Annotated in this window: 56 protein-coding genes (1 of these 56 running past the window's edge); 39 read left to right on the top strand and 17 right to left on the bottom strand. The window is 54.2% G+C overall.

The window, feature by feature from the left end:
- Window positions 1–738 carry the start of a putative nucleotidyltransferase substrate binding domain-containing protein gene (locus RG807_RS16605; RefSeq protein ID WP_298446734.1) on the bottom strand. The gene continues 1179 nt to the left of window position 1, outside the view, so the window shows 738 of its 1917 coding nt (coding positions 1–738); the start codon lies at window positions 736–738; the stop codon falls past the left edge of the window.
- 199 nt (window positions 739–937) lie between these two features.
- On the opposite strand from RG807_RS16605, the gene smrA reads away from it, so the two are divergent.
- From smrA to RG807_RS16560, 9 genes are all read left to right on the top strand, one after another.
- Window positions 938–1519, top strand: a complete 582-nt coding sequence (gene smrA, locus RG807_RS16600) for a DNA endonuclease SmrA (RefSeq protein ID WP_309045877.1) — start codon at window positions 938–940, stop codon at window positions 1517–1519.
- A gap of 73 nt (window positions 1520–1592) precedes the next feature.
- On the top strand, window positions 1593–1784 hold the full coding sequence (locus RG807_RS16595) for a hypothetical protein (RefSeq protein ID WP_309045876.1): 192 nt from the start codon (window positions 1593–1595) through the stop codon (window positions 1782–1784).
- A gap of 117 nt (window positions 1785–1901) precedes the next feature.
- Window positions 1902–2396 (top strand): (2Fe-2S)-binding protein, encoded by a 495-nt coding sequence (locus RG807_RS16590; protein ID WP_309045875.1) that lies wholly within the window; start codon window positions 1902–1904, stop codon window positions 2394–2396.
- A 1-nt stretch (window position 2397) separates the two neighbouring features.
- Window positions 2398–4602, top strand: coding sequence for a xanthine dehydrogenase family protein molybdopterin-binding subunit (locus tag RG807_RS16585; protein ID WP_309045874.1), 2205 nt, complete (start codon window positions 2398–2400; stop codon window positions 4600–4602).
- On the top strand, window positions 4595–5617 hold the full coding sequence (locus RG807_RS16580) for an XdhC family protein (RefSeq protein WP_309045873.1): 1023 nt from the start codon (window positions 4595–4597) through the stop codon (window positions 5615–5617). Before RG807_RS16585 ends, RG807_RS16580 begins: the two co-directional genes overlap by 8 nt.
- A 4-nt stretch (window positions 5618–5621) precedes the next feature.
- On the top strand, window positions 5622–6248 hold the full coding sequence (locus RG807_RS16575; protein ID WP_309045872.1) for a methylthioribulose 1-phosphate dehydratase: 627 nt from the start codon (window positions 5622–5624) through the stop codon (window positions 6246–6248).
- Window positions 6245–6805, top strand: coding sequence for a 1,2-dihydroxy-3-keto-5-methylthiopentene dioxygenase (locus RG807_RS16570; protein ID WP_309045871.1), 561 nt, complete (start codon window positions 6245–6247; stop codon window positions 6803–6805). Before RG807_RS16575 ends, RG807_RS16570 begins: the two co-directional genes overlap by 4 nt.
- Window positions 6802–7494: an acireductone synthase gene (gene mtnC / locus RG807_RS16565; RefSeq protein WP_309045870.1), complete on the top strand. Its 693-nt coding sequence runs from the start codon at window positions 6802–6804 to the stop codon at window positions 7492–7494. The genes RG807_RS16570 and mtnC overlap by 4 nt, the downstream gene beginning before the upstream one ends.
- 40 nt (window positions 7495–7534) lie before the next feature.
- Window positions 7535–8590 (top strand): DUF3080 domain-containing protein, encoded by a 1056-nt coding sequence (locus RG807_RS16560; RefSeq protein ID WP_309045869.1) that lies wholly within the window; start codon window positions 7535–7537, stop codon window positions 8588–8590.
- A gap of 40 nt (window positions 8591–8630) precedes the next feature.
- Here the strand turns inward: RG807_RS16560 and tfpB are convergent, their stop codons facing one another.
- From tfpB to arsC, 4 genes are read right to left on the bottom strand one after another with little or no spacing between them, the layout of a single operon-like run.
- Window positions 8631–10460 carry a type IV pilus assembly ATPase TfpB gene (gene tfpB / locus RG807_RS16555; protein WP_309045868.1) on the bottom strand — a complete coding sequence of 610 codons (1830 nt, stop codon included), beginning with the start codon at window positions 10458–10460 and terminating at the stop codon, window positions 8631–8633.
- Between the two features lie 29 nt (window positions 10461–10489).
- Window positions 10490–10849, bottom strand: a complete 360-nt coding sequence (locus tag RG807_RS16550; RefSeq protein WP_309045867.1) for a DUF2069 domain-containing protein — start codon at window positions 10847–10849, stop codon at window positions 10490–10492.
- A gap of 53 nt (window positions 10850–10902) precedes the next feature.
- Complete coding sequence (gene wrbA / locus RG807_RS16545; protein ID WP_309045866.1) at window positions 10903–11508, bottom strand: NAD(P)H:quinone oxidoreductase; 606 nt, start codon at window positions 11506–11508, stop codon at window positions 10903–10905.
- A 30-nt stretch (window positions 11509–11538) separates the two neighbouring features.
- Window positions 11539–11892: an arsenate reductase (glutaredoxin) gene (arsC, locus tag RG807_RS16540; protein WP_309045865.1), complete on the bottom strand. Its 354-nt coding sequence runs from the start codon at window positions 11890–11892 to the stop codon at window positions 11539–11541.
- 83 nt (window positions 11893–11975) lie between these two features.
- Between arsC and RG807_RS16535 the strand changes: the two genes are divergently transcribed.
- From RG807_RS16535 to RG807_RS16455, 17 genes are all read left to right on the top strand, one after another.
- A complete protein-coding gene (locus RG807_RS16535; protein ID WP_410804568.1) occupies window positions 11976–12428 on the top strand; it encodes a TlpA family protein disulfide reductase in 453 nt (150 codons plus the stop codon).
- Between the two features lie 81 nt (window positions 12429–12509).
- Window positions 12510–15992, top strand: coding sequence for a DNA polymerase III subunit alpha (dnaE, locus tag RG807_RS16530; protein WP_309045863.1), 3483 nt, complete (start codon window positions 12510–12512; stop codon window positions 15990–15992).
- Window positions 15993–16150: 158 nt separating this feature from the next.
- On the top strand, window positions 16151–17104 hold the full coding sequence (gene accA / locus RG807_RS16525) for an acetyl-CoA carboxylase carboxyl transferase subunit alpha (RefSeq protein WP_309045862.1): 954 nt from the start codon (window positions 16151–16153) through the stop codon (window positions 17102–17104).
- Entirely contained in the window at window positions 17088–18428 is a 1341-nt protein-coding gene (tilS, locus tag RG807_RS16520) for a tRNA lysidine(34) synthetase TilS (protein ID WP_309045861.1), read from the top strand. Before accA ends, tilS begins: the two co-directional genes overlap by 17 nt.
- 87 nt (window positions 18429–18515) lie before the next feature.
- Complete coding sequence (gene pyrG, locus RG807_RS16515) at window positions 18516–20144, top strand: CTP synthase (protein ID WP_309045860.1); 1629 nt, start codon at window positions 18516–18518, stop codon at window positions 20142–20144.
- Window positions 20145–20146: 2 nt separating this feature from the next.
- Window positions 20147–20992 (top strand): 3-deoxy-8-phosphooctulonate synthase, encoded by an 846-nt coding sequence (gene kdsA / locus RG807_RS16510; RefSeq protein WP_309045859.1) that lies wholly within the window; start codon window positions 20147–20149, stop codon window positions 20990–20992.
- 196 nt (window positions 20993–21188) lie between these two features.
- Window positions 21189–22484 carry a phosphopyruvate hydratase gene (eno, locus tag RG807_RS16505; protein WP_309045858.1) on the top strand — a complete coding sequence of 432 codons (1296 nt, stop codon included), beginning with the start codon at window positions 21189–21191 and terminating at the stop codon, window positions 22482–22484.
- 205 nt (window positions 22485–22689) lie between these two features.
- Window positions 22690–22962, top strand: a complete 273-nt coding sequence (locus RG807_RS16500) for a septum formation initiator family protein (RefSeq protein ID WP_309045857.1) — start codon at window positions 22690–22692, stop codon at window positions 22960–22962.
- Between the two features lie 150 nt (window positions 22963–23112).
- Entirely contained in the window at window positions 23113–23814 is a 702-nt protein-coding gene (ispD, locus tag RG807_RS16495) for a 2-C-methyl-D-erythritol 4-phosphate cytidylyltransferase (protein WP_309045856.1), read from the top strand.
- 26 nt (window positions 23815–23840) lie between these two features.
- Window positions 23841–24320, top strand: coding sequence for a 2-C-methyl-D-erythritol 2,4-cyclodiphosphate synthase (gene ispF / locus RG807_RS16490; RefSeq protein ID WP_309045855.1), 480 nt, complete (start codon window positions 23841–23843; stop codon window positions 24318–24320).
- Entirely contained in the window at window positions 24317–25414 is a 1098-nt protein-coding gene (truD, locus tag RG807_RS16485; protein WP_309045854.1) for a tRNA pseudouridine(13) synthase TruD, read from the top strand. The genes ispF and truD overlap by 4 nt, the downstream gene beginning before the upstream one ends.
- Before the next feature lie 57 nt (window positions 25415–25471).
- Window positions 25472–26242: a 5'/3'-nucleotidase SurE gene (gene surE / locus RG807_RS16480; protein WP_309045853.1), complete on the top strand. Its 771-nt coding sequence runs from the start codon at window positions 25472–25474 to the stop codon at window positions 26240–26242.
- Between the two features lie 23 nt (window positions 26243–26265).
- Window positions 26266–26895 carry a protein-L-isoaspartate(D-aspartate) O-methyltransferase gene (locus RG807_RS16475; protein ID WP_410804566.1) on the top strand — a complete coding sequence of 210 codons (630 nt, stop codon included), beginning with the start codon at window positions 26266–26268 and terminating at the stop codon, window positions 26893–26895.
- Window positions 26892–27854, top strand: coding sequence for a polyprenyl-phosphate transporter (locus RG807_RS16470; RefSeq protein ID WP_494337499.1), 963 nt, complete (start codon window positions 26892–26894; stop codon window positions 27852–27854). The genes RG807_RS16475 and RG807_RS16470 overlap by 4 nt, the downstream gene beginning before the upstream one ends.
- Before the next feature lie 305 nt (window positions 27855–28159).
- Window positions 28160–28960 (top strand): peptidoglycan DD-metalloendopeptidase family protein, encoded by an 801-nt coding sequence (locus RG807_RS16465; RefSeq protein WP_309045879.1) that lies wholly within the window; start codon window positions 28160–28162, stop codon window positions 28958–28960.
- A gap of 157 nt (window positions 28961–29117) precedes the next feature.
- Window positions 29118–30131, top strand: coding sequence for an RNA polymerase sigma factor RpoS (rpoS, locus tag RG807_RS16460; RefSeq protein ID WP_309045851.1), 1014 nt, complete (start codon window positions 29118–29120; stop codon window positions 30129–30131).
- A 234-nt stretch (window positions 30132–30365) separates the two neighbouring features.
- Window positions 30366–30938 carry a chalcone isomerase family protein gene (locus RG807_RS16455; RefSeq protein WP_309045850.1) on the top strand — a complete coding sequence of 191 codons (573 nt, stop codon included), beginning with the start codon at window positions 30366–30368 and terminating at the stop codon, window positions 30936–30938.
- Between the two features lie 70 nt (window positions 30939–31008).
- Here RG807_RS16455 and nth read toward each other — a convergent pair whose 3' ends face one another.
- Genes nth through metG form a run of 8 tightly spaced genes read right to left on the bottom strand, consistent with a single transcriptional unit; the run spans window position 31009 to window position 39256 of the window.
- On the bottom strand, window positions 31009–31647 hold the full coding sequence (nth, locus tag RG807_RS16450; protein ID WP_309045849.1) for an endonuclease III: 639 nt from the start codon (window positions 31645–31647) through the stop codon (window positions 31009–31011).
- 28 nt (window positions 31648–31675) lie between these two features.
- Window positions 31676–32389, bottom strand: a complete 714-nt coding sequence (locus RG807_RS16445) for an electron transport complex subunit E (RefSeq protein ID WP_309045848.1) — start codon at window positions 32387–32389, stop codon at window positions 31676–31678.
- 2 nt (window positions 32390–32391) lie between these two features.
- On the bottom strand, window positions 32392–33093 hold the full coding sequence (rsxG, locus tag RG807_RS16440; RefSeq protein ID WP_309045847.1) for an electron transport complex subunit RsxG: 702 nt from the start codon (window positions 33091–33093) through the stop codon (window positions 32392–32394).
- A 2-nt stretch (window positions 33094–33095) separates the two neighbouring features.
- Complete coding sequence (gene rsxD / locus RG807_RS16435; RefSeq protein WP_309045846.1) at window positions 33096–34148, bottom strand: electron transport complex subunit RsxD; 1053 nt, start codon at window positions 34146–34148, stop codon at window positions 33096–33098.
- Between the two features lie 21 nt (window positions 34149–34169).
- Window positions 34170–36008, bottom strand: coding sequence for an electron transport complex subunit RsxC (rsxC, locus tag RG807_RS16430; RefSeq protein WP_309045845.1), 1839 nt, complete (start codon window positions 36006–36008; stop codon window positions 34170–34172).
- Window positions 36008–36580, bottom strand: a complete 573-nt coding sequence (gene rsxB / locus RG807_RS16425) for an electron transport complex subunit RsxB (RefSeq protein ID WP_309045844.1) — start codon at window positions 36578–36580, stop codon at window positions 36008–36010. Before rsxB ends, rsxC begins: the two co-directional genes overlap by 1 nt.
- Window positions 36581–36595: 15 nt before the next feature.
- The gene (gene rsxA / locus RG807_RS16420; RefSeq protein ID WP_200204228.1) at window positions 36596–37177 is read right to left on the bottom strand and encodes an electron transport complex subunit RsxA; all 582 of its coding nucleotides are present in this window, start codon (window positions 37175–37177) and stop codon (window positions 36596–36598) included.
- A 36-nt stretch (window positions 37178–37213) separates the two neighbouring features.
- A complete protein-coding gene (metG, locus tag RG807_RS16415) occupies window positions 37214–39256 on the bottom strand; it encodes a methionine--tRNA ligase (protein ID WP_309045843.1) in 2043 nt (680 codons plus the stop codon).
- Between the two features lie 140 nt (window positions 39257–39396).
- On the opposite strand from metG, the gene apbC reads away from it, so the two are divergent.
- The 4 genes from apbC (at window position 39397) to RG807_RS16395 (ending at window position 43279) form a co-directional block, all read left to right on the top strand.
- Window positions 39397–40497 carry an iron-sulfur cluster carrier protein ApbC gene (gene apbC, locus RG807_RS16410; RefSeq protein ID WP_435404686.1) on the top strand — a complete coding sequence of 367 codons (1101 nt, stop codon included), beginning with the start codon at window positions 39397–39399 and terminating at the stop codon, window positions 40495–40497.
- A 267-nt stretch (window positions 40498–40764) separates the two neighbouring features.
- Entirely contained in the window at window positions 40765–41331 is a 567-nt protein-coding gene (gene dcd, locus RG807_RS16405; protein WP_200204240.1) for a dCTP deaminase, read from the top strand.
- Window positions 41328–41927 carry a YjaG family protein gene (locus tag RG807_RS16400; RefSeq protein ID WP_298446780.1) on the top strand — a complete coding sequence of 200 codons (600 nt, stop codon included), beginning with the start codon at window positions 41328–41330 and terminating at the stop codon, window positions 41925–41927. Before dcd ends, RG807_RS16400 begins: the two co-directional genes overlap by 4 nt.
- 74 nt (window positions 41928–42001) lie before the next feature.
- Window positions 42002–43279, top strand: coding sequence for a valine--pyruvate transaminase (locus RG807_RS16395; protein WP_309045841.1), 1278 nt, complete (start codon window positions 42002–42004; stop codon window positions 43277–43279).
- Here the strand turns inward: RG807_RS16395 and RG807_RS16390 are convergent.
- From RG807_RS16390 to purM, 3 genes are all read right to left on the bottom strand, one after another.
- Window positions 43276–44028 (bottom strand): DUF3108 domain-containing protein, encoded by a 753-nt coding sequence (locus RG807_RS16390; RefSeq protein ID WP_309045840.1) that lies wholly within the window; start codon window positions 44026–44028, stop codon window positions 43276–43278. The two genes, RG807_RS16395 and RG807_RS16390, sit on opposite strands and share 4 nt — an antisense overlap.
- An 84-nt stretch (window positions 44029–44112) precedes the next feature.
- On the bottom strand, window positions 44113–44775 hold the full coding sequence (purN, locus tag RG807_RS16385) for a phosphoribosylglycinamide formyltransferase (protein ID WP_309045839.1): 663 nt from the start codon (window positions 44773–44775) through the stop codon (window positions 44113–44115).
- On the bottom strand, window positions 44772–45836 hold the full coding sequence (gene purM / locus RG807_RS16380) for a phosphoribosylformylglycinamidine cyclo-ligase (RefSeq protein ID WP_309045838.1): 1065 nt from the start codon (window positions 45834–45836) through the stop codon (window positions 44772–44774). Before purM ends, purN begins: the two co-directional genes overlap by 4 nt.
- A 216-nt stretch (window positions 45837–46052) precedes the next feature.
- On the opposite strand from purM, the gene RG807_RS16375 reads away from it, so the two are divergent.
- From RG807_RS16375 to RG807_RS16355, 5 genes are all read left to right on the top strand, one after another.
- The gene (locus tag RG807_RS16375) at window positions 46053–47378 is read left to right on the top strand and encodes a DUF2066 domain-containing protein (protein WP_309045837.1); all 1326 of its coding nucleotides are present in this window, start codon (window positions 46053–46055) and stop codon (window positions 47376–47378) included.
- A 21-nt stretch (window positions 47379–47399) separates the two neighbouring features.
- The gene (locus tag RG807_RS16370; RefSeq protein ID WP_309045836.1) at window positions 47400–47960 is read left to right on the top strand and encodes a CDP-alcohol phosphatidyltransferase family protein; all 561 of its coding nucleotides are present in this window, start codon (window positions 47400–47402) and stop codon (window positions 47958–47960) included.
- On the top strand, window positions 47957–48655 hold the full coding sequence (gene hda, locus RG807_RS16365) for a DnaA regulatory inactivator Hda (protein ID WP_309045835.1): 699 nt from the start codon (window positions 47957–47959) through the stop codon (window positions 48653–48655). Before RG807_RS16370 ends, hda begins: the two co-directional genes overlap by 4 nt.
- 82 nt (window positions 48656–48737) lie before the next feature.
- Window positions 48738–49535, top strand: a complete 798-nt coding sequence (locus tag RG807_RS16360; protein WP_309045834.1) for a ParA family protein — start codon at window positions 48738–48740, stop codon at window positions 49533–49535.
- A gap of 9 nt (window positions 49536–49544) precedes the next feature.
- On the top strand, window positions 49545–49880 hold the full coding sequence (locus tag RG807_RS16355; protein ID WP_309045833.1) for a YqcC family protein: 336 nt from the start codon (window positions 49545–49547) through the stop codon (window positions 49878–49880).
- A gap of 30 nt (window positions 49881–49910) precedes the next feature.
- Here the strand turns inward: RG807_RS16355 and nadC are convergent, their stop codons facing one another.
- A complete protein-coding gene (gene nadC / locus RG807_RS16350; RefSeq protein WP_309045832.1) occupies window positions 49911–50750 on the bottom strand; it encodes a carboxylating nicotinate-nucleotide diphosphorylase in 840 nt (279 codons plus the stop codon).
- Between the two features lie 235 nt (window positions 50751–50985).
- On the opposite strand from nadC, the gene RG807_RS16345 reads away from it, so the two are divergent.
- The 4 genes from RG807_RS16345 (at window position 50986) to RG807_RS16330 (ending at window position 57034) form a co-directional block, all read left to right on the top strand.
- Window positions 50986–53289 carry a DUF1631 domain-containing protein gene (locus RG807_RS16345; protein WP_309045831.1) on the top strand — a complete coding sequence of 768 codons (2304 nt, stop codon included), beginning with the start codon at window positions 50986–50988 and terminating at the stop codon, window positions 53287–53289.
- A 72-nt stretch (window positions 53290–53361) separates the two neighbouring features.
- A complete protein-coding gene (ampD, locus tag RG807_RS16340) occupies window positions 53362–54012 on the top strand; it encodes a 1,6-anhydro-N-acetylmuramyl-L-alanine amidase AmpD (protein ID WP_309045830.1) in 651 nt (216 codons plus the stop codon).
- Complete coding sequence (gene ampE, locus RG807_RS16335) at window positions 54013–54900, top strand: regulatory signaling modulator protein AmpE (RefSeq protein ID WP_309045829.1); 888 nt, start codon at window positions 54013–54015, stop codon at window positions 54898–54900. It abuts the gene before it with no gap.
- Between the two features lie 103 nt (window positions 54901–55003).
- Window positions 55004–57034, top strand: coding sequence for a methyl-accepting chemotaxis protein (locus RG807_RS16330; RefSeq protein WP_309045828.1), 2031 nt, complete (start codon window positions 55004–55006; stop codon window positions 57032–57034).
- Window positions 57035–57137: the final 103 nt, after the last annotated feature.

Raw genomic sequence — 57137 nt, 5'->3', positions numbered from 1 at the left:
GCTTTTCGTCATGATCTGGCGCACCGGAGCGTCCAGAGAGCAGGTGTCTTCTGCAATCATGGTGCGTAAGTCCCGAAGGGTGAAAATTCCTGCGGGATGTCGGTTGTCATCGGTGATGACAATGCTGCCAACGTTGTTTTCATGCATGAGGGCAACCGCTTTGCGTATGGGCAAATCCGGTGTGCATACAATCGGATTGCGAAGCGCATAACGGTCAAGAGGCGTGCTCAAAGATATGCTGGACCCCATGGAGACCATGGCGCCGGTTTGTATGCGCTGGTTTACCTGGTCAAGCAGGCTGCTGACACCGCGCAAGCAGAAATCACGAAAGGGTTCACTTTCGGAAATCAGTGTAATAAAGGCATCCTGTTCGATGCTAAGGCAGAAGGTGTCGCCGGCCGCGCGGTGCAGTGTTCGGGTCGGTCGTTCGCCCACAATGGCCGCGAGGGGAAAGCATTCTCCAATGCTGATTTCAAACGTGGTTTCTGTTTTATCTGCTTTCTCATTATGGCGCTCTCCACGAATCCGCCCCTGTTTTACAACGTAGAATCTGTTAACAACACCATCTTCGGCCGCAAGAACAACATCGCCATCGGCATAGAAACGCAGCGTGGAATGTTCTGCAAAGTGGGCAAGGTGGTCATCATCCATATTAGAGAAGGGGGCATGTGCTTGCAGGAAGACCATAATGGAGCGGGTATTCTGCGGGCGACTGTTGTCCTGATTTGCTGCTGCCATGGCCAATCCGCTCATTCGTTATTATCGTGAGTTTACAGTGTAGATCACTGGCGCGCGTGCCCACCTTACGATTTTGGTCGCACCTGCGACCGATCATTGGATGCTTGGGGGCAGGTACAGTCAATCCTCCGACTTTCTTTATGGAAAGTGTGGCGGGTGGTAAGGTTCCCTCATTCTGCAGGTTATTGAAAGCACGACCATGACTACCAAAAATGATCGCCTCAGCTTTCTTGAGGAAATGAAAGACGTTCGGCGCATTCGAAAGCCTAATCGCGCTGAGATAACGACGCCCCGTGAATTGACGCCCGGTCATTTGGAGCGTCAGCGATCTGCCGTGGAAACAACGTTCAGAGACGCAAATCCACTAACCTCCGACATAGTCGAACCCTTAACCGCGCACGACATTCTCAGTTGGCAGCGCCCCGGGATTCAAAATGGCGTCTTCCGTAAGCTCCGGCTTGGGCAATACCCGATCGAGGCAAGGTTGGATCTTCACCGGATGACGGTTGAGCAGGCCCGAAAAGAGGTTTTCCAGTTTATTGAGGATTGTGTCCGCTATGGCCTGCGGTCGGTCATAATTCTTCACGGCAAAGGCGAGCGGAACCCTGATGGAGTGGCGCAGCTCAAAAGCTATCTTGCCAAGTGGTTGCCAGAACTCTTGGCTGTAATGGCGTTCCATTCGGCCCAAAAGCGCCATGGAGGGACCGGGGCGGTATATGTCATGGTGCGCAAGAGCGACAGGGAAAAGCAGCATAACCGGGAGTTGTATGGGACAAGTTAGCACTATGCGCTTTGTTTCGTGCCCTGAGGACTGAAATCAGCTCCACACCCCAAACTGAACTGAGGAGTTTTCGATGAAAAAAATTGCACTGATAATGTTTGCGGTTGTCGCGCTGGTGGGATGCAAAGACCGTGTGATCTGGGATGACAAAGGCAAAATTGAAGAAAAAACCCAGAATCGTGAGATTTGGGATTCGAAAGGCAAGATGGATACAGATGACCGTGAAGTGTGGGTCAATAAAGATGGCGAGGAAGTTGTGAAGTAACGCCTATGCATAAGGCAATAAAGCAGTTTTCTGGTACATAAAACAAGAAGCCTGAGTAGTGCATCTGGAGATTACGCTTGAATAGCACGCCGGGACAAACAGCGGGAGAGAACAGGCATGGCACTGAGCCTTACAGTTAACGGCGAGCAGCGGTCGCTGGATGTTGAGGGTGATACCCCCCTATTGTGGGTATTACGTGACGAGCTCGGGCTTAAAGGCACCAAGTTTGGATGTGGTGTGGGGCTTTGCGGTGCCTGCACTGTGCACCTGAATGGGCAGCCAGTGCGTTCCTGTTCAACACCGGTAGAGGTGGCTGCTGGTGGTGAGGTGACTACCATAGAAGGTTTGGCGGAAGATGGTCAGTTGCACGCCCTGCAAAAAGCATGGATTGCAGAGGGGGTGCCCCAGTGTGGCTATTGCCAGTCTGGCCAGATAATGAGTGCTGCACATCTTCTTGCAACCAATCCGGCGCCTGCCCGGGACGATATTGTTGCAGCCATGACCGGTAACCTTTGCCGTTGTGGCACCTACTCTCGAATCATTGCCGCAGTTGAGTCAGTGGCAGGAAGTTCTCTGGCATACGATGCTTCTGTCGCTGGAGGGGAAAACTGATATGGCGATGAACCGACGTGATTTTCTCAAGGTAAGTGCTGGTGCTTCTGGTTCGCTGATGCTATCGCTCTCACTTCCAGGATGCTCCGGAATGCCAACCGGTTATAAGGAAGAAACGGGTGAGTGGAAGCCTGACGCCTGGCTCGAGATAACAACGAGTGACGAAATACACTTTACGCTGGCTCGAGTGGAAATGGGGCAGGGCACCTATACCGGCCTGACCACTCTGATTGCAGAAGAGCTGGAAGTTGACCCGGAGGCGATCACCCCCAGATTTGCGCCTGTGGCACCGGAATATCGCAACCCCTTGTACAAACTGCAGCTAACAGGTGGCAGCACAAGCATCTCAACCAGTTGGGAGCCACTGCGTACCGCAGGAGCCTCAGCTCGACAAATGCTCATTATGGCAGCTGCCAGGGTCTGGAATGTGGATGCGGATAAGTGCACCGCACGCCAGGGCCGGGTATTTCACCCCAATGGTCTGGATTCCGTGCGCTACGGGCAGTTGGTAGAGCTAGCCTCCAAAGAGGTTATTCGCGGAGATGTTGCACTGAAACCTGCCAGTGAGTGGAAGTACATTGGTAAGCAGCGAGGCAGACTTGATGCCCGTGCAAAGTCCACAGGCACCGCAGTTTACGGCATAGATGTTGAACTCCCGGGCATGGTTTATACCGTGGTAAGCCGGCCGTCCCAGCACGGTGGCCGTGTAAAGGCTTTCAATGAAAGTGAAGTTCGCGCCATGCGGGGTGTTCTTGATGTGTTTGAGATTGAGCGCGGCGTGGCTATTGTTGCTGACAAGTACTGGCGTGCCCGAAAAGCTCAGAGCGCGTTGAAAGTAGAATGGGACAACTCGGATGCCTTCTCGCTTTCCACTAGCGAGGTGTTCGCTTCCTACCGAAAGGCAGCCGACAAAGATCGCGGCAAGTCAGAGCGTAGCGAAGGCGACTATGAGGGGGCTGTAAAAAAGGCCGGTAAGGTATTTGAGGCAGAGTACAGCCAGCCCTACCTGGCCCACTCAACATTGGAACCGATGAATGCCACGGCGTGGTACAAAGGTGACAGTATTGAAGTTTGGGCACCTACACAGGCTCCGGATCTTGGCCGAATTGCAGCGGCTCGGGTAACTGATCTTTCCCCAAGTGACGTCACGATTCATACCACGTTTCTCGGTGGAGGATTCGGTCGTCGTTTGACTCAGGATTTCATCGAAGAGGCTGCAGCAGTTGCCTATCGGGTGAAAAAGCCGGTGAAACTGATCTGGTCGCGGGAAGAGGATACGCAGCACGACCTGTACCGCCCGGCTATGTTGCACCGGATGCAGGCTAGCCTTGAAGCTGATCAGCTGACTGGCTGGCACCATCAGATCGTTGGTCCCCAGTTGCTGGACTGGTATGTGCGTAATGCCGCGCCGGCCCAATACCCTTGGGCGCCCAAGTTCATGTACGACACCCTGGGCAAGGTTGGCTTGCTGGCCGAAGGGATAGCGACCCCCAAGGACATGTCTGCAATTGAGGGGGCTATTGAGTACCCCTACAACGTAGAGAATCTTGATGTTCGACACACCCATACCGACCCCGGCGTCCCTGTCACTTTTTGGCGATCAGTGGGTTACTCCCATAACGGTTTTGCCGTTGAAACCTTTATGGATGAGCTGGCACACGAAACTGGAGAAGATCCCTATCAGTTCCGTCGCAAGCTATTGAAAGGCCAGCCCCGGCACTTGGACGTCCTCGACAGGGCTGTGCGAATGGCAGGCTGGGATACCCCGGTTCCGGAAGGTCGCGGGCGAGGCATAGCGTTGTTCAAAAGTTTTGGAACCTTCGTGGCGCAAGTGGTCGAAGCCGGCATCGAGAACGGTACCATCAAGGTATACAAGGTGGCCTGTGCCGTGGACTGCGGCCAAGTGGTGAACCCGCGCATTGTGGAAGACCAGATTGAAGGCGGGATTATTTTTGGCCTGACCGCAGCACTCTACGGCGAGATAACCTTCGAGGGTGGCCAGGTGCAGCAGAGCAACTTCCACGATGTTCAGTTGATGCGGCAGTACGAGCGGCCAGAAGTAACGGTGGATATAGTGCCGAGTACCGAATCGCCAACCGGTGTTGGCGAGCCAGGGGTGCCGCCGGTTATCCCGGCTTTGGGCAATGCGTTGTTCGCACTGACCGGCAAACGCCAGCGCACCTTGCCTTTGAAAGCAGATGCCTGACGCACCAGCACCACAGATGACCAGTGGCCATGAATCGGTAGTCAATGATGTTTTGTCATGGCTTGAGCAAGGCAGGCGGGTGTGGCTCTGCACTATTGTGGAAACCTGGGGCTCATCGCCCCGGCCCGCCGGGTCCTGGCTTGCGGTTAGTGATACAGGGCAGTGGAGTGGTTCGGTGTCTGGCGGCTGCCTGGAAGAGGATCTTCTACGTCGAACTGTGGCAGAGGGCACGGATTACCCGGTGGTCGTGGACTATGGCATTACCGACGGTGATCGTGACAATTTCCGGCTGCCCTGTGGCGGCCGCATCCGGTTACTAGTGGAACCCTTGGGCACCGCATCGAGCGTAAGCGGCGCGCTAGAGCATGTGCGGCAGTTGGCGGAGTCCTTGAGGAGCCGCCAGCCCGTAGCTCGGAGAGTCAGTCTGCAAGGCGTAGTTGAACTGGAGTTACCGGAGCCAGCCGCTCAGCCAGGTATTGTGTTTAATGGTGAAGAGCTGCTCCAGACACTGCAGCCGGAGTGCAGGTTACTGCTGATAGGGGCAGGAGAGGTGGCGCGTTATGTGGCGGAATTTGCGACTGCTGCGGATTTTACCGTAACCCTTTGCGAGCCGCGGGAGGCTTTTTCCTCTGGTTGGGGGTACCCGCACCTGCCACTCGACCGGCGCTTGCCAGATGATCTGGTCGCCGAGTGCTTTAATGATAGCTGGTGCGGAGTCTTGGCCCTGGCCCATGATCCGAGAATAGACGATATGGGCCTGCTGGCGGCCTTGCAGTCGTCGGCATTTTACGTAGGTGCCATGGGCTCTAAAAGAACCTCTGACGCCCGGCGGGAGCGGTTGTTGTCGCTGGGGCTTGGTGAGGCAGATTTGCAGCGCCTAAGGGCACCGATTGGCATTAACATTCCCAGTAAAACCCCCGCAGAAATTGCCATTTCTGTTGTTGCTGATCTGATTGCAGCACGGCATCATTTGCGAATAACTCACGAGCCATGCGCTTCACATTCTGGAAAGTAAAACCGTGTTTGATGTAAACCAATACGCTGTTGTTGCCGAATCCATCGCAGATGCCGGGCGTTTTCTGTACGAGCGGGGCTGGTCTCCGGCCACAAGCAGCAATTACTCTGCCCGAGTAGACCAGGATCATATTGCCATTACAGTGTCCGGTCGCCACAAAGGGCAACTGGGTGCGGGTGATGTCATGGTGGTCGATCTTCAGGGCAGGCCGGTACAGAGTAACAGCCGCGCCTCTGCAGAAACCTTGCTGCACACGGCGTTGTATCAGGTATTTCCGGATGCTGGCGCGGTTCTTCACACGCACTCTGTTAATGCAACGGTGCTAAGCAGGTTGGTGCCAGCAGGGGAGCTTCTGACATTTGATGGCTACGAACTGCAAAAGGCGTTTGATGGCGTGGAAACCCACGAGACAGCGGTGACGGTTCCGGTTTTCGATAACACCCAGGATATTGAAACTTTGGCCCAAGATACCCGAGAGTGGTTCCTTGAACACCCTGAGCAACCCGGTTACCTGATTCGCGGGCACGGGCTGTATACCTGGGGTAAAACCATGGCGGATTGCCTTCGGCATGTGGAGGCCTTTGAGTTTCTTTTCGAGTGTGAGCTTGCAACCATGAGGGTTAGCCCATGACGACTTTGAGTATTTTTGACGCACATAACCCGGAAGCTGCGCCGGCAATCACCCATGATCCAGGTGAGATAGCCGCTCAGCTGAACAGCAAGGGTGTCCGTTTTGAACGCTGGCCCACCCAGAACCTGCCGGCGGATGCAGCACCGGAGGAGATTCTGGAAGCCTACAGCGCTGAAATCGCGAAGCTGAAGGCCGAAAGCGGTTTTCAGACTGCTGATGTGATCAGTCTGAACCCGGATAACCCCCAGAAGGAGGCTTTCCGGAAGAAGTTTCTGGATGAGCATACCCACTGCGAGGATGAAGTGCGTTTTTTCGTTCGTGGTCAGGGCATATTCTATCTGCATCTTGGCGATCAGGTGTTTGCTGTTCAGTGCCAGAAGAACGATCTGATCAGCGTGCCTGAAGGTACTCGACACTGGTTTGATATGGGGCCGGAGCCGGAGTTTACCTGCATCCGCCTGTTTACCAATCCTGAAGGCTGGGTCGCGGACTTCACCGGGGACAATATTGCCGGGCAATTACCGCGCTATGAAGCTCTGGAAGGAGAGGCCGTATGATTCGGGTGATTCTTACCGACATTGAAGGCACAACCAGTTCCATTTCCTTTGTGCACGATGTGCTGTTTCCCTATGCTGCCGAGCACCTGCCGGAATTTATCCGCGAACATTGGGATAGCCCGGAAGTGTCGAAACAACTGGATGGAGTGGCAAAGGAATCCGGTGCAGATCGCGAGGATGCCGGGGCATTGATCGACGCACTGCAAGGGTGGATTCGTGAAGACCGCAAGGCTACATCGCTCAAGGCGCTTCAGGGCATGGTTTGGGAACAGGGCTACCAACAAGGCGAGCTCAACGGCCATATCTACGAAGACGCCGCCCAATACCTGCAGCACTGGCACGACCGTGGTCTGCGTTTGTACGTTTACTCGTCTGGTTCGGTGAAAGCCCAAAAACTTATTTTTGGTTTTACCACGTCTGGCGATTTCACACCGTTTTTCTCTGGTTATTTCGACACCCGGATTGGTGGAAAGAGAGAGCCGGAAGCTTACCGGAACATTCTTGAGGAGCTCGGCGTAGAGGGCGCTACTGTCCTGTTTCTGTCGGATGTTGAGGCTGAACTTGTGGCAGCAGAGGCCGCAGGTATGAAAACTGCCTGGTTGATCCGGGATGGTGATTTGCCCGAAACAGAGCGTTTTGTCGCCCGGGATTTCGCCGAGGTGGACGCTGCCCTGCTGCTGAAGCGGTAGTCGTTCGCCCGCGAGCACAAGCGGGTGCCGGGAGGTAAATATGTTTGCAACCCGATCTGCCAGACTACTTGTCTCCACGGCAATCATTTTTCTGCTTGCCGGGTGCAATCCATTCTCCAATGCCCGCCCCATGATGGACGAATACGTGGAGCGGGTTGGTCGGGTTCTGGACACAGAGCCAGAGCTTTCAGAGATTCCTTCAGCAAGCCCTATTCCCAGACGCCGTAACCGCGTACTGCCAATGCCCGAGCTGGAGCTGGGCATGTTGGATTTCCTGTCGCTGTACGGCTGCGAGCTGCAGTATGTGGTGGGGGAGAAAAACTCCGTGATGGGCAAGGTTATGCAGCCCCTGAATCGCTTGCGCTATGAGGTGCGCTTCATCCAAGCAGCTGCAGGATGCTTGAAAACGGTGGAGGATGAAGAGCTTCAGGATGTTTTAAATCAGGCTATTGCCAGCAAGCGTGAGTCACTGCCAATAGCCATCTGGAACGCTACCTGGGGCTTGGACGAAGTAGAAACCCTGTTCACGCTCGCCAAGGGCGAGTATCCGGTTGGGGCTGAATATCCTCTCTCGGACCTTGCCCGGGATGTCCGTCAGTTAAACAAAACCGTGGCAGCGCTTCTCGATCAGAACCTTGATGTAGATCTGGGCTTCTGGGGTAACGTGCATCAGCGCTGGCAAGCGGAATATAGGGCAGGGCAACTCATCAACAGCAGCAAGCTGGTCGCTACACGCCTCGACGATGCCACTCACCTGATCCAACAGCGGTTGGTTAGCCGGCCACTCTGCTTCAACGGCAAGCCCAACAGCCAATCGGATATCGTTCAGGGCATGTTTTTCAGTATCTACATAGGAAAAGTTCAGCCCTATCTGGCCGACTTGCGACGGGCTCGTAGGGATTTGATCGAACCTTTAACCGAGCTGGCGGAAATGCAGGCAGAGGTAATGCCTGCAGACTTTCGTGAGTGGCGACGCTCAGCGCTTGCCCTTGAGGGCGTGGAAAGTGTGTGGGCGAACCTGGATCGCGCCGTGGAGAGGCATACCAAAGCCTGGCAGTCTTTGCTTGAGCAGTGTGGGCTTAGACCCGGAGCATAGGGTAGAGCCTCCCTCACTTGACCGTTAGCTTACTGCAGCATCAGCGCTGGCTTGCCGGTGTTACCCTGAGTATTTCTTCAACGGTGGTCAGGCCGCTGGCCACTTTCTGGGCGCCGCTCAAACGCAGCGACTTCATGCCTTCGCGGTAGGCGTCCAGCCGCAACTGCTCCAGCTCGCAGTGGTCCGTAATCTGGCTTGTCAGTGCACCGGAAAGCGTCATGATCTCATACACCCCGGCACGGCCAAGGTAGCCGGTATTGCGGCACTCCAGACAACCCACGGGTTTGTGAAACTCCTTTGGTGGCGGAGCTTTCCAGGGCTTGGTTAGAGTCTGCCATGCCTGGAGGTCAACAGGCGCTGTTGCTTTGCAGTGCGAGCAAAGTGTTCGAACCAGACGTTGGGCCATAACGCCTAACACGGTTGCGCGAATCAGGTAGGGCGGTATGCCCAGCTCCATCATTCGCGTCAGCGCACTCGGAGCGTCATTGGTGTGCAAGGTAGAAAGTACCAAGTGCCCGGTTAGTGCCGCCTGCACCGCCATTTCGGCGGTTTCCAGATCACGGATTTCACCAATCATGATGATGTCTGGATCCTGTCGCAGCAGAGCCCGGACGCCCGATGCAAACGTCAGATCGATATTGGTTTGAACCTGCATCTGGTTGAACGCAGGCTCAACCATCTCGATTGGGTCTTCGATGGTGCAGACGTTCAGTTCGGCAGAGGCGATTTGTTTCAGTGTGGAATACAGAGTGGTGGTCTTGCCTGAGCCTGTGGGGCCTGTAACCAGAACAATTCCATGGGGTTTCGAAGTGACTTCCTGCCAGCGCTCCCGGTCTTCGCGGTTGAATCCCAGTTGTTCGTAGGATTTCAGAAGTACATCCGGGTCAAATATCCGCATCACCATTTTTTCCCCGAATGCCGTTGGCATGGTGGCCAGGCGCAGCTCGACTTCGCTGTTGTCGGGTTTGCGGGTTTTCAGGCGACCATCCTGTGGGCGGCGTTTTTCAGCAACGTTTAATCGCCCCAAAATCTTCAGCCGGCTGGTAATGGCCATGCCCACATGCTCTGGGAATTCGTAAACACTGTGCAGCACGCCATCAATACGGAAACGGATATGAGTCAGGGTGCGGCGTGGCTCAATGTGAATGTCTGATGCGCGTTGGTCGAACGCGTATTGCAGCAGCCAGTCCACGATGCGCACAACGTGCTGATCGTTGGCATCGGCACTATCACTGGCGCCTAAATCCAGTAGTTGTTCAAGGTTCTGCTGGCCAGCCTTATTGGCGGGGGCCTGGCCACCACTTGCTTTGTTTACGGAGTTTGCGAGCTGGTAAAACTCGACGGAGTATCGGCGGATGTCTTCCGGGTTCGCCACCACCCGGCGGATATCCTTACGCACGGCCTGACGAAGATTGCCTTCCCAGTCAACTTTGAAGGGCTCTGCACTGGCCACAAGGATTTCGTCCTGTCCAATCTCAACTGCGAGAATGTCATGGCGCTGGGCGAATGCGTAAGACATGACACGGGCAATCGCGGGCGTGTCTATCTTCAGGGGATCGATATGGTAATAGGGTTGGCCAGCCCAATCTGCCAGCCACTTTGTGAGTCGCTCAAGATCCAGAACCTTGCCGCTTTTATCACTGGTGAGTGCCGCGATAGCCACAAGCTCCAGCGGATGGCGCTTCGCTGTGTGGCTGCTGGCGGCACCAAGATTGGCGGAAAGCACCCGTTCAGCGCTCTCCTGACCAATTTCACCATCGGTGACCAAAGCTGTACAGATATCCCGCAACGTCAGAGTGCTGCGCGGAGGCGCTGCCAGCTTCGATTGAAGTGTCGGGGACGTCTGCTCTGTTTTAGTGGAGTTGGGCATAAGGTGTCACTTTCCGGTAATGGAGCATGTCAGCCTGTAACTGGCCGGTTCACTTTCAAATGAACCATCGCCATGATGAATAGCAGGAGCGTGAGTACCATAAGAACAACGTGGTCGGGTGCGCCTTGGCTTAGCCATGATGAAACAACGGCTTGAGTAAAGTAAAAAATCACCACAAAGGCTAACCAGATATATCCACGATTGTTGCCACGGAACACGGGGACAATCAGTGCTAGCAGGGGAATCAGCTTGACAGATAGAATCAGGGCAATGGAAACCCCCTCGATTGGTGCCGGGTAGAAGGTTGTAATCAAAAGCGTTGCCAACACGGCCAGATAGAGAAATTGGGTTGCTTTCGCAGTGTGCCGGGCTTTGGGGTTATGGAGCATTGTCAGATTCCAGAAAAGTATAAAGAGCTTTGCGTGGCATAGCCGTGTTCGTATCAATCAGCCAGTTTGAGCGCCAGTTTTGCCAGGCGCTCACCGAAGAGTTGGCAAAGTGCCTTCTCATGGTTGCTCAGGGGTTGCTGCTCTCCGGTGCCGGCCCAGTGCGAGGGGCCGTATGGTGTGCCTCCGGTTGTCGTCTTACTCAGGTTTTCGTCTGTGTAGGGCAAGCCGCACAACACCATGCCGTGATGAAGCAGGGGGATCATCATGGTCAGGATTGTGGCTTCCTGACCACCGTGCAGGCTGCCAGTTGACGTAAATGCTCCCGCTGGCTTGCCGACGAGCGCGCCGTTCAGCCACAGATCGCCGGTTGTATCCAGAAAGTGTTTAAGTGGTGCTGCCATGTTGCCGAAGCGGGTAGGGCTGCCGATGGCCAGCCCGGCACAATTGGCGAGATCGGACTTGCTGACATAGGGGGCTCCCGCATCGGGAACCGCTGGTAACGATGCCTCAGTGTCAGGTGAGACTACAGGAACAGAGCGCAGCTTTGCCTCAATACCGCCCACCCTGGCGACCCCGCGGCCTATTTGGCTGGCCAGCTCTGCGGTCTGCCCTGTGCGGCTGTAGTAGAGAATCAGAATATACGGCAGTTGCTCTGGCACTTTGGTTTCCTTAAAACGGTGGTCATGTAACTAAAGAATTTTGAGTACGTTTTCAGGTGGTCGGCCAACGGCGGCTTTACCATTGGCAAACACAATAGGCCGTTCAATCAGTTTCGGGTTTGCTACCATAGCAGCAATCAGCTGTTCGCGGCTCAGATCCGGGTTGTCCAGGCCAAGTTCCTTGAATTCACTTTCGCCGGTACGCATGAGCTCGCGGGGTTGGCGGTCGAGCGCGTCAAGGATATCGGAAAGCTCCCGCTCTGTTGGTGGCGTTTCCAGGTAGCGTATAATCTCCGGCGCAATACCCCGGTCTGTTAGCAGTTCAAGTGTCTGGCGAGATTTTGAGCAGCGCGGGTTGTGGAAAATCCGAATGGGTTCTGTCATGTTCGTGCCTGTTTGTTGAAATGGAGCCGCAATAGTTTGTGGCGAGCAGTCTAACAGGAGGTTTTCCCTTGCAGAACCCTGTCATTTCCCGGTTGCCGCGGAGAGCAGTCGTTACCGTTGCCCTGTTTGTAATAGCTTTGCTGGCAGGCTGTCAAAAAATTGAGCTGGAAAGGGCGGAAGGCACAAAACTGGCCTGGAGCGACCTGCGGGGCCAGTGGGTTTTGGTGAACTACTGGGCCGAGTGGTGCAAGCCCTGCCTGGAAGAAATACCGGAGTTCAACGAACTGGACAATGCCCCTGATATTACTGTGCTCGGGGTTAATTTTGACGGCGTGAAGGGTGAGCAACTGGTTGCTCTCGGCCAGCGCATGGGTATTGAGTACACCATGCTTGCAAACGACCCAGGCCCTGAATTTGACTGGCAGCGCCCGGTTGCCTTGCCAGCAACCTTTGTTGTGACCCCCGACGGAGATCTTCTGGAGGCCCGTTTTGGTCCCCAGACAGAAGAAGATATACGTGCATTGATTGGCGACTGATTGCTATAGGCATTTTAAAGAGGCCTTTTCAGGCGCCGTTAATCGACACTCTAAATAAATAAGCAGGAACCAGCTGACGCTATGTCGCAGACTTTTGTACACCTTCGCGTGCACTCAGAACATTCCATGGTGGACGGCCTCGTTCGCGTTAAGCCTCTGGTCAAACGAGTGGTGGAATTGGGCATGCCGGCCGTAGGCCTGACCGAGCAGTCGAACATGTGCTCTCTGGTCCGGTTTTACAAGGCAACGACCGGTGCAGGCGTCAAGCCTGTTATAGGTGCGGATCTCTGGCTGGAGAACCCGGATGAGCCGGAGAGCCCGTTCCGCCTGACGCTGCTGGCCCGGAATAACAAAGGCTACCTCCACCTTACGGAAATTATTTCCCTTGGGTATACCGAGGGGCAGAAGTACGGCAAACCGATTATCCAGCGCAAATGGCTGGAGCCAAGAACGGAAGGCCTTATTGCCATGTCTGGCGCCAAAATGGGCGATGTGTGCAAGGCTTTGCTGGCGGATAAGCCTGGGCTTGCAAAAGCCAGGGCAGAGTACTGGATGAAACTCTATCCCGGATCTTATTATCTGGAGCTGCAAAGAACGGGTCGTCCCGGTGACGAAGACTGCCTGCACATGAGTGTTGAGTTGGCCCAACAATTGGGGCTGCCGGTTGTTGCTACCAACGACGTGCATTTTCTTGAGGCTGAGGATTTTGAGGCCCACGAGGCTCGAGTCTGCATCGGTGAAAGTCGGGCATTGGATGACCCTCGCCGTGATCGCCGTTTTAGCGATCAGCAATACCTGCGCAGCGCTGAGGAAATGATTGATCTGTTCAGCGATATCCCCGAAGCCATTGCGAACACCGTGGAGATAGCTCGGCGCTGTTCGGTCACCGTGCGCATGGGCGAGTACTTCCTGCCCAATTACCCGGTGCCGGAAGGCATGACCATGGACGAATACTTCCGCAAGGTGTCTGAGGACGGTCTGGAAGATCGTTTGGCAAAAACCCTTTCCAAAGACGACCCGGAATACGACAGCAAGCGCGACGCCTATTTTAAACGGCTGAAATTCGAACTGGATATCATCATCCAGATGGGATTTCCTGGCTACTTTCTGATCGTTATGGACTTCATCAAGTGGGCCAAAAATAATGGCGTGCCCGTTGGGCCTGGCCGTGGTTCCGGTGCCGGCTCGCTGGTTGCCTATGCCCAGTTGATTACGGATCTGGACCCGCTTGAGTACGACTTGCTGTTCGAGCGCTTCCTAAACCCTGAACGAGTGTCCATGCCCGACTTCGACGTCGACTTCTGTATGGAAGGTCGGGACAGGGTTATCGCTTATGTTGCTGAAAAGTATGGCCGGGAAGCGGTTTCCCAGATCATTACCTTCGGTACCATGGCGGCCAAAGCGGTGGTGCGGGACGTCGCTCGTGTTCAGGGTAAGTCCTACGGTTTGGCAGATAAACTGTCCAAGTTGATTCCCTTTGAAGTGGGCATGACGCTGGAAAAGGCGATAGAGCAGGAGCCCGCCCTCAAGGAGTTTCTTGAACAGGATGAAGAAGCCCAGGAAATCTGGGAGATGGCCCTGAAACTTGAGGGCGTATGCCGAAACGCCGGTAAGCACGCTGGTGGTGTGGTAATTGCACCCACTAAAATTACCGACTTCTCACCGCTGTATTGCGATGATGACGGCGGCAGTCTGGTGACCCAGTTCGACAAAAACGATGTGGAGGATGCCGGACTGGTCAAGTTCGACTTCCTTGGTCTGCGAACGCTGACCATCATCGACTGGGCCCTGAAGATGATTAACCCGCGGCGGGAAGGTCGGGGCCTCCCTCCGCTGGACATCAGCGAAATTCCGCTGGATGACCCGGCTTCGTTCGTCATGCTGAAGAAGGCGGAAACCACCGCCGTGTTCCAGCTGGAATCCCGCGGCATGAAGGACCTGATTCGCCGTCTGCAGCCGGACTCCCTGGAAGACATGATCGCACTGGTGGCGCTGTTCCGCCCAGGGCCGCTGCAGTCAGGCATGGTTGACGACTTTATCGACCGTAAGCACGGCAAGCAGCCGATGTCCTTCCCGCACCCGGACTACCAATACGAAGGCCTGAAGCCGGTTCTGGAGCCCACCTACGGGGTTATCCTTTACCAGGAGCAGGTTATGCAGATTGCTCAGGTAATGGGTGGATATAGCCTGGGTAATGCGGACATGTTGCGCCGTGCCATGGGTAAGAAGAAGCCCGAGGAAATGGCCAAGCAGAAGCAGTTCTTCCTCGATGGCTGCGAAGGCAATGGCATTAACAAAACACTCGCGGAAAACATCTTTGATCTCGTTGAAAAGTTTGCTGGCTACGGCTTTAACAAATCCCACTCCGCCGCCTATGCGCTGGTGTCTTATCAAACGCTATGGCTGAAGGCCCATTATACGGCTGAGTTTATGGCTGCTGTTCTGACCGCAGATATGCAGAACACAGATAAGGTCGTCACGCTGGTTGAAGAGTGCCGCAATCTTAAGCTGGATTTGGTGCTGCCAGATGTCAGTCGTTCGGAATACACCTTCACCGTTAACGATGAAGGGCAGGTTGTTTATGGCCTTGGCGCGATCAAGGGGTTGGGTGAGGGCCCCATTCAGGCCATTGTGGAAGGGCGTGCAAGTGGTGAGCCGTATCAGGATATTTTCGATTTTTGCCGCAAGGTTGATCTTAAAAAAATCAATAAGCGGGCAATGGAAGCGCTGATTCGCTCAGGCGCCATGGACAAACTTGGTGCCAGTAGGGCCCAGTTGATGGCCAGCATACCGAAAGCGGTTCAGCAGGCCGATCAACAGTCGCGCAACGAATCCGTAGGCATGATGGATATGTTTGGCGAGATGCTGGAAGCCGAGGATGACGGTGATCCCTATGTCGATGTGGCTGACGTGCGTGAGTGGCCGGAGAAACAGCGGCTTAAAGGCGAGAAAGACACTCTGGGCCTCTATCTTACTGGGCACCCGTTCGATGAATATGAGCGCGAAGTTCGCCGTTTTGTGCGTTCTTCGATCTCGGACCTGAAACCCAACAAATCTCCCCAGCGGGTTGCCGGACTGGTGATAGCACAGCGCACCATGAAAACGCGCACAGGCTCTACCATGTGCTTTATCACGCTGGATGACCGCAGTGCGCGCATTGAAGCCACCCTGTTTTCTGAAGCCTTCTTCGAGAATCGGGAGTTGCTGCAATCGGATCAGGTGATTGTGGTTGAGGGACAGGTGAGCCACGATGATTATTCTGGCCAGATGAAAATGCGCGTCAGTTCGGTAATGGATGTGCCCAGCGCCCGGAAGCAGTTCAGTAAAGGATTAAAGTTGAACCTTCACGCCGACCAGCTTCAAAATGGCTTTCTGGATAAGATTGATAGCACACTAAGGCCGTTTCGTTGCGAGGGTAGCCCGGTGTGGATTGAGTACAGCAGTCCCGAAGCCAGCACCCGAATTGAGCTGGGTGAAACCTGGCGTGTACGGCCAGATGACAGCTTGTTGCTGGAACTGAAGTATCTGGTGGGCGACCAGTGCGTGGAACTGGTCTATGATTGAGTGATAAAGACAAAGAGCTGCGCGGAAAGTTAAATATCTGTCAGATTGCGGACTCATACCAATGTCCGCTTTAGCCATGACCCGGGCACTGCTATCTTTGTACCAAATTCTGAATAGGCGGCGCGCTGTCCCGCCTGGTAATAAAATGATGGAACATCATGAACCCTAATTATCTGGATTTCGAACAGCCGATTGCCGACCTTGAAGCCAAGATTGAAGAGCTTCGCATGGTGGGCAACGACACCGACATCAATATTTCTGACGAGATTACACGGCTGAAAAAGAAGAGTGTCAGTCTGACGGAGAGCATATTCTCCGATTTGCACCCTTGGGATGTTGCTCGTCTTGCGAGGCATCCGCGCCGGCCCTATACCCTGGATTACATCGAGATGATCTTTGATGATTTCGATGAACTCCATGGCGACCGCCGTTATGCAGATGATCAAGCCATTGTGGGCGGCACCGCACGGTTGAACGATAAGCCCGTGATGGTTATTGGTCACCAGAAGGGGCGGGAAGTGCGGGATAAGGTAAAACGCAACTTCGGAATGCCGCGTCCGGAAGGCTACCGCAAGGCCTTGCGCTTAATGGAAATGGCAGAGCGCTTCAGAATGCCAATTCTCACATTTATCGATACTCCAGGAGCCTATCCCGGTATTGGCGCTGAAGAGCGTGGGCAGAGTGAAGCCATCGCGTTTAACCTGGCGGTGATGTCTCGCCTAAAAACACCCATCATTTCCACCGTCATCGGCGAAGGTGGGTCGGGTGGTGCGTTGGCCATTGGCGTATGCGATCAGTTGAATATGCTGCAGTACTCGACGTATGCGGTGATCTCGCCGGAAGGCTGTGCCTCTATTTTGTGGAAGAGTGCGGAATTTGCCTCTCTCGCAGCAGAAGCCATGGGTGTGACTGCGGGTCGCCTGAAAGATCTCGGGCTTGCGGACAATGTAATCACTGAGCCTCTGGGCGGTGCGCATCGTAACCCGGAAAAAATGGCTGAGGCACTGCGTGAGACGCTGGCAAACGGGATGGCAGAGCTAAGTCGCTTGCCTTTGGATGAATTGGTCTCCCGGCGGTACGAGCGTTTAACCCGCTATGACACTGGGCGCTAAGCCCTCAATCGGGTACGCCTTTCCTGAGGCGTTGCTTGCGCCGGTTAAAGCCATTTCTGGCTACCGGCGTCTTTGGGTTGCCCTCAGTGGTGGCCTGGATTCCACCCTTCTTTTGCATCTTGCCGCACTCTGCCATTCCGGAGTGCGAGCGTTGCATATCAACCATCAGCTTCAGGCCAATGCTGGTGACACGGAAGTGTTTTGCCAGGCACTCTGCGCTGAGTTGGGTGTTCCTCTCACTGTTCAGCCCGTGTCGGTCAAACTCGGTGCCGGCCCTGGTGAGGGCCTTGAAGAGGCGGCGCGTAAGGCCCGCTACAGTGTTTTTGAAACACTTCTTGAGCCTGATGATGTGTTGCTGATGGCCCATCATGGTGATGATCAGGCTGAAACAGTACTGTTTCGAATGTTCCGTGGCAGTGGTGTCGCCGGTCTTGCAGGCATGCCTGAAACCCGCCCCTTAGGCCAGGGCCGCCTTGCCAGGCCATTGCTGGGGGTCGATCGGGCGGAACTCGAGCTTCACGCTCGCCAGGCCGGACTTTCCTGGGTTGATGATCCCAGCAATACAGATCAGAAATTCGATCGAAACTTCCTCCGTATCCGCATTCTTCCGGCATTAAAAAAGCGCTGGCCTGGGCTGAATCAGCGACTGCGGCACAGTGCGGGCGCTTGCTCAGAAAGCGATTTTTTGAACCAGCGGCTGGCGGAGTTGCAGTGGCGGTCATTGGGAGGGCATAAACGTCGCCTTCCGGTGGCGGGGTTGGGTGCGCTTACCCTGGTGGAACAGAAAAATCTTCTGCGTTGGTGGGTCCTGCGAGCCGGATATGATGTCCCTTCAATAAGTGATTGGTCACAGGTGTTGGGCGATCTATTGCAAGCTGCGGAGGATCGATCTCCGGAATTGCGGGGTGACAATTACAGCCTTCGACGTTTTCAGGGCGAGCTGTATTTGGTTCCTGAGTCCGCTGACTTGCCAGAGGAACCTGTAACGCTTCAATTTGGCGAGCCGGTGCAGTGGGGCGAATGGACGATCCGTCTGATTCCATCGTTTACAGCGAAAGCCGCTACGCCGCCAATACGAATATGTACGAGGCAGGGTGGAGAACGCATGCGTTTTCACGCTGGAGGCCAGTCAAAATCACTGAAAAAGTGGCTTCAGGAACAGGCCGTTCCACCTTGGGAAAGGCTGCGTCTACCCTTGGTTTTCATGGGTGTGGAGCCGGAAAAAGAACTCATCGCCATTGGCGATTTATGGTGTTCTGAACAATACTGCGGGAAGGCGCCGGCTGCAGGCTTGCAGCTGATTGTAGAGCGGGATTGTGATTGAGTCGTTGAGGGCTTTCTGGTAGTCTGGCGTCCCATCTTGAGATGACAATCTCCCTCCTTCACAGAACCTGATAATCATGGAATCTGCATGACGCGTTATATTTTCGTCACCGGCGGTGTTGTGTCCTCACTGGGGAAAGGTATCGCATCGGCCTCATTGGCTGCGATCCTTGAGGCGCGCGGCCTGAAGGTCACTATCCTCAAGCTGGACCCATACATAAACGTTGACCCAGGCACCATGAGCCCGTTCCAGCACGGTGAAGTCTATGTCACCGAAGACGGCGCTGAAACCGACCTTGATCTTGGCCATTACGAGCGCTTTATTCGCACGCCCATGAGCCGCCGTAATAATTTCACGGCTGGCCGGGTGTATGAAGAGGTTATACGCAAAGAGCGCCGCGGTGATTATCTTGGCGGTACTGTTCAGGTTATTCCCCACATTACCGACGAGATCAAACGTCGCGTGGTCGAAGGCGCAGCCGGTGCGGATGTTGCTCTGGTTGAAGTGGGCGGTACCGTTGGTGATATTGAATCCCTGCCGTTTCTCGAAGCCTGCCGTCAGCTGAAGGTTGAAGTGGGTTCTGCCCGTGCGCTGTTTATGCACCTGACACTGGTGCCTTACATTGCGACTGCTGGCGAAATCAAAACCAAACCGACTCAGCACTCCGTGAAGGAAATGCGCTCTATCGGTTTGCAGCCAGACATTCTGCTGTGCCGTTCAGAGCATGAAGTGGACGCCAGCTCCCGCCGGAAAATCGCGCTGTTCACAAACGTGGAAGAGCGCGCTGTTATTCCGATGCGTGATGCAAAGTCCATCTACGCTATTCCCCGCATGCTGCACGAGCATGGCCTGGATCAGTTGGTTATTGATCACTTCAGGCTTGATGCACGGGAGGCGGACCTTAGTGATTGGGACGGTGTTGTCGAAGCACTGATGAATCCTGAGCAGGAAGTGACGATTGCCATGGTTGGCAAATACATGGAGCTGCTCGAGGCCTACAAATCACTGATCGAATCTCTGCTGCACGCCGGTATCAAAACCCGCACCAAGGTAAAGATCAATTACATTGATTCTGAAGACATCGAACGTGACGGCACTGCTGTACTTGAGAGCGCCGATGCCATTCTGGTTCCCGGTGGTTTTGGTGAACGTGGTGTGGAAGGCAAAATCCGCACAGTTCAGTATGCCCGTGAGAACAAGGTTCCCTACTTGGGTATCTGCCTGGGTATGCAGGTGGCAGTTATCGAATACGCTCGTAACAAAGCCGGTCTGGTTGATGCCCACAGCACCGAATTCCGTGCGCACACGCCAGAACCTGTCGTGGGCCTGATCACCGAGTGGCTGGATGCGACCGGTGAGCGCGAAGAGCGCACAGACGACTCCGACCTTGGCGGCACCATGCGTTTGGGTGCGCAGGATTGTGTGTTGACTGAGGGTTCGAACATTGCTAACTGCTACGGTAGAAGAACCATCCGTGAACGCCATCGCCACAGGTACGAGGTGAACAACCACTTCCTGCCACAGATGGAAGCTGCAGGCTTGGTTGTTTCCGGTCGCTCCACTGACGGTAAGTTAGTAGAGGTGGTGGAAGTGGCGGACCATCCCTGGTTCGTTGCCTGTCAGTTCCACCCGGAATTTACCTCGACACCCCGCGATGGCCACCCGTTGTTCAAGGGTTTCATCGAAGCAGCGCTGGCGAACCGTAAGGAATCCTGATCATGGCTCAGAGCACCGTTACTGTTGCTGATATCGACATTGCCAACGACAAGCCGTTCGTTTTGTTTGGTGGTATGAACGTATTGGAGTCTCGCGATCTGGCGTTTGAGGTTGCTGAGAAATATGTTGAGGTGTGCAGCAAGTTGGGCATTCCTTACGTATTTAAAGCGTCCTTTGATAAGGCCAACCGTTCTTCGGTTAACTCCTTCCGGGGGCCGGGTCTTGAGAAAGGCCTACAAATTCTGGCCGATATCAAAAGCAAGTACGGTGTTCCAATTATTTCTGATGTTCACGAGCCAGAGCAGGCAGCGCCTGCCGCTGAAGTATGTGACATCATTCAGCTGCCGGCTTTCCTGAGTCGCCAGACTGATCTGGTGGTCGCCATGGCGAAAACCGGCGCGGCGATCAATATCAAGAAGGCCCAGTTTCTTGCTCCGCAGGAGATGAAACACATCATCACCAAGTGCGCAGAAGCCGGAAACGACCGGGTTATATTGTGTGAGCGGGGCAGCAGCTTCGGTTATAACAACCTTGTGGTCGATATGCTTGGTTTTGGCATCATGAAGGCCATGAACGTGCCTGTGATGTTCGATGTAACCCATTCTCTACAAATGCCTGGCGGCCGTTCCGATTCGGCCGGTGGTCGCCGCGCTCAGGTTACTGACCTGGCGTTGGCTGGCATGACCCAGGGCCTGGCCGGGCTGTTTCTTGAGGCTCACCCGAACCCGGACGAAGCCAAGTGCGATGGCCCTTGTGCGCTGCGCTTGAGCCAACTTGAGCCGTTCCTGCAGCGAGTAAAGGCTGTTGATGACCTTGTGAAAAGTTTTAAACCTATCGATACCGCCTGATTGGCGGTTTTCGCGTTATAGGTACAAATTATGGGAGAGCGCGGGGCACGGCTTTACGAAAATGTGCGTAGCCATGGATGGCGGAGCCAAGCGCACATGGATGTGCTTGTAGCGGTTTTCGTAAAGCCGTGCCCCGCGCTCTCTTGCACCAGATTTTGTTAATGACCTTTGAATTGAAAACCTGGAGACTCCCTGAATGACCAAGATTGCCAACATTAAAGCCCGTGAGGTTATGGACTCCCGTGGGAACCCTACTGTCGAAGCAGACGTGATTCTGGAAGACGGTACGCTTGGCCGCGCTTGCGCTCCCTCTGGCGCCTCCACCGGATCTCGCGAAGCGCTGGAACTGCGCGATGGTGATGCATCTCGTTACTTGGGTAAGGGCGTGCTGAAGGCAGTCGAGGCTATTAATAGCAAGATCCGTACTGCGCTGCTGGGTAAAGATGCTGCCGACCAGCGTGGTTTGGACAACATCATGCTGGAACTGGACGGCACTGAGAACAAGGCCAACTTGGGCGCCAATGCCATTCTGGCGGTGTCCCTGGCAGCGGCAAAAGCGGCGGCTGAGTCTCTGGGCAAGCCACTTTATGAGCACATTGCAGACATCAACGGTACTTCCGGCAAGTTCAGCATGCCTGTACCAATGATGAACATTCTGAACGGCGGTGAGCACGCGGATAACAACGTTGATATCCAGGAGTTCATGGTGCAGCCGGTTGCTGCCAAGAACTTTGCAGAAGCTCTGCGCATCGGTGCCGAGATTTTTCACAGCCTGAAAAAAGTGTTGCAGGCACAGGGCTTGAACACTGCGGTAGGCGATGAGGGTGGTTTTGCACCTAACCTGCCTTCGAATGAAGCAGCCCTGGCGGTGATTAAGGAGGCTGTTGAAAAGGCAGGCTACAAGCTGGGCACGGACATTACTCTGGCTCTGGACTGTGCCGCTTCTGAGTTTTACAAGGATGGCCAGTACGTATTGGCTGGTGAAGGCAAGAGCTTCGATTCTGAAGGTTTTGCGGATTACCTGGCTGGTCTGGCTGAGCGCTATCCAATTGTGTCCATCGAAGATGGCATGGACGAGAGTGACTGGGACGGCTGGAAGGTGCTGACCGACAAAATCGGTGACAAGGTACAGCTGGTGGGTGATGATCTTTTTGTAACCAATACCAAGATCCTGAAGCGCGGTATTGATACGGGTGTGGGCAACTCTATCCTGATCAAGTTCAACCAGATTGGTAGCTTGAGCGAAACTCTGGACGCCATCAAAATGGCTCAGGATGCCGGCTTTACGGCAGTGATTTCTCACCGTTCTGGTGAAACTGAAGATACTACTATTGCGGATCTCGCGGTTGCGACCTGTGCTGGCCAGATCAAAACTGGCTCGCTTTGCCGTTCTGATCGAGTAGCCAAGTACAACCAGCTGCTTCGCATTGAAGAGGCGTTGGAAGGTAAGGCACCTTATCTGGGTCTCAGTGAGATCAAAGGGCAAGGCTGAGTTTAACAGCTGTTTTTTTACCTGTGATCCTTGAGGTCGCAAGTAACAAAATGTTAAGGCCGTCGTGGTTTGAATGAAAGTTCAGTCACGATGGCCTTTTTGCCCAATCAGTTAGAAGAACTTGTTGCGAATTTGCTCTAAGGTCTATACTTGTCATCCGGTGTTTGATTTTTGATCGCTTAACTCCTGTACGGAATCGGTATTAATGAAGTTGCTCTGGGCCCTCATGGTTGTTCTCATTCTCCTTCTGCAGGTGCGTCTGTGGATTGGTGAGGGCAGCTTTGCTCAAGTATGGGCCCTGGAGCACTCAATTTCCGAGCAGCGAGATGAGAATGCTGAGCTATCGTCCCGTAATGAGCGTCTTTATGCTGAGGTACGCAACCTTCGTAATGAGCAGGGCGCTGTTGAAGAGCGGGCCCGGATGAATCTTGGGTTGATTCGTGATGATGAGACCTTTTTTCTTGTTGTTGAGCAGTAATTTTCGGGTTTGGAGTTCAGAGCGTCGGATAGGCCTTTTCCGGGAAACGCTACGAGCACATCCATGTGCGCTTGACGGTGGCCATCCTTGGCCACCGACATTCCCGGAAAAGGCCTATCCGCCACTCTCCAGGCATTGTGCGAAATTTCTATGACTTCTCCAAAACTCTGGTTGATTGTTCCCGCCGCAGGCGTTGGTCAGCGGATGCGGGCTGAGTGTCCCAAGCAGTATCTCCGTATTAATAATCGCTTTATTCTGGATATCACCCTTTCGCGACTGCTGGCTTCCGGCTTTTTTGCTGGTTGTATGGTTCCCCTGAATTCAGCGGATAGTTGGTGGCCAGAGTCTGATGCCAGTAATGATGAGCGCATTCAAACCTGTGGCGGCGGCGCTGAGCGGGCGGATTCTGTGCTCTCGGCACTGCGCGCTCTCAAAGAGCAGGTGGCTGACGACGACTGGGTGCTGGTTCACGATGCGGCGCGTCCTTGTGTTCATCCGGCCGATCTTGCGAATCTTGTTTCAACACTGGCGGATCATCCAGTAGGTGGCCTGCTCGCGGCTCCGGTTGCGGATACGCTTAAAAAGGCGGAGTCGGGCGATTTGCCTGAGGTATTCGAGACCATTGATCGCAGCCAGCTTTGGCGTGCGTTAACGCCTCAGATGTTCCGCTATTCCATGCTGGTTTCGGCATTGGTGACGGCGCTGAAGGATAAACAGCCGGTTACGGATGAGTCCTCGGCTATGGAGTTTTCCGGTAATATGCCGGTTCTTGTGGAAGGTCGGCCGGACAATATCAAGATTACCGTGCCTGCTGATCTGGATCTTGCTGGCTTTATTCTTGGCCGGCTCTGAATGTCTGAATTTCCCCGGAGTTGATTATGCGAATTGGTCAGGGCTTTGATGTTCATGCCTTCGGCGAGGGCGATGCCGTTATTATTGGCGGTGTTTCCATTCCTTACAGTCAGGGTTTGAAAGCCCACTCTGATGGGGATGTGTTGCTGCATGCTTTGGCAGATGCCTTGTTAGGTGCAGTTGCACTGGGTGATATTGGGCATTTGTTTCCGGACACCAGTGCAGAGTGGGCGGGCGCGGATAGCCGTGATCTTTTGCGTAAGGTTATGGTTCGTGTGGCGGAGGAAGGGTTTAGTGTGCTTAACGTAGATACTACGATTATTGCGCAGGCACCCAAAATGGCGCCGCATATTGAGGCAATGCGTCTGAATATTGCGGATGATCTGGGCATCCCGGCCAGTCGTGTAAGCGTTAAGGCAACTACCAGTGAGAAGCTGGGCTTTACGGGTCGAGGCGAGGGGATTGCCTGCCAGGCCGTGTGTCTGCTTGAGCCGGTGACGGTGTGAGTGACTCCGAAGCTAATGCAAAAAGCTGGCGGCTGGACTGGCCGGTATCGGGCGGCGCACGGGTGGCCAGTGCACAGTTGAAAACCGTGCCAGAGGATTTTCGGGTCAGTGAGGTTTTGGAGGAGTTTCCGGAGCAGGCGGAGCCATCTGGTGTATTAAGTGTTACCGGCGAGGGTGAGCACTTGTGTTTGCGTATCGAAAAAGTCGGTGACAATACGGAGTTTGTGGCGGGGGAGCTGGCCACTCTCGCGGGCTGTCGGTCTTTTGATGTGGGGTTTTGCGGGCTTAAAGATCGCCATGCAGTAACCAGTCAATGGTTCAGCCTATACCGTCCCGGTATGATGAGCGATGACATGGCTCTGATAGAACAAATTTCAGAGCGCTGGTTGGTGAAGTCGGCTCACCGTAGTGTGCGCAAGCTGCGCCGTGGTGATCATCAAGGCAACCGGTTTGTGATTACGCTCAGGCAGGTTAATGCTGATCGCGAGCGGGTTGAAGGTGCCCTTGAACGCTTGAAAGTTCAGGGTGCACCTAACTACTTTGGTCCCCAGCGTTTTGGCTTTTCCGGCGGCAATCTGGATCGAGCGGTTCATATTGATCCTGCAGCATTGAACCGCGGTGGCGGGAAAGGTAAACGCAGAGGTCGGGGGCGCGGCGCGGGCAAGTCAGGTGGTGGCAGAGATGATCGGAAAAACGTATTGTACTTTTCGGCCGCCCGATCCTGGTTGTTCAATGAAGTGCTTGCAGATCGGGTAGCAGAGGGCAGCTGGACAATGCCGATACCGGGCGAACCTTTGGAGTACCCAACCGGCCCATTGTGGGGCGATGGCGGAACAAGCGCCGGTGGTGAGGCCGAGCAGCGTGAACGGGAAACAGTGGCTCAAACACCCGAGTTGGCATCGCTGTTTCTGGCGACGCGAATGCAGCCCGAGCGTCGTCCGCTGGTTGCCATGGCAAAAGATTTAAGCTGGAGCTGGCTTGAAGATGGCAGCTTGGAGCTGAATTTCGTTCTTGATCCGGGCCAATACGCCACTACGGTTTTGGGAGATATTTTTGAGCTTGAGGACATGAGCCTCAGCCAACATAACAAATAACACAGCTAACTGGTTACGGTTGGCTAGTGTTTAGCTAGCAAATATCTGGAGTGTACTTTGCGTATTCTGTTGTCTAACGATGATGGTGTTCATTCACCAGGGCTTATCGCCCTGTATGAAGGACTCAAAGGCTTGGGTGATCTTGAGGTGGTTGCACCGGACAGGGATCACAGCGGGGCGAGTAATGCGTTGACGCTCAATCGCCCCCTTACGGTCGAGCGACATCCCAATGGCTTCCGTTCTATCGATGGCACGCCCACAGATTGTGTGCATCTGGCGGTTAACGGATTATTTGAAGAGCCTTTCGACCGGGTGGTTTCGGGTATCAACACCCACGCCAACCTGGGTGATGATATTATCTACTCAGGTACCGTGGCAGCAGCCACCGAAGGCCGTCATCTTGGTTTGCCAGCTATTGCGGTATCTCTGGTCAGTGAAGGGCGAAATCATTACGACACGGCCGCCAGAGTCGTACGCATGCTGCTTGAAAGCCAGCGCCCTTTTGTTTTAGGGCCGCGCTCTATTCTGAATGTAAACGTGCCAGACTTGCCTTGGGAGGAACTCGCGGGGTTCCGCGTCACCCGCCTGGGTGATCGGGAGCGAGCCGAAGGCGCTGTCCCTATGACTTGTCCAAGGGGAAAGGAGCGTTACTGGATTGGCGCTGCGGGCAAAGGCGGCGATGCTGGCCCGGGAACCGACTTCCATGCCGTCGCGCAAGGTTACGTTTCCCTCACGCCGGTACACATTGATATGACTCGCCATGAGGCACTTGTGTCTCTCAGAACTTGGGCTGATTCCCTTCAGGCATCCATGGGGGATGATGTGTGAGTGGCGAGCTTCAAGGTATAGGGATGACCTCCCGGCGCACACGTCTGCGCTTGGTTCAGCGCCTCAAGGAATCCGGCATCAGCTCTGATCGCGTGCTGGATATTATGGGGCAGGTTCCCCGTCATATCTTTCTCGATGAGGCGTTGTCCCATCGGGCTTATGAGGACACGGCCCTGCCTATCGGCTATGGGCAGACGCTATCCCAGCCCTACATCGTTGCTCGAATGACCGAACTGCTTCTCGGGCACGAACCTGCCAGAGTGTTGGAACTGGGTACCGGGTCAGGCTATCAAACCGCTGTGTTGTCGCAGCTGTTTGACCAGATTTACAGCGTTGAACGGATCAAACCACTTCAGGATCGTGCCCGTGATCGGTTACGGCAACTCAATATCCGGAATGTCATGCTAAAGCATGCAGACGGAGGTATGGGATGGCCAGATAGGGGGCCATTTGACGGCATTATTGTTACCGCTGCTCCTGTTGAGATCCCTTCAGAGCTTTTGGACCAGCTTGCTGACGGGGGAGTGCTGATAGCACCTGTCGGTGAAGAGCACCAGGTATTGGTTGAGGTGAAACGCAAGGGTGATCAGTTTGAGCGGCGAGAGTTAGAGCCGGTTCGCTTCGTACCCTTGTTGGGTGGGGTTGTCCGTTGAACGTTCAGCAACATCCCGCCTCGGTGTTTCTCAAAGGCATGGCGATGGGCGCAGCAGATATTGTTCCCGGTGTTTCCGGGGGAACAGTAGCCTTCATCACCGGTATATATTTCCGGCTTCTTGAGGCGATTAATGCAGTTCCGGGAGCTGTATTCAAGGATCTGCTCCGGGGCAATGTAAGGTCCTTCTGGCAGGCATGTGATGGCACCTTTCTCAGCACGCTGCTGCTGGGTATTCTTGTCAGCATTGTGACTCTGGCCTCCGGCATCAGCTATATGCTGGCCGAGTATCCAATTCTTGTCTGGAGCTTTTTCTTCGGGCTGATTCTGGCGTCTGTCTGGCACGTTGGACGTCAGGCGAGGCATTATCGTGCAGCGTTGCTTGGCCCCCTTATTTTGGGCATTGCCGTCGCATGGTGGATCACAACCTTGTCTGCTGGGCAGGTTAACCCATCGGCTCTGACATTTTTCGCCGCTGGCGCTGTCGCAATATGCGCGATGATTCTGCCCGGAATTTCCGGGAGTTTCATTCTGGTCATTATCGGTATGTACGCACCGGTTCTTTCAGCGATTAAGTCCCTCGATATCACCGTGCTGCTCTTGTTTATGGCTGGCTGTCTGGTGGGGCTTCTATCTGTTGCAAGGCTTATCACATGGGCTTTTCACAAGTACCACGACCATGTTCTGGCCCTGCTGACTGGCTTCATGATCGGCGCATTGAATAAAGTTTGGCCGTGGAAAGAAACTCTTAGCTGGAGAACCAACAGTTCCGGCGAGCAAGTGCCCCTGACTGAAGTCAGTGTCAGCCCTTGGCAGTTTTTTGATCTGACAGGGGCTGACCCGCAGATTGCCACGGCGCTGGCGGCCGCTGCAGCAGGCGTGGTGCTCGTTTTACTGATTGAATGGCTGGGTGGGCGAGGGCCGAAAAGTGAACAAGCGTTAGGCGATAGCATTGGTTAAGTCGTGTTACCTTTTCAGGCATGCTGTTGTTCCCACCCGTAACAAAGGGCGGAGCGGGTAACGGAGATAGTCAGCAAGTAACTTGGAATTGATTTTAAAATGTGTAATAAATTAGCGAGTTACTTTTGAAACTTCAGGATCTTCTTTGATCAGAATCAGAGTCAATAAAGATTAGGTTTAACCGAGCTGGTGCTATTCCTGTGAGATTATTTCGTGGGTCAGCTAAAGCCGCGCAGTCGGCTTCCCCGCGGTTCCTCGTTGGTGCCCAGTTTACCTTGTGGGTTTCTCAAAACAGTCGAGCCTGCCTGTTTCTGTTGGGGTTCCTCATACTCTCGGGTGCCTTGTCTGGCTGTAATACCCAGGCCCTTCACCAAGACGATATCTACAACCCTCCGGTGTACTGGGGGCGCCATGTTGTGCGCCCGGGCGAGACTTTGTACGGCATTGCCTGGACTTATGGGCGCGATTACCGAGAGCTGGGCAGCGCCAATGGAATCAGTCCACCCTGGACTATCCGTGCAGGGCAGGTGCTTCGCCTGGATCTTCGCGGCACCGCTCAACCAGACAGTAATTCACGGGTCGCAACGAAGCCAACCAAACCAACGGGCACCACGTCGGCTGGAGCGACCCGGGCTACCCCCCCTGTACCAACGCCTGCAAATACCCGGAAACCTGCGGTTACTCGTAAGCCTGATACGTCTGCACCAATTGCGTCGCGAACCCAAACTGTGGCCGGAGTTTCATGGCGCTGGCCACACTCTGGCACCGTAATTGCAGGCTATTCAGCATCCGGGAAAGTCAACAAAGGCGTTGATATTGCGGGGAAAGCCGGGGATGCTGTTAGATCTTCCGCAGATGGAAGTGTGGTCTATGCCGGCAATGGTTTGCTTGGATACGGCAATTTGATTATTGTGAATCATAACGAGCGTTATCTGAGCGCTTATGCTCATAATCGAAAGATTCTGGTCAGCGAAGGAGAGGGGGTGATAGCCGGGCAAGTCATAGCAGAACTTGGTAGTAGTGGTGTAGATAGGCCGAAGTTACATTTTGAAATTCGAAAAAATGGAAACCCGGTTGATCCAGCACATTATCTGCCACCTCGTTAGTGACAAGCCTGGTTCGACAAAAATAAGAAGAAAAGGTGGTCAAAGCGCCAAACTGGCCACTGAAGAAGTCCTGAATAAAAAGCGAAGTATCCAATGTCCGCAATAAAAAGAAGTATCGGGCGAAAAAACAGGATTGTTGAAAGGCGGGGTAATAGATATGTCAGCAGAACAAGAAGATATCATTATTGATCGCATAAAAGATGTTGATGGCTCTACAGACGTTGAAGATCCTGAGGAGCAGCTTCTCGCAGAAGAAGAAAACGATAAGACGGCCCCAGAATTGACTGAGGTTGAAGGTAAGTTCTCCACCAAAGGTAGCTACTACAGTAGTGCCGCCAAACAGCTGGATCCTACGCAGCTTTATCTCAATGAAATTGGTTTTTCGCCACTCCTGACTCCGGAAGAGGAGGTCTACTTTGCACGTCTTGCGCGTAAAGGAGAGGAGTCTGGCCGCAAGCGAATGATTGAGAGTAACCTTCGGCTGGTTGTGAAAATAGCACGGCGCTATGTGAATCGTGGTCTGACCCTGCTGGACCTGATTGAGGAGGGTAATCTCGGCCTGATTCGTGCAGTCGAGAAGTTTGATCCGGAGCGAGGCTTCCGCTTCTCTACCTATGCAACATGGTGGATCCGCCAGACAATTGAGCGGGCCATTATGAACCAGACCCGCACCATCCGGTTGCCTATCCACGTAGTTAAAGAGCTCAACTTGTACCTGCGGGCGGCCCGAGAGCTGACGCAGAAGCTTGATCACGAGCCAACAGCCGAAGAAATTGCCCAGTTGGTCGGCAAGCCAGTCAATGATGTAAAACGAATGCTAGGCTTGAATGAACGTGTTGCATCCATGGACACGCCCATTGGCCCCGGCGGCGAGAAATCCCTGCTTGATACTGTCGCGGATGAAGGTGCATCTGATCCTGCCGATGTGTTGCAGGAAAACAACATGAGCGCCTGCATTGGGAAGTGGATAGATCAGCTGAGTGAAAAGCAGCAGGAAGTACTGTCCAGACGGTTCGGGCTTCGGGGCTACCCGGTAAGCACGTTGGAAGAAGTTGGGCAGGAAATTGGCCTGACTCGCGAGCGAGTTCGTCAGATCCAGGTAGAAGCGTTACGGCGCCTGCGTGAGATTCTGGAAAAGGAAGGACTCACAGGAAACCTTTTATTTAAATAGCTTTTCTGACGAAGCACCCTGAACGCCGGCCATGCCTCATGGTCGGCGTTTTGTGTTTTACTGACGTTGAAAACGTATTTCTGCAAAAACAACTCGCTAAAAGTAACCCTGCAAATGAGAACCAGGTGGCGCTTCACCCCACGTGGTCGTTGGTAGAATAACAACGCCGGGGGCTAAGGATTTGTACTTGGTGACGAATGAATTCTCATAATAATGACTGAAAAGGAAAGGACTATGAAAAAAGCGTTTTTGACGGGCTTTGCATCTCTTATATTGGCAGCCACACTTTCAACACCTGCAGCAGCACTAACAGTTGGCGGTGTTGACGTTCCGGATACTTATACTGCTGGCAGCACTGAGCTTCAGCTGAACGGTGCGGGTACCCGGTCCAAGTTTTTCATGGATCTGTACGTTGGCAGTCTTTATGTGCCCCAAGCGCAGAAGGATGGCACTGCCGTTGTTGAAGCGGATGAGCCTCAGGCGATCACGCTGCATATTACTTCCGGCATGATCACCAGCGATCGCATGACTGAAGCAACCATGGAAGGCTTTGAGGCCTCAACAGATGGTGATATGTCATCGGTTAAGGCAGATATTGATCAGTTCATGTCTGTGTTCAAAGAAGAGATCAAAGAAGGTGATGTGTTTGATCTTGTCTATGTGCCTGGCGAAGGTGTAAATGTACTGAAAAACGGCGAGCAAAAAGATACGGTGGGTGACCTGGCCTTCAAAAAGGCGCTGTTCGGCATCTGGTTATCTGATGTTCCTGCACAGAAGAGCCTGAAAAAAGAAATGCTGGGTAAGTAATAGTAGAACTAGTTCAGTATCCCACTAAAAAGCCGGCAACAGCCGGCTTTTTAGTGCACAAAACGATTGTTTACTGATAATCGTTTTTGTCTTTAAACTCACAAAGATCCTCAATGATGCAGGCACCGCACCTGGGCTTTCGTGCTACGCAGGTGTAGCGCCCATGTAAGATAAGCCAGTGGTGCGCATCCAGTAGAAACTCCTTCGGTACCAGCCGCATCAGACGCTTTTCTACTTCTAGTACGTTTTTCCCCGGAGCGATGCCCGTGCGATTCGATACCCGGAAGATATGGGTATCTACAGCCATAGCTGGCTGACCGAACGCTGTGTTGAGGACCACGTTTGCGGTTTTTCGGCCAACCCCGGGGAGGGCTTCAAGTTCCTCCCGGTTATCGGGGACAACGCTGTCGTGCTTTTCAATCAGCATGCGGCACGTTTTGATAACGTTTTCAGCTTTGGTATTGAACAGCCCGATGGTCTTGATGTAGCTCTTCAGGCCATCCACGCCCAGCGCCAGTATGGCTTCCGGCGTGTTCGCGACAGGGTAGAGTTTGTCGGTGGCCTTGTTGACGCCGACATCCGTTGCCTGGGCAGACAGAATGACGGCAATGAGCAGTTCAAACGGGTTGCTGTAATTCAGCTCGGTTTCTGGCTTGGGGTTGGCATCCCGAAAGCGAGAGAAGATTTCAATGCGTTTTTCTTTGTTCATGGTGTTTCGTTACGACTCCGATGACAAATCATGAGACGTTTCCGGTAACGCGCACGCGCTTGCTGCCGGGTGTTGTTGCTGGCTGGAGCGTCTTTTTACGTTCCTTGAGATGGCGGTCAATACCGTTTTTCATGGCGATCAACAAGCCGAGACCGACGAAAGCGCCGGGCGGCAATACCATGAACAGCATATCCGGGTAGTTTGCAAAGGGCTCGATAACCCAGTCTGAAGCCATGGGGCCGAGTAGCAGGTGCATATCAACAAACAGCGTGCCTTGCCCGATCAGTTCGCGCATACCGCCGAGAATGATGAGCACGACGAGAAAGCCTGCGCCCATCATCGCGCCGTCGAGCAGTGCAGGGCCTGGAGCGTTGCGTGACGCAAAAGCATCAGCTCGGCCAAGGATGGCGCAGTTGGTGACTATGAGGGGGATAAAAATACCCAGAATCTGGTACAGCTCGTAGGTGTAGGCCTGCATCAGCAATTCTGCACAGGTTACGAACGACGCGATAATCATCACGAATGCAGGTAGCCGTACTGACTCACTTACGAAGTTCCGGATCAGCGATACTGCAAGGTTCGAACCCATCAACACCATCAGAGTGGCAAGCCCCAGGCCAATCGCATTAACGACAGTGCTGGTAACCGCAAGAAGCGGGCACAGCCCCAGTACCTGAACCAGGGCAGGGTTGTTGTCCCAAAGCCCATCGCGAATGATCTCATTGGAGGTTTTAGTGGCCATGATCAGAACTGCTCCACGTTCAGGGATTCATCTGTCAGATCTCCGGGTGTAACCACCGGGCCTTGTCCGGACGGAGTGCTATTCAGTTGCGCCTGGATTGCCTGCTGGTTCTGACGGAAATAAATCAGTGATTTCTGTACTGCCTTCACTACTGCTCTCGGAGTGATGGTGGCCCCGGTAAACTGGTCAAAAACGCCGCCGTTCTTTTTCACGGTCCATTGCTTTGGTGCAGGGTTCCCGAGAGAACGTCCCTCAAAGTGTTTGACCCAATCCGATTTACGGGTTTCTATCCGGTCGCCCAGCCCCGGGGTTTCCTTGTGTGCGATAACACGTACACCCAGAACCTTTCCCTCAAGATCGATACCGACCAGCAGCTTGATAGTGCCTGAATAGCCGTCTGGTGCAACCGCTGGCATGATCATACCGACTGGCTTTCCGTCCTGGCGAGCTACCCATACTGTGACCGGCCCTTCGGTAGCCAAACGATCGCTGGCAGGCAGTACCAGAGTGTCTCTGAGCAGATCGTTGTTGTGGTCACTCTCAGGGATAATCTCGAACAGTGCTTTGGCTTCTGCTCTGGCAGCTTGTTCCTTGATACGTTCACTGGTCAGTGCTTGTGTAAATGCAATGGTGCCGCCTGTAATGACTGCAAATATGCCAAGGCCAATGGCGCTGCGCCGAATGGATTGAATCATGGTCGCCATGATCAGCTCCTGCCTCCGCCGAAAAAGCCCCTGCGGGCCTTGTGGTGGCCGTAGGTTCGCGGCGGCGTGTAATGGTCGATAAAGGGCACGGCAAAGTTCATCAGCAATACACTGAATGCAACGGCATCCGGATAGTTGCCCCAGCTCCGGATGAGATAGATAAGTACGCCAATACCCGCACCATAAATCATTTTGCCCTGATGGCTGGTGGCCGCAGATACTGGGTCAGTGGCGATGAAAAACGCACCGAGCATGGTGCCGCCTGCCAGCAAATGCAGTGAAAGCGGTGCGAACTCATCAGCGTTGCTACCAAAGGCCAGGCTCATAACGATCAGCGCGCCCAGAAACGCGGCCGGAATGTGCCAGGTGATAATTCTGAGGCCGATCAGCAAAAGCCCGCCGGCCAGAAAGGCAGCATTCACCCATTCCCAACCCTTGGCAAAAGCATCACCAAACGTGGGGTGGACAAGAACTTCCTCTGCAGTGTGAGTCGCAATTTTATGTTTGTATTCGTCGAGAGGGGTGGCCATGGTCCAGCCGTCAACCGCTGTTTGCTGTCCTGAGGCAATAGCCGCCAACGTATCTCCGAAGCCAGGTGCCTTGTCCCAGAGCATTGCCGGCTCAGCCCAGTTGGTGGTCATGGCAACCGGGAACGAGATCAGCACCAGTGCGTAGCCCACCATGGCGGGATTGAAAGGGTTAGAGCCCAGCCCGCCATAAAGCTGTTTGGCAATCACTATTGCGGAAATGACCGCCACTGCGGATACCCACCAGGGTGCAAACTGTGGCAGGGAAAGCCCCAACAGCAGCCCGGTTACGGCGGCTGTGTTGTCTTTGAGAACAAACGCAATCGGCTTGCTGCGCAATTTGAGAACAGCGGCTTCCGAAGCCAGGGCGATAGCGATGCACCAGGCAACGTTGATGAGATTGCCCCAGCCGAAAAACAGGGTTTGTGTCAGCAACCCGGGCAAGGCCGCGAGTATGACCCACAGCATCACCTTTGAGGTAGGGCGAGCCTTGTGAGCATGGGGTGAAGACTGTTGAACAAACGCCATGAAAATCGGGCCTGATTCAGATTATTTGATGGATTGAGGTTCAGTGTGAATTGCCAGCGTTTTGCGTGCATCCGCAAGGGCTTCTTCAGCCCGCTTAACCCGGTCGTGGTTCTTGGCAACGGCTCGTTCAAGCTTATCCACGTTGTCTGCTTGTTGTGCTTTTGCATCTTCAAGCATGGCCTGCATGGTTTCCAATTTGGACTGCGCCTGCGAGAACTGTTTTTCCAGCGCATCCAAATCGGGCGTTTCCTGTTCTGCCTCTGGGGGAGGAGCTGCCTTTGCATTGCTGGCTTCAGAGTTGGCTTTTTTGCGTGCCAGGGCCTGCTCCACCAAAGCAGATTTCGCTGCTCGCTCGTCGACAGCCTCTCCGCTCGCTGCAGACTGCTCCGCCTCTGCTTTCTTTTGGGCCTGAGCTTCTGCAGCGGCTTTGGCGCGCTCTTTTCGGCGCAATTCTTTCTCCTGCTGTTCGCGTTCAAGCCTTTGCTGGCGGGCTTCGAAACGCTCCCGTGCTCTATCTGCTTTCAGCTGTTCTGCCCGCTGTACGCGGATCTCGCCTTTGGCATAGCGATAGTACTGCACCAGCGGGATGGAACTGGGGCAAACGTAAGAACAGGCACCGCACTCTATGCAGTCGAACAAGTTCAGATGCTCTGCTTTTTCGAACTCTGCCGCTTTGGAATGCCAGAACAATTGCTGCGGTAGCAGTTCCATGGGGCAAACCTCTGCACATTGGCCGCAGCGGATGCACGCTTGCTCCGGTGGCGGTGCAGGCAACTCACTGGCGGTCGCAGCAATGATGCAGTTACTGGTCTTGATAACCGGCACCGCTGTGGTGTTCAGGGTGTAGCCCATCATGGGACCACCCAGAACCAAGCGACTGACCCGGTCTTGCTGCAAGCCGGCCTGTTCCAGCAGATAAGCCATTGGTGTACCCAGCAGCACTTCAAAATTACCCGGGCTGTCAGTGGCTCCACCGGTTACCGTAACTACTCGACTAATAAGCGGCGAACCTTCAAAAACAGCATCAGCCACGGCTACGGCGGTGCCAACGTTCTGGCACATGACACCTATATCTGCCGGGATGCCGCCACTGGGCACTTCCATGCCAGTGAGGATCTGGATCAGCTGCTTTTCCCCGCCTGAGGGGTATTTGGTCGGGATAACCGCTATTTCAATTTGCGTACCTTGAATGGCATCGCGCAGTGCTGCGGTGGCTTCCGGTTTGTTGTCTTCTATACCGATTACGCAACGCTCGGGTCGCAGGATCCAGGCCATTATCTTTAAGCCGGCCACAACCTTGCCCGCTCGTTCGCGCATGGTCATGTCGTCAGCGGTAATGTAAGGCTCGCATTCGGCGCCGTTGAGGATCAGCGTGTCGACTTTACGATCCCTGGGCGGCTTCAGTTTTATATCCGTCGGAAACCCCGCTCCCCCCATGCCGGAAATACCGGCAGAGTGAATAATGCCAAGCACCTGATCCCGCTCAAGAGTGCGGTAGTCGCTGATCGGGAAGCGCTCGCACCATTCATCCTTGTCGTCGGGCTTCAAAACGATGCATTGGTCTGACATGCCAGAAGGGTGAGGTACCGGGTAGTCGCCAATGCGTTCTATCACGCCAGATGTCGGTGCGTGCACTGGAACGCTCATACCATAGCTTACGTCGGCAATTTTCTGACCTTTCAGGACGACATCGCCAACCGCCACTATAGGTTCTGCAGGTTCACCAATATGCTGTTGCAGTGGCAGTACCAACTGCCCAGGAATACCTGCGGATTGAATCGGCCGGCCGGTAGAAATCTGCTTGTTCTCTACGGGATGAATGCCGCCGCTAAAGTCCCAAAGCTTGATGGTTGAGGGCATCAGGAGTTGGCCTCCTGTTTGTCGGTAGTGATAATCCGGGGTTGAGACCAGGTCCATCCGCGGATATCCGGCTCGATAGTAATCATGTCGATGCAATCAACCGGGCAGGGCTCCACGCACAGATCACAGCCTGTGCATTCACTTTCGATAACCGTGTGCATGTGTTTTGCAGCCCCAAGAATTGCGTCTACCGGGCAGGCCTGAATGCACTTGGTGCAACCTATACATTCATCTTCCCGTATAACGGCAACCGTGCGCGCCTGTTCTACGCCGTGTTCTGCATCCAGCGGTTGAGGGTCTATATCGAGCAGGTCGGCCAGCGCTTTGATGGTGGATTCACCGCCGGGAGGGCATTTATTGATGGGCCCACCATCGGCAATGGATTCAGCATAGGGGCGGCAGCCGGGGAATCCGCACTGGCCACACTGGGTTTGCGGCAACATGGCATCAATCTGTTCCACCAGCGGGTTGCCTTCAACCCGAAAACGCTCCGAGGCGAAACCCAACAACGCGCCAAACGCCAGGGCAAGGCCAAGCAGAACCAGAACGGCGATAAGAATGCCTGTCCACATAAAACTGCGTCTCCGTTAAACGCTGACCAGGCCGGTAAAGCCCAGGAACGCCAGTGACATCAACCCTGCGGTAACCATGCCAATCGCGGCGCCCTGAAAAGACACCGGGACATCAGACACGGCAATGCGCTCGCGCATTGCGGCAAAGAGCACCAGTACCAGCGAAAAGCCGGCGGCGGCGCCAAAACCGTAGAGTACTGATTCAACGAAGTTGTTGTTTTTGTTCAGGTTAAGAAGCGCTACGCCGAGCACGGCGCAGTTGGTGGTAATCAGCGGCAGGAAAATACCCAGCACGCGGTAGAGCAGAGGGCTGGTTTTACGTACAACCATTTCGGTGAACTGAACCACCACGGCAATCACCAGAATGAAGGTGATGGTTTTCAGAAACACCAGATCCAGAGGTGCCAGCAGGTACGTGTAGGCAAGATAGCTGCATACCGATGACAGAGTCAGCACAAACGTGGTGGCCAAAGACATGCCCATGGCGGTCTCCAGCTTGCCTGAAACCCCCATGAAGGGGCACAGGCCAAGAAACTGCACCAGTACGAAGTTGTTCACCAGAATGGTGCTGACCAAGATCAGTAAATATTCTGTCATTGTTGCATCACCGGATCGCTCTGCCTCGACCTTTTCTTACATTACACGCATGCCGGGCGTGGCACCCGAATCAGGAGACAGGATAAAAATATCCTTGCCGCCCGGGCCTGCCGCCAGAACCATGCCTTCGGACATGCCAAACTTCATTTTCCGGGGTTTCAGGTTGGCAACCATTACGGTCAGGCGACCCTCCAGATCCCCAGGCTTGTAAGCAGACTTGATACCAGCAAACACGTTGCGCTCGCCTTGCCCCAGGTCAAGCGTCAGGCGAAGTAGCTTGTCTGCTCCTTCTACATGCTCGGCTTTGACTATTTTAACCACCCGCAGGTCTACCTTGGCGAAATCATCAAACTCGATTTCATCAGCAATAGCTTCGCTGGTGTCCTGCTTGTCTGCCTGAGCTGGTTTGCCGATGGCTGCAGGCATCTCTTCTTTCGACGCATCCAGCATCTTTTCGATCTGTGCCATGTCTACCCGGCTCATCAGAGGGCTGAACTTGTTGATGCTGTGGTTTTCCAGCCGCTCGCTGCGATTGTTCCAGTCCAGCTTCGCGTTGAGGAAGTCTTCCGAAGCCTTGGCCGTCTCTGGTAGCACAGGGGCGAGATAAGTCATTAACAGGTGGAACATATTCAGGGCGTTGGTGCAGATGGCCTGCAGTTTTTCGTCCTGACCTTCCTGCTTGGCTACGACCCAAGGCTGCTCATCGTTAACGTACTGGTTGGCAATGTCTGCCAGCTCCATGATGCGGCGCATAGCACGGCCAAACTCCCGAGCCTCATAGAAGGCTTCCAGCTCAGCGCCTGCCTCGATAAAGCTCTTCAGCTTGTCGTGTTCGGTCACTTCGCCAAGCTTTCCATCAAAGCGCTTTGTAATGAAGCCCGCGCTGCGGCTGGCAATGTTGACGACCTTGCCTACCAGATCCGAATTAACTCGGGCGGCAAAGTCTTCCAGATTCAAATCCATATCGTCCACGCCACCGGTCAGCTTGGCTGCAAAGTAATAGCGCAGATATTCCGGGTTCAGGTGGTCCAGATAAGTGCGGGCCATAATGAACGTGCCCCGGGATTTGGACATCTTCTTGCCGTTAACCGTCACAAAGCCGTGCGCCCACACCGCCGTAGGTGTGCGGAAGCCCGCATCGTGTAGCATTGCCGGCCAGAAGAGGGCGTGGAAGTTGATAATATCCTTGCCGATAAAGTGATAAACCTCGGCAGTGGAATCCACCTTCCAGAAGTGTTCGAAATCCACGTCTTCCCGGTTGCAGAAGTTTTTGAAGCTTGCGAGATAGCCAATAGGCGCATCCAGCCAAACATAGAAAAACTTGCCGGGGGCATCGGGGATTTCAAAGCCAAAGTAGGGTGCATCACGGCTGATGTCCCATTCTTGCAGGCCTGCATCAAGCCATTCAGCAAGCTTGTTGGCAACCTGAGGTTGCAGCGCGCCACTGCGGGTCCACTGAGTCAGGAACTCGGTGAATTCCGGCAACTTGAAGAAGTAATGCTCGGAATCCTTCTCAATTGGTGTAGCGCCGGACACTGCAGAGCGTGGGTTGATCAATTCAGCAGGTGTGTAGGTTGCGCCGCAAGCTTCGCAGTTATCGCCATACTGATCGTCAGTTTTACACTTGGGGCATGTGCCCTTGATGAATCGATCCGCAAGAAACATGTTCTTCTCTGGGTCGAAGAACTGAGTGATGTTGCGAGTCGCGATCTTTCCGTTCTGTTGCAACTGGCGGTAGATGTACTCAGAGAAGTACCGGTTCTCCTCCGAATGGGTGGTGTAGTAGTTATCAAAGCGGATGTGAAACCCGGCGAAATCCTGTTGATGTTCCTCACGGATGCGGTCAATCAGCTGCTCGGGAGTGATGCCTTCCCGCTCGGCACGAAGCATAATGGCGGTGCCGTGAGCATCATCGGCGCAAACGTAGTAGCAAGTATGGCCTCGCATGTTCTGATAACGCACCCAGATATCGGTCTGAATGTATTCCAGCAGATGACCCAGGTGAATGGGGCCATTGGCGTAGGGCAGTGCGCTGGTAACCAGAATATCGCGCTGTTGCTTTGAACTCGCTTGCGTCATGGTGTGTCCGAACCTTTCATCAGAGTAAGGGTTGTATGGTCAGAAACGGGCACAGATGATACCTTTTGAACAGATAATTTTCACCCGAAACACCTGTTTTCATGCCGAAAACCCGCATGAACTTATTTACGGAGAGCCAGATGACACAGATTTCAGAGCAGGCCCTGCAAGCGGCCGTTCGTGAATACCGAGATCCCTACCTGGAAAAGGATCTTTACGAGTTGGGTGCCGTAAAGTCACTGGTAGTTGATGAAACGGGCAAGGTTACGGTGATGGTAGAGTTGTCATATCCGTCTAAAGGCATCGCAGGCGGCTTGAAACAGCTGGTTGCCAACGCGTTGGAAAACGTTGAGGGGGTTGAGTCCGCTGAAGTGCATGTGGCTCAGAAGATTCATTCCTATAAAGTCCAGAAAGACCTGCCATCCGTTCCTGGCGTCAAAAACATCATTGCAGTTGCCTCCGGTAAAGGCGGTGTTGGCAAATCCACCACAGCTGTCAACCTGGCCCTCGCCCTCCATGCCGAAGGTGCTCGCGTAGGCGTGCTCGACGCTGATATCTATGGCCCGAGCATGGGCATGATGCTGGGGGTCCCCGAAGGCAAACGCCCGGATGTACGAGAAGAAAAGTACTTCGTTCCCATGCAAGCCCACGGCCTCCAGTGCATGTCCATGGCCTTCGTAACCACCGACAAAACCCCCATGGTATGGCGCGGCCCTATGGTCAGCGGTGCTGTCATGCAGCTCTTGCAACAAACCCTGTGGGATGAACTCGACTACCTCATCGTCGACATGCCCCCAGGCACCGGCGACATCCAGCTCACCCTGGCTCAGAAAGTCCCGGTTACCGGTGCAGTGATCGTCACCACCCCTCAGGACATAGCCTTGCTTGACGGTAAACGCGGCATAGAAATGTTCCGCAAAGTTGAAATTCCGGTACTGGGCGTTGTGGAAAACATGAGCGTGCATATTTGCAGCAACTGCGGCCACGAAGAACACCTCTTTGGCGACGGCGGTGGTGAGCGCATTGCCGATGAATACGAAACGACTCTGCTGGGCCAACTGCCCTTGCACATGACCATTCGCGAACAAACCGACGGCGGCAAGCCCACGGTAGTTGCCGTACCTGAGTCGGAAGTAGCGCTCCGTTACCGCGACATTGCCCGCCGGGTTGGGGCTGAGCTTTCCACAAGGGAGCGAAACCTCAGCGGCGCTATCTCAAGTGTGTCCGTAAAATCGCATTAAGCGTCGACGCTTAATGCAGCGGATTTCACCAAGGCATGCTCGCGATCACAGGTACAACCGTCCAAAAATGTCGAAGGCCAAGGACGGCCGAAGACAAGCGCACATGGATGTGCTCGTAGCGGTTTTTGGACGGTTGTACCTGTGATCGCAGTCGCCGGGCAGTTCACCCCTGTAACCACCAAATCCCGGTAATTAAGGGCTTCGACAGAACCCAACCGAACAGGTAAACTACGCCCCAATTTTCCCAAGTAGAAACGAGATTTCGCCATGAGCATCAAAGCTGACAAGTGGATTCGCCGAATGGCTGAACAGCACCGCATGATCGAGCCCTTCGAAAGCGGCCAGGTTCGTGACGGTGAGCAAGGCAGGGTTATCTCCTACGGCACCTCAAGCTACGGCTACGACGTACGTTGCAGCAACGAATTTAAAATCTTCACCAACGTGCACTCAGTTACCGTCGACCCCAAAAACTTCGACGAAAAAAGCTTCGTAGACTTCACCGGCGACGTTTGCATCATCCCGCCGAACTCCTTTGCCCTTGCGCGCACCGTCGAATATTTTCGTATTCCCCGCAGCGTACTCACCATCTGCCTGGGTAAATCCACCTACGCGCGTTGCGGCATCATCGTAAACGTCACACCGCTGGAACCGGAGTGGGAAGGGCACGTAACCCTGGAGTTTTCCAACACCACCAACCTCCCGGCGAAAATCTACGCCAACGAAGGTGTGGCCCAGATGCTCTTCTTTGAATCTGACGAGATTTGCGAGACCAGCTACAAAGATCGGGGCGGAAAGTACTTTGGCCAGACTGGCGTAACACTGCCAAAAACATGAACGCCAACCAGTTTCTTAAAGCAGTAGCCCAATTGCAGGGGTGGCGTGAATGCGCCTTCCTGCTGGCACTTGCCGAGCGCTCGTTTCCGAACTACGCGCTCTTTGCCGAAGCGGTTGACTTGAAAACTGGCGGAAAAATGCACCAGATACTCGATCTCGCCTGGGGCACACTACAGGAAGATGTAGCCGAATCCGCCATACCGCAACTGCTGGTAAAGCTCGAAGCCTTGTCTCCGGATGTGGGGGCTTATGACGCTTATGGTGTATACCCGGCGTTTGATTTCTGTCAGCTGCTAGAGCAAGCGTTGCTGAATCGACTGAATCCCTCAAAACACCGTGCGACAGAAGCCTCGCAATTGGCAACGAGTACGGTAATGAGTTTCATTGAGCTGTCTGAAGGTGACGGGCTGGAAGAATATGAGCTGGTCCGCCTGCTCGACTCACACCCCCTGATGAAAGAAGATAAAGCCTTTCAGCGCAACCTCGTGCTTGAGCTGAAACGCCAGCGCACCCCAGTAGAGCAATTTATTACCGAAGTTCGGGAAACTGCTGCCAACGACGGCGTCAGTAATCTTGGTATCTCGCCAGGAGACTGAATCCTTCCCAGTCTTGGAACAGGTTTTCGCCACTCCCGCTAAATGTTCAGTACCGACCCTATGGATGCAAACCCATGAAACTCTCCACTTTTGGCCGTAAGTTCACCGCCGACGCAGGCATCACCTCGCTGATGGATGATCTGGGTAACGCCATGGCGTCTGGCGACGACATGATCATGATGGGGGGTGGGAATCCGGGGCACATCCCTGAAATTCAGGCGCGAGTGCAGGAAATTTTGGCGGACATGAGCAAGAGCGAAAGCGACGTTCGCCGGTTGGTGGGAATATACGATCCCCCCCAGGGAGAAAAGCAGTTTATTGCCTCACTGGCAGACCTGCTAAGCCGTGAGTATGGCTGGGATCTGAAGCCGGAAAACATCGCCCTGACCAATGGCAGCCAAGCCGCTTTCTTCATGTTGTTTAACATGTTTGGTGGCGATTACGGCGAAGGTCAGCGAAAGCATATACTCCTGCCACTGGCGCCTGAGTACATAGGTTATGCTGATGCTGGTATTGAGCCGGGGTTATTTCACGCGGTGCAGCCCGATATTTCGTTCACCGATGCTCACGAATTCAAATACCGTGTGGACTTTGATGCGGTAGAAGTAACGGGAGAGACGGGTGCCATTTGTGTATCCCGACCAACCAACCCGACCGGCAACGTGGTGACCGACGAAGAGTTGGCCCGGTTAGAGGAGATGGCGCGTCAGCACAACATACCGCTGATTGTGGATGGGGCCTACGGCACACCTTTTCCAAGCCTGTTGTTTGTAGATGCCAAGCCCACCTGGAACGAACAGATTATCCTTTGTCTGAGTTTGTCCAAGCTTGGTTTGCCGGCTGCCCGCACCGGGATTGTGATTGCTTCAGCGCCCGTTATCAAAGCGCTGTCTGGAATCAACGCAATCATGAACCTGGCAACGGGTAGCTTTGGTGCCATGCTGGCCGAGCCGCTGGTGCGTTCCGGCGAAATTCTCTCATTGAGCCGGGATGTCGTTTGTCCGTTTTATAAGCGAAAGATGGAGCGGGCGGTAGCCGCGTTTCGTGAGGCCATGGGCGAAGACAGTTGTCGCTGGTATGTGCACAAACCTGAGGGCGCCATGTTCCTGTGGCTGTGGTTCCCGGATTTGCCCATCACCAGTCTTGAGTTATACCAGCGGCTAAAAGCCCGGGGCGTTCTGGTGGTTTCAGGGCATTACTTCTTCCCGGGATTGCCGGAGGATGGCTGGAAACACCGTGATGAATGCTTGCGTGTGACCTATTCCCAGGACGACGAGCGGGTAGCGCAAGGGTTGCGGATTATCGCTGATGAGGTTAAGGCTGTTTGGGCTGAGGTGGGCCGGGAGGTTTAACCTCCCAAGTCCACATTTTTTAGTTTGAGTTCGTACTTGCTGCCGTCTGGTTCAACCTGAAGCAGACGCACCAGTACGAACTGGCTGGCCGGATCAAACCACATTAAGGTTTCGCGTTTGGAGTTTTCACGAACCTTCTCGGCTTTGAGCAGTGATGATTGGGCGCCATCTGAACTGCTTGCGTTGTCGTTCACAACGGCAAACCGCTCACTGTCAATTTTACCGCGATCCAGAACCTGATACTCCATCTCGCGCTTTCCGTTCAGAACATCCTGGTGCAGTTGCACCTGAAAGCCAAGAGGATCGAGAAGACCTTCCTGCAGCTCTACGTTGAATGATTTGCCCCTGTAATCTCCCGTGGCTACCCCGGCCTTCCAATCGAAATCGATAGATTGCGTTCTGTCTTTAATAAGGAAGCCAGACAGGCGATATCGATATCTGAGGGGAACAACCTTGCCATCCTCCCATTTAAGTATCAGAGACTCGTCCAGATCGGCAATAAAAGACTTTACCTCTGTGCGGTACAGCCAGACATCATTGCCCTGGGAGGTGAGGATGCGTTTGGCGCTGCCATTCAGGGAGACGCCCTTTTCCATGGATGCGCCATAACTGACCTCAAAAGGAAATAAATCCGGGGCTGGCTCCGCCTGTGCAGCGTTACTTAGCAGCAGTGCGAGCGCGCACAGGAAGCTGGCTGCGATGTTTCGGCCTGTTTTCAGGGAGGGTGCAATAACTAGAGCTGGAAACATGTCGTTGACCTCGAATCCTTCAAGTATGCTGAAAGTTTAGCGGGTCGGTGGGCATCGCGTGGTGACAGTCTGTTAAGGTGCGCCTCAACTGTCGGAGAGATGCATGGGTTTTTCCATAACCTGGCCATCGAACAGCACGTAGTCGCTGCCCAGTTGTATTCGGCCTTCGCAGAACCAGCGCACCACGATCGGGTACAACAGGTGCTCTTTAAGCTGCACTTTTTCGGCAAGCGATTCACTTGTGTCATCTGGCATCACAGAGACCTCTGCTTGCGCAATCACCGGACCGCCATCCAGTTCTTCGGTTACGAAGTGAATTGAGACACCGTGAGTATTGTCACCAGCATCCAGCGCTCTTTGGTGCGTGTTCAGGCCGGTGTACTTTGGCAAAAGCGATGGGTGAATGTTCAGCAGTTTGCCGCGAAATGCCTGTACAAAGCTCGGGGTGAGGATGCGCATAAAGCCTGCAAGTACGATGACATCCGGGCTGTAGCGCAGAATGTGAGCGATTAGAGCAGCGTCGAACTCGTCTCGAGAACCAAATCCTTTATGATCAACGACAAAGGTTTCAATGTTGGCTTGGGCGGCGCGTTCAAGGGCAAACGCTTTGGGCTGGTTGCAGCCCAAAGCGATGACCTGGCCCGGGAAATCCCGTTCCCGGCTTGCGTCTACCAAGGCCTGGAAATTGGTTCCGCTGCCGGAAGCCAATACGAGGATTTTGGGCAGAGTAGGTTGGTCTGCGTTCATTCTGACAGCAGCCCCGGTGCATAGCGCACTACCGCGTCTTCTTCAGGGTTCTCAGCGCGCTCAATAGCGCCCACCTGCCAGGCAGTCTCTCCGAGCGCCTTCAGGGTATCCAGAGCCAGCTCTTTCTGGTTATGTGGAATACAAACGATCATACCAATGCCGCAGTTAAAGGTGCGGTACATTTCTTCAATGGCAACACCACCCGCCTCTTTAAGCCATTGGAATACGGGAGGTAGCTCCCAACTTGTGGTATCGATAGCAGCAATCATACCTTTGGGCAGAACTCTGGGAATGTTTTCTGGTAAACCACCACCCGTGATGTGGGAGAGAGCGTTTACGTCCACCTGCTGAATGAGTTTCAGCACGTTTTTGACGTAGATCCGTGTGGGCTCCATCAGTGCATTTTCCAGAGTGGTATCGCCAATAGGCTGCTTAAGGTCGGCGTTGCTAACCTCAAGGATCTTGCGAATCAGTGAGTAACCATTGGAGTGGGGGCCTGAGGATGCCAGTGCCAGCAGCACGTCGCCTTCGCGCACATTACTGCCATCTATAATTTCGCTGCGCTCTGCTACGCCAACGCAGAAGCCGGCCAGGTCGTAGTCGTCGCCTTCATACATGCCCGGCATCTCAGCGGTTTCGCCACCTACCAACGCGCAACCAGATTGTTCGCAGCCTTCGCCAATACCAGCCACTACCTTCGCGGCTATGTCTATGTTCAGTTTTCCAGTGGCGTAGTAGTCCAGGAAAAACAAGGGCTCTGCGCCACCTACGATAAGATCGTTCACGCACATGGCGACCAGATCAATACCAATGCTGTCATGCTTTTCGAGTTGCATGGCCAGTCTGAGCTTTGTGCCCACGCCATCGGTGCCGGACACCATGATGGGTTCTTTGTACCCTGGAGGGATAGCGACCATGGCACCAAACCCGCCAAGTCCTCCCAGAACCTCGGGGCGCCGGGTACGTGCGGCGGTTTCCTTGATACGGCTGACAAGTTCATTACCGGCGTCAATATCAACGCCCGCATCGCGGTAGGTCAGGGAAGGCTTCTGTTCGCTCATGGGAATCTTAACCAATTAGGCAAGTGGGTCAGGCCGCGGATTTTAACAGGTGCAGTGTGGGGGTCCAAGTGCAATTGCTGCGAGCGAGTGCAGATTTGACGAGTAACTGTGTGGTCCGGGGTGGGCGAGATTGCATTTCAGCAACCCGGGTCGGCTACTCAGGCTCCGGGCCATGGTGTATCCTATGCGCCATTCATGCGAACAGCAGGGTGTTTCATGCCAGTACCAAACAAGATCCGGGCTTTAAAGCCCTTACCAGCCCTTTGGCTTGCCATTTTTTGTGCCTTTCTGCTGGCAATATCTACCCCAGCAACGGCCGTTACAGTATCAGGGCTTTATACAGTAGAGGTTCCTGTGGCCGGCTCCGGCCCGGATGCCCTAGCTCAGGGCTATGCAGATGGATTGGCTCGGGTTTTTGTACGGATTTCGGGTACCCGCGATGTGCTTGCGCTGGATGGTGCCAAAGCATTGATGGCGGATGCGGAGTCCTTGCTACTGTCCTACCAGGTGCTCCGTGGCGCAAATGGTGATAGCCGGCTGAATATGGCCTTTGGTGCGGTGGGCGTAAACCGTGCGCTGGCGTCGATTGATGCCCCTGTATGGGGTGCAAACCGGCCTTTGACTCTGGCGTGGGTCGCTGTTGAGGATCGCGGTGTTCGCAGGCTAGTGACGGGCTCCGGTGGAGATATGGCAAATAGCGGAGACTCCGGAATCTGGTCTTCCGCGTTTGCCCGAGCGGCTCAGGAACGGGGGCTTCCGGTGACAATTCCGCCGGCCGAGTTCAGCGATAACAGGGAATTGTTGTCGGACATCTGGGGGCAATTCACCAGCCGCGTGCGCAGCGCCTCAGAGGGCGTTGAGCATGATGTGCTTGCCTTGGTTCGTGTTAGCCGCTCTGGCAGTCAGTGGCGTGCAGGCTGGGTGTTTGAAGGTGCAAAGCTCAACAGCAGTGAAGAGTCGGTCAGTGCCGATACGCGGGAAGCTTTGGCGGAGGCGCTGGTGAATCGTTGGGCAGAATTGTACGCCAGTCGTTACGCTGTTGCAGCCGGTGAGGTTGGAGACTTGCCACAGGTTGATATTGTACTGCGGGGTGTTACCTCAGTTACGGACTATGGCAAGGCTACTCAGGTTCTTGAGGGGCTAACACCAGTAGTAAGTGCAGGGGCTTCGCGAGTCAAGGGTGAGCAATTAACACTCAGGGTGGCATTTTCCGGTGAACTCGATCAACTCAGGGAATACATTGCTCTGGATTCAAGGTTCGTGCCTGTTGAGGGTGAACCTCAGGATATGCGGCAGTCTCGTTTGACGCCACCTGAAACCCCCGCAAAGCCAGCTCAGTCGCAAGCCGGGCAGAACAGCCCAGAGGCGGCTCCAGAAATAAAATCAGGCACAGAAGCGGGTTCTGCTGAGCAATCCATGTATACCTACCAGCCATCTCCTGTAGATGAAGAGGAGGCGGAACAGGCATTCGAATCGCTCTATCAGGTTCTCTATTACCGCTGGCAGCCCGTGCCGGTTATTGTGAATGATGGCGGGCAGTAAGCCGCAACCGGAGGCAACTCAGTGAACACATACGCCTGGCGCTGGATTCCCAATGCTTTGACGTTTGTGCGTATATTGCTGATTGCTCCTTTTGCCAGGGCGTTACTGGTGCATGAGTACCGCCTTGCTTTGCTTATCTTTGCTGTCGCGTCGTTGACAGATGGTCTTGATGGTTTCCTTGCACGGCATTTCAACTGGCGTTCGCGTTTTGGTGCTGTGGCCGACCCTTTGGCAGACAAGGCTCTATTAATCACAGCCTATCTGATGTTGACATACACATCTGTACTGCCGTTGTGGTTGTTCGCACTGATACTCGGGCGGGATCTTCTGATTGTTGGTGGTGCACTGGTTTATCATTACCGAATCGGCCGCTTTGAAATGGAACCCAGTATGCCCGGAAAGTTGAATACCCTGGTTCAGGTTCTGGTAATTTTGGGCGTGATCATTGTTATGGCGGGTTTGCCGGTACAGCCCGTGTGGATGGATGTCGGAATCTGGCTGGTTGCAGCTTCTACTGTGTTTAGTGGAAGCCATTACGTAGTTGTCTGGGGTGCACGGGCGTGGAGGGCCAGTCAGTCGTGAGCGCATCGCAACTGGTTCTTGGTGTCCGGCTTCGGGACGATGCACGTTTCGATAATTTTCACGGGGATCGCAACCGGGAAGCTGCGCAGCGGCTGGCATCGGTGTTCAGTCAGCCTGAAGGACTGCCGGTGGTGGTGGTGTGCGGCGATTCTGATACCGGTAAAAGCCACCTGTTACAGGCAGCCTGCCATCACGGAGAGGCCGATGGAAAAACAGCCGTGTGTATCAGTATTGCCGAACTGGAGCCTTTCGGGCCAGAAGCGCTTGCGGGGCTGGACACCATGGATGTTGTCGCGCTTGATGATCTGGACCGGATAGCCGGTAAAGCAGACTGGGAAGAGGCGGTTTTTCACCTTTATAACCGCCTGCACGACGGTGGGCGTATGCTCGTTGTCAGTCTCTCTGAGGTCCCTGCCTCCTTGCCCTTTGTATTGCCAGATCTGGTCTCTCGGTTGCATCACGGTGTTACGGTGCAGCTTGGGATTTACCGTGATGATGACCGGTTAAGAATACTCATGGCCCGTGCCGAACAGCGCGGGCTAACAATGACGGACGACGTTGCAGGCTTTATTATGCGCCGTGCTCCACGGCGTCTCGGAGAATTATTGAGCATTCTTGATACCCTCGATGAAAATTCCCTGCAAGCACAGCGACGTCTCACTATTCCGTTCGTGAAAACGGTCATGCAGTGGTGAGTCAAAGGCTCAGGCATAACCAAACACAAAAGCAGCAATCAAACGATAAGACGCTGAGTAAAGCGCCAGATGGAGAAATGACATGAGACGGGTAGTATTCAACCAAAAAGGTGGAGTCGGAAAATCCAGTATTACCTGCAACCTGGCAGCGATCAGCGCGGCACGAGGCAAGCGCACGCTGGTTGTTGATCTGGACCCCCAAGGTAACTCAACGCATTATCTCTTAGGCAAACCTGCGAGCGAGCTCAAAGATACGGTTGCAGACATGCTGGAACAAACGGTGGCCTTCAAGGTATTCAACCGGCGTCCGGAGGAATTTGTTCATGCGTCGCCGTTCCGAAACCTTTATGTGTTGCCCTCCAGCCCGGAGTTGGATTTTCTTGAGCGCAAGCTGGAAGCGAAGCATAAGATTTACAAGCTGCGGGAAGCCCTCAAAAAGCTGGGTGAGTCCTTCGACGAAATCTACATCGACACGGCACCGGCTCTGAACTTCTACACCCGTTCGGCACTTATCGCGGCTCAGCGCTGCCTGATTCCATTCGATTGTGATGATTTTTCTCGTCAGGCGCTATACAACATTCTCAATGAAATTAGAGATCTGCAGGAAGATCATAACGAAGAGCTGGTGGTGGAAGGTATTGTCGCCAACCAGTTCCAGCCCAGGGCCAGCCTGCCCAAGAAGCTGGTAAAAGAGCTGATCGAAGAAGGATTGCCAGTGCTGCCCGTACGCTTGTCAGCGTCTGTAAAAATGAAAGAGTCTCACCAGTGTCGGCAGCCGCTTATTCACATGGCTCCAAAGCACGCCCTCACAAAGCAGTTTGAAGATCTGTATCGCGTATTGAGTGGCGAGACCGTAGAGCTGGAACCTTTGGCGGATTGAGGAGGGGTTATGGCCGGCACCGGTGACGTGACAGGGCAGGTGGCAGATTGCCTTCTTGGAATTGAAATAGAGCTGCGCAAACTTGACATGTGGGCGGCTGAACGCCCGCCAGCAGAGGCATTCGACAGCACTGAGCCCTTCTGCATCGACACACTGGCATTTACCCAGTGGATTCAATTTGTATTTCTTGAGCGCATGAAGTTCATAGTTGAAAACGGCCACCCTCTGCCCAGGGTGTCTGGCATTGCGCCCATGGCAGAAGAGTACTTTCGTGGCCTTCCTGAATCAGGGCAGGGGGTGATACAGGAGCTTGAAGCAGTTGATCAGCTACTCTCAGGTAGCTGATCACTGTGCTTGCATGCTGAGCTGCCCGGTTCAGTCCAGGCGCATGGATAGGTCAGTTGCTTTGACGTCTTTGGTCAGCGCGCCAATGGAAATATAGTCGACACCGGTCTCTGCAATAGGAACCAATGTGTCTGTATTGATGCCTCCCGAAGCTTCCAGTTTTGCCCGCCCTCCGGTCATGGCGACGGCTGTGCGCAGATCTTCCATGGAAAACTCATCCAACATGATGATGTCAGCGCCCGCGTTGAGTGCCTGCTCCAACTCGGTCAGATTCTCAGTTTCCACTTCTACGGGTTTGCCTGGGGCGATTCTGTGGGCTGCCTCAATGGCGGCAGCAATGGAACCGCAGGCGGAAATGTGGTTTTCTTTGATCAGAAATGCATCCCAAAGCCCCAAGCGGTGATTGTGGCAGCCGCCGCAGGTTACCGCGTATTTCTGGGCAAGTCGCAACCCGGGCAGTGTCTTCCGGGTATCCAGAAGGCGAACACCGGTATGCGCCACACGCTCAGCGTAGCCTGCACAGTTTGTTGCAACCCCTGAAAGCGTTTGCAGCCAGTTCAATGCGGCCCTCTCAGCAGTTAAAAGGCTCCGGGCAGTGCCCTTCATTCGGAACAGAACCTGGTTGGGCGAGGCGGGTTCACCATCCTTGATTAGCCACTCCAGAGTGACCGAGCTGTCCACCTGACGGAACACTTCATTCACCCATTCGCGCCCTGCGATGTGGGCCCGCTCCCGGGTAATAACATGACCTGTAGCCTGCTTCTCCAGTGGGATAAGTTGAGCTGTAATATCGCCATCGCCGATATCTTCTCGCAGGCTCGCTGCGACGGATTCAATTCGTGACTGGCGTAGGCGTTCGGTGAAATTCATGGTCATACATCCGCTTGTGTCTGGGGCCAAAGTGTTCTGAACGAGTTAAGGAGCACGATTCTATAGACCGCTAGCGGTTTCGCCAAATTCTGCCAAGATTGTGATCTGGGTCCGCTCTACACAAAAGGTGACAATTTCTGACACAAGGTGACGCAACTAACTCGTATGATATGTAATCCGAGTAGTTTCTTAGCGATGCTCAGGCGTTTCACGCACCTTGGCTGAGGGGTAATCAATGAAGCAGGAAAACAAGGTTGTCAATTTTTCCGGGCAGAAATCGTTTTCACGGTTTGATCTGCCGCCGGCCCTTGTTCGTCTGCGTGATTCGTCTGGCCAGTCTTTGAAAGGTGTGCTCGAACGTTTTTTCGAGCGTGCTGACGACTCCTTGTTCGAGCTTGCGGATCGCGCCGGCTCCAACATGGATCAGACAGTCTATTTTGATGCTATGCGCGAATTGCGGCTGCGCCGCAAAGCCATGGTCGTTTCAATGCTGCAGTACGTTAGCCAGGCTTTTAACGATATTGGCAAGTTCCGGCCCCGACAGGCCGCAGGTGCGCTTGATGAAGTTGATCGCGATTCCCTGAGTCTGCTGGAGCATTCAGACCTGGAGCAGCAGGTAGCGATTGATAACCTGATCAATAAGCTGCGAAATCAATATCAGGCCCCTATCCAGCTTTTGTCTTTGCGGGTGAACCATCTGGTGAAGGGGGTGGATCTCTCCGGCAGTCAGATGCCTCTCAGTCCCGAGGTGATCTGTGGCGGTATCGCAGAAGCTTGTGCTGATCTGGATATCGATATACGTGCAAAACTTGTTGTTCTTAAACTGTTTGACCGTTTGCTGGCGGATACGCTCGGTGATTTCTATCAGGAAGCCAACCGCACGCTGGTTTCAGAAGGTGTTCTTCCGGATGTAAAGCGTCCACCAGCCCGTTCCGCCGGTGCCAGGTCTGCGACCTCCGCCCCGGTGCCGCCAAGCTCAAGGCAGCAAGGCGCGAGTGAAGGGTCGGGTGAGGTCGATGGTGGCCAGTATTACAGTCATGACCAGATCCAGGGCGGTGCTTCCTATGCAACGTTTTCCGAATTGAGCGCGCTCCTGCATCAAAGAGGTGCATCCCAGACCATGTTAGAGCCGGACAAGGCTGATGAGGCCTACCTGGATACTGATGGGTTGTTGGCTCGTCTCAGCGAGGCACAGACATCGTTCGCGCAGTGGGAAGGCGGTGATGTAGCTTCTCTCGATCAGCGGCTTCAGCCTGTTCTCAGGGCGGCTAGTGGCGAGAAAGCGAACATTGGGCAGGTAGACAATGATGTCATAAACCTGGTCTCCATGTTGTTTGACTTTATTCTGGAAGATCGGCAATTGCACCCGGTTATGAAGGCGCTCATAGGGCGCTTGCAGATACCCGTTCTCAAGGTTGCCCTGAGCGACAAAAACTTTTTTAACCGTGGTGGGCACCCGGTACGAAAATTATTGAACGAACTGGCGCTATCTGCCATTGGTTGGAGTGAGAAGCGGGCAGGCCAGCGCGATCCGCTGCACGAAAAGATCGAAACGGTGGTGGACCGGGTGTTGAGTGAATTCACCAACAATGTGTCACTTTTTGATGAGCTCTTGAAGGATTTTTGCCACTTCACGGACCTTGATCGCCGCCGTCGGGAACTGGTTGAGCAACGTTTGCGCGATGCGGAGGAAGGTCGGGCGCGGCAGGAGCAGGCGTCGAAGGTTGCTGAAACACTGATTCAGCAGCATACGGCTGGCAGGGATATTCCTGAGCCTGTGCTCGAAATGCTCACAGAAGCATGGACAAAGTACCTGCAGTGGGTGGTGTTGCGGGAGGGGGAAGACAGTGAGCGCTGGGCAGACGCAAAAGAGCTGACTGGCCACCTTGTTTGGAGTGTGGATCCTCAGCCTGTAGAGAGCTCCACCCGAAGCGACTTGCTTCGCGCAATCCCAGCTATTGTGGATGATTTCCGCAGGGCGCTTCAGGAAATTTCCTGGGATCCGTTTGCAACAGATACCGTGGTAAGAGATCTCGAACTGGCGCACGTGGACGTGTTTCAGCGTTTGGCAACGGCCCCTTCGCGGCCAGTACCGGCGGTGGAAGATGAAGAACCACTGATTGAAACGTTTGTAGTGCCAGAGACCGAGGCTACACCGCCGGACACCGGAACGAAAGCTGAGGCGAATATACAGCAGCAACCTGAAGTGGTGGAGTCACTAGTCGAAGTGTCCTCTGAGTCGGTTGAGGAAGATATTCCGGAACGGTGGCTGATCAGGGCAGACGGCCTTCGCGTTGGCGCCTGGGTTGAGCTTACCCGCGAGGAAACCAGGCTTCGTTGCAAGCTGGCTGCCGTTATCAGAGCCACCGGCAAGTACATTTTCGTTAACCGCAGCGGTGCCAAAGTGGCGGAGTATCATCGCCAGGAGTTGGCAGCCGCAATGGCCGCTGGCTCGGTATGCATGCTTGACGATGGGCTTATCTTCGACAGAGCACTGGAATCCATCATCGACAATCTGCGCAACACTCGCAAAGATTGATCCGTGGTAACAGGTGTTACTTTGTGATTCAATCAGATCACAGTGTAATGCTCTGATAATAATGGATTCATCTTGCCCCATTCAGCCTCCGATCATGTTAGTAGGGCCAATTACGGCGAAAACATAGAGGCGCTTCGCCAAACGGGGCGCCTTGAAGGCGCTCGCTGGTGTCCTTCGCCGAATTACGGCCCTCGCCCGGAAAGCGCGACCATAAACCTTCTGGTGGTGCACAGTATCAGCTTGCCGCCCGGCGAGTTTGGTGGTCCCTACATTGAAGACTTCTTCACCAATAGCCTGAATCCGGAGTTGCATCCTTACTTCGCAACCATTGCGCAGATGCGCGTGTCGGCCCACGTACTGATTCGCAGGGATGGCAGTCTGGTTCAGTTTGTCAGCCTGCTGGAAAGGGCTTGGCATGCGGGCCGATCCAGTTTTCAGGGTGTGGAAGAGTGCAACGACTTCTCTATTGGAGTTGAGCTTGAAGGTGCAGACGATGTTCCTTACACGCTCGAGCAATATCGTGCGCTGGCAGAGCTCTCGGTAGTTATCTGTTCTGCCTGGCCGGATATCACCCGCAACCGCATTACTGGCCACAGTGATATTGCGCCTGGTCGCAAAACGGACCCTGGGCCGGCATTTGATTGGCAACACTTTCGGACGTCTCTGCAGGCAGCTCAAGCTGGAAAGAGCAGTGCCGAACAGCCACCTGAAGGAGCGGTTTAGATGATTCTGGTGGTATTTCTCATTGCGTATCTGGTTCGGAGACGGCTTGATAGCCTGAATGCGATTTCCGGGGACGAGCTATGGCGGCGTTGGTTTCGCCAAGGTGCTGTTGTTAAAGCGGGTCGTGAATCAGGGCTTGTGACTGGTCTTGTTCTGATCACTGTACCTGCGCTGCTGGCGGCTTTGAGCATTTATGCTTTTGAGCTACATGGTTGGCGGCTTGCTGCCTATCCGCTGGAAACTCTAGTGCTTGTGCTGATGATGGGCTCGCCGGGCTGGCGGCAAGCGCTTGAGCCCTACGCGGAAGCTTGGCGTAAGGGTGACATGCAAGCTGCATGGCATCTTATACAGGAGCGCCTGCCTGCCAACGAGCGTGGCGCTGCGGTATCACCTGAGATCATGCACCTTGCTTTGTGCAAAGCGTTGATGCTGGCCGTATTTCAGCGGTTCTTCCTTGTGGCTTTCTGGTATGTAGTGGGCGGCATTGGCTTGGCCATTTTTGTACGTGGGCTTGTGGCTCTGTCAGAACAGTGGCCACAGGCAGCGGCGAGACCGCGGTACATGAAAGTATGTGAATGGTTTAACTGGATACCGGTGAGGTTGCTTTCAATAACCTTTGGGATTGCCGGTGACTTGTCGGGCTGGTTGAGTGAATCCAGAGCTGCGATGGCGGGTATTACGAAAATGACGTCAGAGATCCTCATGATTTCCGCGAATGGGTCGTTAACCGGGTATGCACTTGATCCAGCCCGCTTTTCCCGGATTCATGCGGACGAATGGTCCAGTTTTGGCGGTCGCAGTTTGAGTGCGGTAAGAGACTTGCTCAGCCGGAGCATGCTGGTGTGGATTTGTGCGCTTGCGTTACTGGTGATTGCAGGGGTTGTTTGAACCTTAGTTTGGTAATAAATAGTTACTCAAGTTTTTTCGAATTTGGGCGATAATAAAAACAGAACATGCATTCATTTGTTTGCGTCTCAAAGAGAGGGTCGATGTGAAGCAACTCATTAATCCCGCAGTAGCACTGATGAACCGGCTGCCGATGCTGTATAAGTTCAGCCTTATCAGTATCTTGTTCCTCTTACCGATTGGTGGGTTGTCCTGGCTTGTCATGACGGAACTCAACCGCTCAGTTGCAACCACAACACGGGGCGTTGAGGGTCTTGAACAGCTTCGCCAGATTGACCGACTTGTAGACGCAGCTATTGATTATCGGGACTACCGTGCACCCGGAGTCGCCAAGGATGAAGGCAGTCTAAAGGCTCTCTCCGACCAAACTGCCAGCGAAATAAATTCCATTCTTGATGCCCTGACTGCAGAGCCACGTTCCTTTGATACGTCTGGAGCCTGGGCTGAGCAAGTGGAGGCGCTCAAAGCAGAGTGGCAGAGCGTTCGTGGGGATGATAACTATCAGACCAACTTCGACCCTCAGTTCAAATATTTTCAGGAGTTTGTTCAGAAAGCGTTGGCCTTGATTCCTGCGACTATAGAGACGTCGGGGTTGGGCCAGGGTGCCTCAAGGGAAAACCTGCTTATTCTCGGCCTTATCCGTGAAACCCTTCCCGATGCACGCAGCGAACTGGGTCGGGCGCGCTCCTATGGTTTGTTCGCGCTTGTTGATGGCCAGTTAGGTTACGCCCTTAGCGAAAACCTGAATGAAATCTACGATGCTTTGACTAACCGTAGTTCCTTGCTTTCGCCAGCCTTGACCCTCGCGGCAGATGCGTCTCCAACCCTTGCGGCTTTGGCGGGAACAGCATTGAATCGCGTTGATAAGAGTCTTTTGAACGCCCGTGAATTGCTTGAGGTGAATGTCATTGCGCCAATGCGGCTGGAGATGGCCTGGGCGGAATACGATTCCCGGATTTCTGCAGAGTTGGAAGGTTATGTTGAGCTGAAAGATGCTGCGTTTGATGTGGTGGCCGCCAACTTGGGAGCCAGGCTGGAGCAGGAGGTGAGTCAGCGCCGTCTCATTGTAGTGGCACTGATTGTTGTGCTGCTGTTTGTTGTGTACCTCTATGTCGGCTTCTTTATTTCTGTCCGTACTGCGATAAACCGCTTCAGCGAAGCGGCTCGCAAGGTTGCTGCTGGTGATATGACGACCCGGATTTCCCTGGATAATCGCGATGAACTTGGCGAGTTGACCGGTGAGTTCAACAATATGACGGATCGCATAGCTGAACTGATTCGCTCTGTTGGCCAGACAACGCACGAGGTCGATCAGCAGGCTGCGCGCGTGAAGGATACAGCGGCCGCCAACAGTGAAGCGGTAGCCCGGCAGATGGCCGAGAGCGGTCAGATCAATGAAGCCATGAGCCAGATGGTAGAGGCGGTGAGTGAAGTCACTGAAAGCGCCCACCGGGTTGCTGACAGCGCCACCGCTGCAGAGCAAGATACGGAAACCGGCCGCGGCGTTGTTTCCGATACCGTTGAAACCATCAATCGCCTGGCAACGGAGATTTCCAGTGCGGTGGACGTGATCAACCGGGTAAGCGAGGACAGCAATAACATCAGTCAGGTTTTGGTGGAAATCAAAGCCATTGCTGAGCAGACCAACCTGTTGGCCTTGAACGCTGCCATCGAGGCAGCACGTGCCGGCGAGCAAGGGCGTGGGTTTGCGGTGGTTGCAGATGAGGTTCGCTCTCTGTCCCAGCGCACGCATAAGTCCACTGAAGAAATTGAAGGCATGATTTCACGGCTTCAAAGTGGCGTAAAAGATGCCGTAGCGGCCATGACCAATAGCCGTGATGTTACTCAGACAACCGTTGAGAAGTCGGGAGAGGTTACTGAGGCGCTGAGCAGAATTGCCAAGGGTATTTCGGTGATTGTGGACATGAGCCACCAGATTGCCCAGGCAGCTGAAGAGCAGTCGGCGGTGTCCAAAGACGTGAACTCCAGCGTTGCTCACATTGGCGAACTGGGTGAATCGACTGCTGCGAACGCTGAAGAAACTCTGGCTTCTTCCCAGGAGATGTCTGATTTGACGGCGTCTTTGCAGAGGCTTGTTGAGGCGTTTAAGGTTTGAGTTCTTTAGACGGCCAAGTGGGGCGCTGAGACTCCGGAAACACGCTGTGAATACGTCCGTGTACGCTTGGCTTCGCCATCCATGGCTACGCACAGTTTCCGGA

Source organism: Marinobacter sediminicola (genome assembly GCF_031157525.1).
In the GTDB taxonomy this organism is placed as follows: Bacteria; Pseudomonadota; Gammaproteobacteria; order Pseudomonadales; family Oleiphilaceae; genus Marinobacter; species Marinobacter sediminicola.
The sequence above is the reverse complement of the archived record's forward strand: the minus strand, read 5'-3'. Positions and strand labels throughout refer to the sequence as shown.

Bases quoted from the DNA above. Each gene is read 5' to 3' on its own strand.
- smrA (WP_309045877.1), top strand. From the start codon at position 938: ATGACTACCAAAAATGATCGCCTCAGCTTTCTTGAGGAAATGAAAGAC.
- RG807_RS16595 (WP_309045876.1), top strand. From the start codon at position 1,593: ATGAAAAAAATTGCACTGATAATGTTTGCGGTTGTCGCGCTGGTGGGA.
- RG807_RS16590 (WP_309045875.1), top strand. From the start codon at position 1,902: ATGGCACTGAGCCTTACAGTTAACGGCGAGCAGCGGTCGCTGGATGTT.
- RG807_RS16585 (WP_309045874.1), top strand. From the start codon at position 2,398: ATGGCGATGAACCGACGTGATTTTCTCAAGGTAAGTGCTGGTGCTTCT.
- RG807_RS16580 (WP_309045873.1), top strand. From the start codon at position 4,595: ATGCCTGACGCACCAGCACCACAGATGACCAGTGGCCATGAATCGGTA.
- RG807_RS16570 (WP_309045871.1), top strand. From the start codon at position 6,245: ATGACGACTTTGAGTATTTTTGACGCACATAACCCGGAAGCTGCGCCG.
- mtnC (WP_309045870.1), top strand. From the start codon at position 6,802: ATGATTCGGGTGATTCTTACCGACATTGAAGGCACAACCAGTTCCATT.
- RG807_RS16560 (WP_309045869.1), top strand. From the start codon at position 7,535: ATGTTTGCAACCCGATCTGCCAGACTACTTGTCTCCACGGCAATCATT.
- tfpB (WP_309045868.1), bottom strand. From the start codon at position 10,460: ATGCCCAACTCCACTAAAACAGAGCAGACGTCCCCGACACTTCAATCG.
- RG807_RS16550 (WP_309045867.1), bottom strand. From the start codon at position 10,849: ATGCTCCATAACCCCAAAGCCCGGCACACTGCGAAAGCAACCCAATTT.
- arsC (WP_309045865.1), bottom strand. From the start codon at position 11,892: ATGACAGAACCCATTCGGATTTTCCACAACCCGCGCTGCTCAAAATCT.
- dnaE (WP_309045863.1), top strand. From the start codon at position 12,510: ATGTCGCAGACTTTTGTACACCTTCGCGTGCACTCAGAACATTCCATG.
- accA (WP_309045862.1), top strand. From the start codon at position 16,151: ATGAACCCTAATTATCTGGATTTCGAACAGCCGATTGCCGACCTTGAA.
- tilS (WP_309045861.1), top strand. From the start codon at position 17,088: ATGACACTGGGCGCTAAGCCCTCAATCGGGTACGCCTTTCCTGAGGCG.
- pyrG (WP_309045860.1), top strand. From the start codon at position 18,516: ATGACGCGTTATATTTTCGTCACCGGCGGTGTTGTGTCCTCACTGGGG.
- kdsA (WP_309045859.1), top strand. From the start codon at position 20,147: ATGGCTCAGAGCACCGTTACTGTTGCTGATATCGACATTGCCAACGAC.
- eno (WP_309045858.1), top strand. From the start codon at position 21,189: ATGACCAAGATTGCCAACATTAAAGCCCGTGAGGTTATGGACTCCCGT.
- RG807_RS16500 (WP_309045857.1), top strand. From the start codon at position 22,690: ATGAAGTTGCTCTGGGCCCTCATGGTTGTTCTCATTCTCCTTCTGCAG.
- ispD (WP_309045856.1), top strand. From the start codon at position 23,113: ATGACTTCTCCAAAACTCTGGTTGATTGTTCCCGCCGCAGGCGTTGGT.
- ispF (WP_309045855.1), top strand. From the start codon at position 23,841: ATGCGAATTGGTCAGGGCTTTGATGTTCATGCCTTCGGCGAGGGCGAT.
- RG807_RS16475 (WP_410804566.1), top strand. From the start codon at position 26,266: ATGACCTCCCGGCGCACACGTCTGCGCTTGGTTCAGCGCCTCAAGGAA.
- rpoS (WP_309045851.1), top strand. From the start codon at position 29,118: ATGTCAGCAGAACAAGAAGATATCATTATTGATCGCATAAAAGATGTT.
- RG807_RS16455 (WP_309045850.1), top strand. From the start codon at position 30,366: ATGAAAAAAGCGTTTTTGACGGGCTTTGCATCTCTTATATTGGCAGCC.
- nth (WP_309045849.1), bottom strand. From the start codon at position 31,647: ATGAACAAAGAAAAACGCATTGAAATCTTCTCTCGCTTTCGGGATGCC.
- RG807_RS16445 (WP_309045848.1), bottom strand. From the start codon at position 32,389: ATGGCCACTAAAACCTCCAATGAGATCATTCGCGATGGGCTTTGGGAC.
- rsxG (WP_309045847.1), bottom strand. From the start codon at position 33,093: ATGGCGACCATGATTCAATCCATTCGGCGCAGCGCCATTGGCCTTGGC.
- rsxD (WP_309045846.1), bottom strand. From the start codon at position 34,148: ATGGCGTTTGTTCAACAGTCTTCACCCCATGCTCACAAGGCTCGCCCT.
- rsxC (WP_309045845.1), bottom strand. From the start codon at position 36,008: ATGCCCTCAACCATCAAGCTTTGGGACTTTAGCGGCGGCATTCATCCC.
- rsxB (WP_309045844.1), bottom strand. From the start codon at position 36,580: ATGTGGACAGGCATTCTTATCGCCGTTCTGGTTCTGCTTGGCCTTGCC.
- rsxA (WP_200204228.1), bottom strand. From the start codon at position 37,177: ATGACAGAATATTTACTGATCTTGGTCAGCACCATTCTGGTGAACAAC.
- metG (WP_309045843.1), bottom strand. From the start codon at position 39,256: ATGACGCAAGCGAGTTCAAAGCAACAGCGCGATATTCTGGTTACCAGC.
- apbC (WP_435404686.1), top strand. From the start codon at position 39,397: ATGACACAGATTTCAGAGCAGGCCCTGCAAGCGGCCGTTCGTGAATAC.
- dcd (WP_200204240.1), top strand. From the start codon at position 40,765: ATGAGCATCAAAGCTGACAAGTGGATTCGCCGAATGGCTGAACAGCAC.
- RG807_RS16400 (WP_298446780.1), top strand. From the start codon at position 41,328: ATGAACGCCAACCAGTTTCTTAAAGCAGTAGCCCAATTGCAGGGGTGG.
- RG807_RS16395 (WP_309045841.1), top strand. From the start codon at position 42,002: ATGAAACTCTCCACTTTTGGCCGTAAGTTCACCGCCGACGCAGGCATC.
- RG807_RS16390 (WP_309045840.1), bottom strand. From the start codon at position 44,028: ATGTTTCCAGCTCTAGTTATTGCACCCTCCCTGAAAACAGGCCGAAAC.
- purN (WP_309045839.1), bottom strand. From the start codon at position 44,775: ATGAACGCAGACCAACCTACTCTGCCCAAAATCCTCGTATTGGCTTCC.
- purM (WP_309045838.1), bottom strand. From the start codon at position 45,836: ATGAGCGAACAGAAGCCTTCCCTGACCTACCGCGATGCGGGCGTTGAT.
- RG807_RS16375 (WP_309045837.1), top strand. From the start codon at position 46,053: ATGCCAGTACCAAACAAGATCCGGGCTTTAAAGCCCTTACCAGCCCTT.
- RG807_RS16360 (WP_309045834.1), top strand. From the start codon at position 48,738: ATGAGACGGGTAGTATTCAACCAAAAAGGTGGAGTCGGAAAATCCAGT.
- RG807_RS16355 (WP_309045833.1), top strand. From the start codon at position 49,545: ATGGCCGGCACCGGTGACGTGACAGGGCAGGTGGCAGATTGCCTTCTT.
- nadC (WP_309045832.1), bottom strand. From the start codon at position 50,750: ATGAATTTCACCGAACGCCTACGCCAGTCACGAATTGAATCCGTCGCA.
- RG807_RS16345 (WP_309045831.1), top strand. From the start codon at position 50,986: ATGAAGCAGGAAAACAAGGTTGTCAATTTTTCCGGGCAGAAATCGTTT.
- ampE (WP_309045829.1), top strand. From the start codon at position 54,013: ATGATTCTGGTGGTATTTCTCATTGCGTATCTGGTTCGGAGACGGCTT.